The organism is Marispirochaeta aestuarii, from assembly GCF_002087085.1.
GTDB classification, from domain to species: Bacteria; Spirochaetota; Spirochaetia; order JC444; family Marispirochaetaceae; genus Marispirochaeta; species Marispirochaeta aestuarii.
The window spans coordinates 1-57,413 of record NZ_MWQY01000011.1 but is presented as its reverse complement, the minus strand read 5'-3'; the positions used below and the strand labels follow the sequence as shown (position 1 = coordinate 57,413).

Sequence of the window (57,413 nt, the reverse complement as noted above, 5' to 3'; positions counted from 1 at the left end):
TTGGAAGAAGATAAACGAAAAGTCTGCACAACTGCTCGATTCCCTCGGAATTTCAGCGAGTCCGACCCAGGAACTATCAAGCTGTTCCCTTGCGGTCCAGCAGATGATTGCGATTGCCCGAACGGTCGATATGGACTGTAAGATCCTTATCCTGGATGAGCCGACATCCTCACTGGACGAAGATGAGGTAAATAAACTCTTTGAACTCATGCGCGAATTGAAATCACGGGGCGTGGGAATTATCTTCATAACCCATTTTCTCGAGCAGGTATACGAAATTGCAGAACGGATTACAGTGCTTCGCAATGGAAAGTTAATCGGTGAATACGAAACATCATCACTTCCCCAAATCGAGCTTGTCTCAAAGATGATGGGTAAAAATCTTGATGATGTCACAAAGATAAAAAAACATGAGGCCCTTGCATCCGACACCAGCGTACCGGTTTTGGAAGGGAAGGCGCTTTCGAGCGCCGCAGGTGTACGGCCTTTCAACTTTACCATACAAAAAGGCGAAGTGAACGGGTTCGCCGGGCTGCTCGGCTCCGGACGCAGCGAAAGTGCCCGCGCAATTTTCGCCGCCGACAAGGTAACAGGCGGTGAAGTCAGAATGAACGGGAGGAGAGTGAAGATCAGGACGCCCCTGCACGCCATGAAACAGGGAATCGGCTATCTCCCGGAGGACCGCAAGGGCGACGGAGTTATCGCTGACCTGTCGGTACGCGACAACATTATTCTGGCCTTTCAGGTTATGAAAGGCTTTTTCAAGCCTTTTGCTCAGAAACAGGTTGAGGAATTTGCCGACGAATATATAAAGAAATTGGATATCAAAACCCCGAACATCAACACGCCCGTCAAATCCCTGTCGGGAGGCAACCAGCAGAAAGTCATTCTGGCCCGCTGGCTGCTCACGCACCCTGCGTATCTGATCCTCGATGAACCGACACGGGGAATCGATGTCGGAACCAAGGTGGAAATCCAAAAACTGGTGCTCCAGCTCGCCGAAAGCGGAATGAGCCTGACATTCATATCCTCGGAAATTGATGAAATGCTCCGAACCTGTTCCCGATTGATAATCATGAAGGACCGTGAAATCGTCGGGGAACTCAGTGGAATGAATTTGACGGAAAGCGATGTCATGCAAGTGATAGCCCGGGGGAGGGAAGAAAAAAGTTGAAAGATAAATATTCTCATCTCTTTCTCCCCGTCACGGTTCTGGTACTCCTCATTATCATCAATCTGATCAAGGGGGTCGATTACTTCAGCATCACTATAGTAAACGGAGCATTTTACGGAAACATTCCGAATATACTGTTCGGCGCTTCGGAGCTGGTGATTCTGTCAATAGGCATGACTCTGGTTACTGCGGCCTCACAAGGGCAGGACATAAGCATAGGTGTCAGCGCTACCATTACGTCCGCCATATTTGTCCTGTTTGTCCTGAATGCCGGCGAAGTCACATTGTTAACCATAGTGGCGGGTTTTCTGATAAGCTGTGCAGCCGGTTTAGTCCTTGGCGTATTCAACGGTACCCTGGTTTCGATATTCAAAGTTCAGCCAATGGTTGCAACCCTCATACTTTTAATGGGAGGCAGGTCCATCGCCTTCATGATTGATGGCAAATTATCTCCCATTCTGGCAAATGATATATCGAATCAAATCGGTACAGTAATACCGGGAGTTCCTATACAGACTCCCATAATCCTGACCGCCCTGTTTATATTGATTGTCGTCGTAGTACTTAAAACCACGAACCTCAGGCTCTATGTGGAGTCGGTAGGAATCAACCCGAGCGCTGCGCGTTTGAACGGTATCAATCCGAAGAAAATCATATTCCTGACCTTTCTGATTATGGGAGTATGTACCGCCGTCGCAGGTTTCATCGCAGTGAACAAGGCGGGACGTCACGACAGCGTCAATCTGCTCAAGTTCATCATGATGGATGCGATTCTCGCCGTAGCAATCGGCGGGAACTCACTGGGCGGCGGGAAATTCAGCATTACCGGTTCTATCATCGGCGCATACACCATAGAGATGCTGAACAGGACCCTGCTCAGGCTGGAGGTGGAACCCGAGGCCATTCTGGCTTTCAAAGCGGTTTTCATTATGATTCTCATGGTAGTAGCTTCTCCGGTGACCAGGTTTTATTCCGGCAAGGTTCTGGACAAGGTTAGAACAATGATAGGGGCGGATGAGACTGTCGAGACAGAGTTTATCGACGGAAACACATCCGGAAAGAAGGTGGATTAGGGTGAATTCTCCGAGTGCCGGGCCCAAAACAAAACTATCGAATTCAAACCTTCTGTTTATCATTGCTGCAGTAATATTTGTACTGATGTACCTGTTTGCGATTATAAGTTTTCCGCGCAGTTTCCTGCAGTTTCAGACCTTCTTTGATCTGTTCAACCTGAATGCTCCGCTCATCATCATGACACTTGGGCTGTGCGTAGTTATGATCGTAGGCGGCATTGACATTTCCATAGGCTCAGTTTGCGGCCTGGTAACCATGGCCTGTGCCGTATTTCTGGAATCTGACGCGGGAAGCATTCCGGGCGCCCTGCTTATTGCTCTGGCCATAGGTATCGCATTCGGTCTCCTTCAGGGATTTCTCATTGCCTACCTTGAGATACAGCCATTTATCATAACGCTTTCAGGATTGTTCCTGGCGAAAGGACTGCTGACGTCACTCCACAAAGATCCGATCAACGTGAGCATGCCTGCTTTCGTTGCCCTGCGGGATGCAAAAATAATGATTCCCTGGCTTGGCACGCAGAACAGGCTGGGCGTCTTCATCCCCTGTGAAATCAAACCGGGTGTCATTATAGTGATAGTCCTTGTTGCCCTCATCGCCGCCTTTATGAAGTGGTCGCGGGTCGGCCGCAATGTTTACGCTGTCGGCGGCAATGAACAGAGTGCCATGATGCTCGGTATCAATGTAAAGGGAACGAAATTCTTCGCATACATTATATGCGGACTGACAGCCGGGATTGCGGGATTCGTGTACATAATGACGACAGGGGCTGGAAATGTGGGAAACGCGGCAGGGTTTGAAATAAAAGCAATAGCATCGGCTATAATAGGCGGCACCTTACTCAACGGCGGCGTAGGAAACCCGCTGGGTGCACCGATCGGCACACTGACCCTTCTGATAATCAATGAACTGATCCGTGCTGCGGGTATCCAGTCAAATTTCCAGGCGATAATCAGCGGGCTCCTGCTGTATCTTTTCATTGTACTGCAAAGCGTCATTATGTCATTGCGTGGGAGCAAATTCAAACTTGCCCTTCCGCTCCGGCTTCTGCCGTCGCGGCGGCAATCGGGGGAAAAAAAGTAGCCTGGGTACCGGCAATTCAATGTATCAAAATAGATTTATGCTGAAATCCAGAATCTTCAAAGAGGTTCCTTTTTTTAGGAGATTCAGAGACTCTCATACTGTTCTGTAGACGCTTCCGACAGGCCCGAAAATCAATAACCCTGCAGCTTAACACCCGAAAAAGCTGCAGCCGCTATGGGCCTGCTATTATCACTCCACATTCCCGACCTGTTATGCCCATAAGAAGGGACTGGAGCCCGGAGGACTCCAGTCTATACAAGCGTAACGATTCATATCACCAGCTCGGCAGCTTCCTCCTCCACCCGGTCCTCCGACGCCCCGTCTTCAGCATCATCACTTTTACCGGTTTTATTGAACTGAGGCCGGAATTCCACCTTGTCTGCAACGATCTTTATCCGGTACTGGGTCTTTCCCTCCGCATCTTCCCAGCGGTCCTGTTTGAGCCTCCCGAAAATACGCACCCCACGCCCCTTCTTCAGGACCTTTGCACAAGTCTCGGCAGTATCGGCCCAGGTCTCCACATCGAAGAAGGAGACCTCCTGTTTGTTCTCTTCATCCTGGCGAAAATAACGGTTGGAAGCCACTGAAAAGGTACAGACCGGGGTACCTTTTGGTGTCTCCTTTCGCTGGGGGTCCCGCACCAGGTTTCCGTCCAGATGGATAGTGTTCAGTTGGTTCATCTTTTCCTCCAAATTTTGTAAATCACGTTTCGGCGCCGTGTATACAGTGTAAAACCCGGAAAAAGAGGATGTGATTCTACCCGGGAAGATTTTTTACATTTTTTTCATGAACAAGGTTGGGTAGAATAAAAAAGATGTAGAAGGTTTCTTGCCGCCGAGCCTCCGAGAACACAGAGACAGATGAATATCCAGAAACCCCACGAGAATACTCCATTACACGTAAACTCTGCAGACTTCGTGAACTTTGGGGGGGGAATTTCTCACTGATCTCTCAGAGTGAATGGAGTCCTGAGAAAAACGCCGGGTATATACATGAAGATTATGCAAGGAAGAAGAGAGAATGATTTACTGTTTTACCTGAGGAGCACTCTCTTTATTTGGGGAAGCTAACTTTGTTATTGACAAATAAGCATAAATAGTTAATATACATTAACTATTCTGATTTTCCAAGAGGTTTTTATGTACCGTATAAAGAAATATGTTCTCACGCTGTCTGTTTTTCTGCTGTTCATTTCCACCATCTCCGCCGGTGGCCGGAGAGACGGAAATGAACTGACAGAGATCAACATCTCCTATGTAAAGTCCCCCTTCAACCTGCAGGTCATGGTAATGAAGGAACATGGCCTTCTCGAGAAGGAGTTCGCCCGGGACGGGATCGCCGTTAACTGGCATGAAATCACCTCCGGAGCCAAACAGGCCGAAGCCATGGCCGCCGGTTCTCTGGATATCGCCTCCGTTATGAACACCGCGTCGGTCATCATCGCCAATGCCGCCGGTAACAATGTGGATATCATCGATGTGGTCAGCAGACCGGTGGATACATTCACCATCATGACCGCCGCAGAAGGTCCCGCCGATTTGAGTGAATTAAGCGGAAAAACCGTAGCCGGTCCTAAAGGCACGGTTCTTCATCAGCTTCTGGAATCGGTCATCCGTAAAGAGGGCCTGGAAAATGTGAGTCTCGTGTCCATGGGACTGCCCCAGGCCCAGGCCGCCCTGCTGGCAGGCCAGGTGGATGCAGCCCTGCTGGCGGCTGCCCTGGTTCTAAAAACCCAGGATGCGGGAGGGCGGATACTCACCACCAGCGCCGGTTATGTGCAGCCCCTTTTGGTCAGCGTTTCTCCCCGCTCTTTTACCGAGGAGTATCCGGAAATCATCAGGCGCTACAGGAAGGTCCAGAAAGAGAGCTACCGCTATATTATGGAGAATCCCGAAAAAGCCCTGACCATCGGTGCCTCCCAGCAGGACATCTCCATTGAAGCCGCCCGGGAGCTTTATGAACGGAGCGGCATTGCCGAAAGCTTTACCGCCTCCGATGAACAGGGACTTATGAAAGACATCGCCTTCCTCAGAGACCTGGGAATGATCGAAGGAGAGGTCAGTACCGAAGACCTGAAGAGCAGGTTACTGGATGTTCAATAGATACCTGAACCGACCTCTGGTCCTTACGGATCAGAGGGACCCTGTCAGTATCAGCTGGGATCAGCTCTACGCTTACTGCGGGCCCACCCAGGTCATCGCCACCGCAGTGGCGTTCCGGCTCTTCGAACAGGCGATCCGGGAGATGAGTCCCCGGACCGCCCCGCGGCGGAATGAAATGGCCCTTCTTACGGCCTTTCCCGGAAGGGGAATACTGGAGTGCATCGAAATGGTCACCCGCATCCCTACTCTGGCTCCCCACAGACTGACGGTGGATCCCCAGGCAGGTCCTGCGGAAGCCCCGGGCGCATACATAGGACGCTTTTACTTCGAAGTCCAGATCGGTGAGGATCGCCGAAGCTATCTGCCGGCTCCGGGTTATTTCGACGATGAATTTCGCAGCCAGGTGTCCCGTTTCCAGAACCGCCGGCTGACGGATGAAGAATACGCCTCCTATATGGCTTTCAAATGGCGAAAAGCCCAATCAATCATCAACCACGAGGGGGATTTCTTCTCCGGCGAAGCAATTCCTCCCTGTTCCCTGGAACCAGAAGGAAAAGCCGGATGGTACGGTCTGCAGGCCTATGCGGATATCCACAGCTAAGCCTGGCGCGGGGGCCGGTAAGCTTGTACTGCCGCTTCTGGTACTCATCCTCTGGACAACAGCGTCCCGGAACGAATGGGTCCATCCCTACCTGCTCCCCTCCCCCCGCCGGGTGGGAGAAGCAGCATGGACCCTGCTGTCCCGGGGGGAGCTGATACGACACCTTGGTGTCAGTCTGAGGAGGGTTTTGACGGGATTCGTCATTACCCTGGGTATCGCTCTGCCCTTGAGCATTCTGATCCATTTTCTGGGCTGGATCAGGAACCTGACAAAAGGAAGCCTGGAATTCCTTCGTTCCATACCACCTCTCTCGGCGATTCCTCTGCTTATCCTGTGGTTCGGCATCGGCGAAGCCTCCAAAACCGCCGTCATCGTTATGGCCTCTTTTTTTCCGGTATTCCTCAATGTACTGAGCGGCCTGAATACCGTGGATGAAAGCTGGCGGGAACTGGCCGACTCGCTGCAACTGACCAGGGGGGACTACCTTGCAGCGGTGCTGATTCCTTCGGCTCTTCCCTCAATTCTGACGGGTATTCAGCTGGGGATAAGCTACAGCTGGCGGGCACTGATGGGAGCGGAAATGATCGCCGCCGCCTCGGGTATCGGCTACCTGATTCTGGATTCCCAGGAAATGGGACGGATAGACCGGGTATTCGTGGGAATTCTGACCCTGGGAATCTGCGGTATCCTGCTGGACCGTGTCCTGATGAAGCTGTTCAACAGCTGGATACCATGGCAGAATCTCGAAGAGGGGCGGACATGGTAGCCCCCCGCATCGATATAGAAAACCTGAGCAAGACATTCCTGCACAGCAAAGGACCTGTCAAAGCCGTGGACGGCATCAGCCTTATAATCCCTTCAGGACAGATTACCGCTCTGGTGGGAGACAGCGGCTGCGGTAAAACAACCCTTTTGAAACTGCTGGCAGGTCTGCTGAAACCCGATAGCGGACGAATCCGGCGGGACAATCCGGAGAGCCCTCCGGCGCTTGTGTTTCAGGACTCCCGCCTTCTTCCCTGGAAAACCGTTGAGGAGAATCTCCTGCTGGCCCTTAAACGGACCCAGGATATCTTTCTGGACAATCAGGACAGGGAGGCCCGGATCGATGAGGCCCTGAGACTGGTTCGGCTGGAGGCATGGAAACGAAGTTACCCCCGGCAGCTGTCGGGAGGAATGGCCCAGAGAATCAGCCTGGCAAGGGCTCTCTGTCAGAGGAAAGGTTTCCTGCTGATGGACGAGCCTTTTTCCGCCCTGGACGCCATAACCCGGGAAAAACTTCAGAGGGAACTGAAAAACATCCAGCGAAAGCTGGGGAACACGATCCTCTTTATAACCCATGATATCGCAGAAGCGGTATTTCTGGCTGACACGGTCTGTGTGATGAAGCAGGGCAAACTTACAGGAGAAGTACGAACCTCCATAAGCGGCGATCCTTCAGGGACCATCCACCGGCTGCTGGGGCTGGAAAACGGACAGGATTCAGGCCATTGAAAGGTGGAGGTTTTTGCTACTGAGCCTCAGAAATCACATAGATACAGGGAGAAAATTGGGAAACAAAGATGCGGAGGATGAAAAAGATCTGCATACCGCCGCTTCAAGCTTCATTCTCTGCGAGCTTCGTGGGCTCGTTAGGATATGGACCTTCCAACAAGCATTATATTTAGTTTGGATTCCAACTAAATAATAACCGTAAAAGCCTGGGAACAAAAATATACCTTTTAGATAAAAATGATAATTGACAGCAGGAAATTTATAAGCTTTAATTTTAAAAACATCTTAGGAGAATGTGATGAAAAAAATTGTTGTTGTTCTGGTTATGCTGTCTCTGCTTGTCTTGCCTGCGCTTGCCCAGACATCTTTCGGATTAAAGGGTGCCTTGAGTGATTATTCCTGGACCGGAGACGGCTGGGGAGATGTGCAGGACTATTATGAGTTTATGTATGGTGTCGAAGTCGATAATGAATTTTCTTTTGGCTTCAGCATCGGTGGATTCATTGAACACAAGGTCTCAAGCACACTTGCCATTCAGCCTGAACTGCTATTTACCCTCGCTTCGATGCAATATGGAGACGGTGATGACTGGATTCGCGAAACCTGGAAAATGCTGGAAATCCCTGTCTATCTGAAAGGCCTCTTTCCTCTTGATCAAGGATCATTCTATATAATGGGCGGTCCCGATCTTTTTTATCTGTTAGGAGACATCGAAATTGACACCAGTAATGACACCAGCAGCAGCGACGATGATTACGATAATAATCTTCTCTTTGGATTTGCAGTTAGCGCCGGATATGAGTTTCAAAACGGTGCTTTCCTGGGATTAAAATTCTCTCGCGTATTGACTGAATATTATGACGACACCGACCTCTTCATTCACGGCATAGGCATTGAAGGCGGAATGAAACTTTAGACTGCCACGATTCACTATTAATCCCGGTATTTTCTGCCGGGATTTTTTTTATCTTTCTTATCCTCCCATCGGTGTTTTTTTTTCTTGTTCTCATACATCCACAACCGCGGGAAAAGATACCTCCACGGTGGTGCCGTCGCTGCCATCTATGCGGAAATCCCAACCTTCACTTCCGGCTATCCCCTGGATCAGGGAAAGCCCATAGGAAGATTCGCTGCTTGCTCCCGGCGTTTCAAAACCGCAACCGTTGTCTGTAATGGTAAGATAATGACGTCCGTTTTCCACCCGGTCGGAAACGATTATCCTGGGAGATTCCGTCTGCCCGAAGGCATATTTATAGGCGTTGGTAAGGGCTTCGTTGAGAATTATCCCGCAGTAGAGAAGGTTTTTTCGTTCCACCCCGGTATCGGAAATATTCAAACTCAGCGCAACCCTGCCATCATCAAAGGCTGCATGTATGGAATCAGCAAGCCTTCTGATGTAATCACGAAAGGAGATACCGAAAACACCATCCCGGTACATATATTCATGAAGCAGCAGAAACGAGCTGATCCTGAGATCGATCTCCCTTAAAAGCTTCGCAGAATCGCCGGATAGGGAGCTGTTCATTTGTAGATTGATCAGGCTTTTAAGAATCTGCAAATCGTTCTTGATCCGATGATGGGACTCCCGAAGGAGATAGTTCTTTTCCTGTACCTCCTGTTCACGCTGCCTTTTAATGATTTCAAAAGCGGGTCCGAACAAAAGCAGACCAGAAAGCATCAACACGGTGATAATCAGGGCAATCAGTTCCGGCTCCAGGGCTTCCGGAGGGAAAACACCGCTTTTGAGCATCTGGATCAAGCTGACTATCCGCCGGACAGACATCAGGGCAATTGCAGATGCAATCAGCAGCCAGGGTTTGAAAAAACCGGATGTTTTTATCAGGACCAATGCGTATACAGTAGATGCCAGTTGAAGAGCTATGGAAATGCACAGAATGCAGGGCAGTAATTGATTCCCCACCGAAACCGCCTATTTCATTTTGTGGTAATATATCGTTTTCATTATATCCCGGCAGAGGCCACAGGTCAAATAATTCCATTACTTTTATTATATGAGGTCAGAAATCCGGAACTGCCTAATTATAACGATAAAAATCGGTGAGTATGTTGGTACGTATCGACTCGTGAGGTTCCAGTCGCCGGATTCGTATTCATGGACGGAAATATTACGAAAACCGACGTCACTGCGCGGCTTATTCGCCAGCCGCCTTCTATTATTCTTCCAGGTACAGACACGCAGGCCGGGACAGGGTTCAGCCGGTCTGCAGTTCCATGTCGCTCTTCAGCTTCTTCTCCGTTGAAAGGGGAAAGCGCAGGTACGGAACCAGTATTTCATTGGGATCCGCACCGGTACCGTCGTAGGTAAGGCTGACCACGGGGACTCCGGTTACCTCTTCAATCCTGCGGGTCATGGACTCGGTAACAAGCCCTGCGCAGCAGAAACCGGGGCTGGTCTGTACAAAAAGGGAGACTTCCGGATAGTGACGCTTGATATACCAGACTTTCAGGATATTATCCATGGATTCACCGGTGTGCTCTATTTTCATGCCGAAACGTTCAAGGATCTCTTCAGCAGGCTCGTCATAGCGCTCATGGGACAGGGGCAACACCCGGTCAAAGAGCTTCTGATAGCTGCGTTCCAGAAGCTCAACGGCAGCCAGCAGTGTCTTGTAGGCCAGGAGGGTCGGAAAACGATATTCCGCGAACCAGCGCTTGAAATAGGCATCGGAAATCATCTTGGCATACTGGCTGTACGGTGTGGTGATTACCTCCCCCCCGTGATTCTCAATGAAGCGTATAAGGTTGTTGTTGAATACATCATTGTCCCTGACGTATATATCCCCGAAGATCGCGACCTTGGGGCGCTCGGCGTCAGTCACCGGAATTGCTTCCACCTTTTCAATTATTTCCCTGACGGCATCCTCTTTTCTTTTCCGCCCCAGAAAAGCTTCCTCGAGATTTTCGATGCCCCGGGCAATTACCCTGTCGGTTTCCCCCGGATTCATCTCGTAGGGCCTGAGGCGGCATCCGATTCTCCGAAGGAGTCCCCCGAACAGAAAAGCGAAGTAAGTGTTCACCGCGGCGGTAATGGATACCTCTCCGAAGGTAATGTCTCCGGTAAAGACCCCCAGTTTTTCCATACCGCCGCCGTAATTCCTGAAGATATACCGGATGTGGTGGGGATAGAGGGCGATATTGCAGGCAAGATCGGACTTCATCATCCAGAGAACGGTGTTCGCCGGATCGAGTCCGTTCCTGCGCACATAATCCATGGCCTCCTCCGCGACGGCATTCATGGGAATGCACTGACCGTCGTTGTGGCGCAGACCCCTTCGGATGGAATCGGCCGACTCACTCAGGACCCGTGCGTCAACACCTTCCCGTTTCAGGTTCGCCGCGATCAGAGGAATCGTCAGAGGGTCCCAGTTCGGCAGCAGCACTGTTTTATTCCGGAGGTCCGCAGTCAGGTCGGGAAGCAGGCCTGAGTAGTCCACCTTCGTCCCGCCGCCCTTCTCCATGTTACGATGATTGCCAAAGGAACGCAGGGCCGCCTCGATCCTGGTCTCATACCCGACGCTGGAACCGTGCTCGTCCAGCTCCAGAATAAGATAGGGTTTATCCCGGGCATCCATGATCTGCCGGAAATAGCTCCGCAGGTACGAATCGGGGGAACATTTGAAGGAGCTGACAAAAACAGGGTAGAGTCCGGGAGTTCGGGCAACAGTCTCGGCGGCTTCGAGAATCCCGGAGGCATAATGCCAGTGGACCTGTTCCAGGAGTGTCCTCAGGTTTCCGGAGGCTTCCGGGTCCGAAGGAAGCATATCCTGATAAAAAGCTGTCACCCCGAGTTTGGCGAAGATCTCCGGTATTCCCTTGTTCATGAACGGCGAGAGAACCGTATAGGGCCGGCCAAGAAGAACAACCTGAACATCCGAATCCCCTGCCCTGTTCCGCTCTTTTTCGAACTGCTCTTCAAGGGCCTCTCTGCGCCGGTTTTTAGCGGCTGCTGCTTTCTCTATTGCCCGAGTAATGGACAGAAAGGAGTACTTTCCCGGAAGCCCCTTAAGAGCGTTATACAGCTCCCCCTGAGCCTTGAAGGGAAAGGAGTTGGCCTGCACAACGGGACTGATCAGTTTTCCTTCCGGGAAATGGTTCGCCAGGATGGCCGGCGCGAATTGACTGTAGTAACAGAATTTTCGCTGGTCCTTTTTCTCCTTCGTCGTTTCCATGTAGACGGGTAGAAAAACATAATCCGCCGAGTCCGCAAGCCGATGTACCTGGCCGTGAAGCTCCGTCAGGGGAGCGCAGAATTCCGCTCCGGTATGGCGGCGGCCTTCGGCTACTCCGTCCTGAATACCCTCCCCGGAAACGACGGGAATCCCGAGTTCCGCGAAAAAGGTCTTCCAGAAGAGCAGGTCCTCCCTCAGGTATAATGCTGAAGGCAGTCCCACTGAAAAGGATGCTTCGGGTACAGAGGATTCGGGATCAGGGCCTTCAGCTTTTTTCTCCGCCCCCAGCAGATTGAAGGTACTGCCGCTCCCACGAACATAATGACCTGTACCGTAGTCCCTGCCGCAGAGAAAGCCGTAGGCCACGCTTGTTCCCGCAACTTCAGCGACGGTGAGCTTGCAGTGGTTCGTACAAAGATCGCAGACCTCGCTTCGCACGGGAATCTCCTCTCTCCAGAGAGCCAGGCCTCTGAAGGAATCGGAGACGACCCGCCGGTCAGACAGCTCCAGCGCTGCCCCCAGGGCCCCTGTCAAATGACACCAGGGAGAGACGAGGATGGCCTTGCCAAGCTTCTGTTCAAAGGCCGCCACCAGGGTTTTTATTTTGGCGGTGGCACCCTGGAAAAAGATTTTTTCTCCCATGCGGCTCTCGACGGCCACCTTCTGCAGGTAGTTCTCCCGTACCGCATGCAGGGCCGCCGCAAGAACCTCCTCCCGTTTCCAGCCGTCGCAGAGCAGATGATTCAGGTCCCGCTGCATGAAGACGGTACAGCGGTCGGACGAAAGGGGCGCTGCGACACCCTCGGTACATGCCGCGTATTCCTCCACCCTGGTCCCAAGTTTCCGGGCCTGTTCCTCGAGAAAACTCCCGGTTCCCGCTGCGCAGACATTGTTCATGATGGAACTGGTAACCTGACCGTTTTTCAGGGTGGTAAACTTGGCGTCCTGTCCGCCGATTTCGATGATCGTATCCACCTCCGGATCGATCTCCACGGCGGCACGGGCGTGGGCGCTTATCTCGTCCAGCACTGTATCCGCCCCCAGGACAGCTCCCGCCAGCTTGCGTCCCGAGCCGGTGGTTCCGCAGCCGATCACCTGAAAGCCGCAGCCAGTTCTCCGGGAGACATCCTCCACCGCGGCGAGGATACCCTGCAGGGCACGGACCGGACGGCCTGAGGTCCGGGTGTAGAAGCCGGCAAGAACCCTGCGGGACGGATCCATCAAAACAGCCTTGGTACTCGTGGACCCCACATCGATTCCGATGTAGACATCCGTGTTTTCCCGTAAAACCTGATAGATATCCACCTCCACATCCCCGGTTCCTGCCTTTGCAGGCGGCACAAAGCGGTAGGATTCAAGGCCACGGAAATCCGGATAATTGCTGAGATTCAGGCTCAGGGGCGGATATACGGAGGCGGCATTTTTTTCGCCCTTTGCGCAGCCGATCATTCTATCCCCGGGAACATTCAGGGAGAGCACGGGCTCCAATACTGTATCCAGCAGTTCCAGGGCAGCGCCTTCGGCGGCATAGTAGAGGGCATTTTCCGCTTCCGCGGTAACCGGGACTTTGAGAATTTCCTGCAGATGACGGCGCACGGCTCCGTTCAGAGCAACCCCGCCGCACATCAGGATCGGGTAATCCGGGAACTCGGTAAAAAGAGAATCCACAATGTTGCGGGCAAGGCCCCTGCAGAGTCCGTCACAGATGGAGGCAAGACTCCAGCCCTCCTGCTGGGCGTGGATCAGATCGGTTTTGGCAAAAACAGCGCAGCGGGTCGCAATGGGGGGGATCTCTCCTGTGTTGGTGTCGGCAATGGCCGCGAGTTCAGCGCTGCCGGAAAGTCCCAGGCGTTCTGCCTGTTGATCGAGAAAGCTTCCCGTACCGGCGGCACACCCTGAGTTCTTCCGAGCCCTGCGGTATTCACCGGAGGCGTCAAAGCTGAGAAGTCCGAAGCGCTCCCCCCCGACATGGAGGATTCCCCGTACCTCGGGATACTTTTCCCGGACACCCCGGATCAGGGCTACCTGGGAGTTGATTTTCCCGGCACAGACAAATCCGGAGGGGACTGAACCGGTGGCGGCAATGGAGATTCCGGGGTCCTTCCCGCATCCATCAAGCAGCCGACTGATCGTTTCTTCCACATGTCCGCCGTGAAGGGCAGTATCCCGACCCAGCAGCTCGCCCTGACTGTTCAAGCTCACCAGGGAAACGGAAACAGAACCTATATCCAGACCGACCAGGCGAGGACTCTTTTTCACAGCTTGTCCTCCACCATGGTCCAGAACTCTCTGACTCCGGAGAGCCAGCCTGCCGCAAACGTGCCGGTAAAGTCTGCCCTGTCTTCTTTGTCAATTCCGGCAGTTTCTTCTTCCAGGGATTTCCGGAAGGCGTCCGAAAAGGGAGAGGTGTCTCCAAGGAGGGTATGAGCGTCGCAGGAGAGGGTCTTTTTCAGATCCAGCCAGTGAGCGCTCCGGGCCCACAGGAGTCCCCGGTCATGGCCCAGCTTTTCCCAGCTCCCCTCCGCCTCCCGTTTTTCCTGCCTCAGACGGGCTATAATCTGGGGAAGATCATCATGAAACCGTTCCATAAGGGACTCCTTACGGCGGATCATTTCCGCCAGGGCATCCTGGAAAACACGGCTCAGGTTAAAACTGTCCCGCCATTCTTCGAGTTTACGGTAGAGGGCGTCGGGAATGCTCAGGGTTACACGTTTTGACACATCTGACCTCCCGGGACAAGATTGCCCCTTGAGTACGTACTATTTATTTGGATACGTATTCAGTATGGGAGTATGCATACGAGATGTCAAGCTTTTAAAAACGGCTGTCAGCTCAGGGCTTTCAGTTTTTCCAGCCCTCCGGCGTTGGTTACATCCTTATAGCCATAGGCTTTGAGGATGCGCCTGGCCCGGCGGGCCCGGCTGCCGTTCTGGCAATAAACCAGAATCGGGACATCCTTCGGTCCCGCTTTCGTCGGTTCCATGTAGAGCTTCTGAACGGGAATATTAATCGCTCCGGGGTAACGGTCCTGCCGGTACTCCTTGGGATTGCGGACATCGATGACCTTGGGACCTGCGGCAATTTTATCGGCAAGACGCTTTTTACGCCGGGAAAGATAAACCTGAGAATAGATCGACAAAAAGGCGACGGCACAGATGCCGGCCAGGCTGATGAGGGTAGAAGAATCCATATACCGGGAGTATAGCGAAAATCAGCATTTTAATACAGATACACAGGACCCGCCCTCTTTTCCCGGAACAGTATATTTAGTATAATTACGGTTACTTAAGTATTTATTAAGCAACAGATGCAGAAATACAGGAGGTTCCATGAAGACCTATACCATAGCAGTGCTCCCCGGCGACGGAATCGGGCCGGAGGTGATGGCGGAGGCCGAAAAGGTCCTGGCGAAAATCGCAGGCAAGTACGACCTTTCCTTCAACTTTACCCCCGCCGACGTAGGGGGAATCGCCATCGACCGGCACGGGAAGGCTTTGCCTGAAGATACGGTGGAAACCTGCCGCAAGGCCGACGCAGTTCTCTTCGGTTCGGTTGGAGGCCCCAAATGGGAGACCCTTCCGCCTGAGGAGCAGCCGGAACGGGGGGCCCTCCTGCCGCTGCGAAAAATATTCGGGCTCTTCGCCAACCTGCGGCCCGCTATTGTCTTTCCCCAGCTCAAAGAGGCTTCTCCCCTGAAGGCCGGGATAATCGGCGAAGGCTTCGACGTCATGGTCGTCCGGGAGCTCACCGGGGGTATCTACTTCGGCCAGCCCAAGGGAAACGACGGCGTAAAGGGTTTCGACACCATGGTCTATACCGCCGATGAGATCGAACGCATCGGTCGCCTGGCCTTCGAGACCGCCCGCAGGCGCAACAGCCGGCTGGTATCCATCGACAAGGCCAACGTCCTGTCCACCATGGTGCTGTGGCGGCAGGTCATCACAAAACTGGGAGCGGAGTACCCCGATGTAAGCTTGAGCCACATGTACGTGGACAACGCGGCCATGCAGCTGGTCCGGAACCCCCGACAGTTCGATGTAATGCTCTGCGGCAACATGTTCGGAGACATACTCTCCGATGAAGCCAGCATGATAACCGGCTCCCTGGGAATGCTGCCGTCGGCTTCCCTGGCGGAGGCCTCCGAGGGCGAGCTGCCCTTCGGTCTCTACGAACCCTCCGGCGGTTCGGCCCCGGACATCGCGGGACAGGGAATCGCGAACCCCATCGCCCAGATCCTCTCCGCCGGGATGCTGCTGAAGTACAGCCTGGGGCTGGACAAAGCCTACGACGACATCTACGCCGCCATCGAAGGCGTTCTGGACGAGGGCTACCGTACTGCGGATATCATGTCCCCGGGGATGAAGCAGATCGGGACGGGTGAGATGGGAGACCGGATAGCGGGGAAGATTTAGCCGTCGGGAAGCACCATGCCTGCACTCATACATGATGATACAGCTGAAGGTGGATCAGAAAAAGTTGAAAATCCCCATCAGCGCGGCTATGAGGGTGAAGCCCAGCCCCATGGTCCACTGCAGGCTGTTAAAATGCTTGTCCACCACCTCGAAACGCCTGTCGACTGCTTCGAAGCGGGTCTCCATCAGCTCCTGCAGCGACTCAAAGCGTCTGTTCATCGCCTCAAAGCGGGTCTCCATCAGCTCCTGCAGGGACTCGAAACGGACCTGCATCAGCTCCCGCTGGGCCTTGAGCTCTTCCTCCACCCGTACGGCGCGTTCAATGATGTCGTTGTTCCGCCCGGCGGCGGGCATCCCCTGCATCCAGTCGGGCAGATGCAAACGGACATAATCACCGATTTTCTGAAGTTCTTCCGGACCCAGGGTCATTGCAGGATCTCCCATCTACATATCCTCCGTTATCAAAATGGTAGAACCGGAGGATTCTGTTTCTGCTTCAAGAATACCGCGAAAAAGAGGAGAAAACAAGAAGCCGAAAGGTGCTGACATCAACGGGCTTAGGGCGTTGGGCCATTTTCCCGGTTTGCCTCGATGGCCAGCAGCCCATGCCGAGGGCGCTGGGGGAAGATTTTAGCAGGAACCGACTCCGGCTCTTGCCCAGGGCAGGCATAATACGTATTCTCGACAGGCATGACCGAACTTTACATTCTGCGCCACGGCGAAACCCAGTGGAACACACAGCAACGCTTCCAGGGGCAGGCGGACAGCCCTCTTACATCCGAGGGAGAGCGCCAGGCCCGTTTACTGGCAGAACGGATCGCGGCCCTGTCTCCCTCGGCCGTCTACACCAGCGATCTGGGCAGGGCATTTTCCACGGCCCGGATTATCGCCGATGAATGCGGACTGAGACCGGAATCCGATATCCGTTTGCGGGAACGCAACGTGGGCATTCTTACCGGACTCACCTTCGATCATATCCGCGACGGCCACGCGGATATCTGGGAGCGCTACTTCGAGGTTGATTATATCATCCCTGAGGGGGAGTCCCTGAACCAGCTCCTGGATCGGGGCCGGTCCTTCCTTCGGGATATTGCAGCAAAACATACTCATGAGAGGATTATTGCGGTCAGTCATGGTGCCTTTATCAGCACCATGCTGCGGCATGTGCTGCACATTCCCCACAATGCCCCCCGCAGCTTTGCCCTCTACAACTGCGCCCTCAATATGCTCGAATACGCTCAAGGAGCCTGGCGGCTCAGGGTGCTGGGCGATACGAGCCATCTTGACAGGGAGTCCAGAATGCTGGACGAGGTGCAATAAACACTTGTAACCATTGACGACAGTTGTCTTACCTCTTATAGTATTCCTATACAGTATTTTGGGAGACTATTGGTATGTACAAAAAGCTTGGCTCTTCGGGGCACCGCCTTTCAGACGAGGTCACCGAACACATCAAGATGCTCATACGAAACGAGCACCTGAAACCCGGGGACAAGATTCCCAACGAGATCGAGCTGGGCCGGCTCTTCGGGGTCAGCCGTCCCACAATCCGGCAGGCGGTGAACTCCCTGGTATCCCAGAACATTGTGGAGATTGTCCGTGGCCGGGGCACCTTCGTCTCCCGTGCCCCGGGGCTAGCCAGAGACCCGCTGGGTCTTGAGTTTATACTGGCCCCGGACCTGCAGATATCCCTGGCCGAGGCGCGCCTCGCCATTGAACCGGGAGTAGCCCGCCTGGCGGCGGAAAACGCCACGGAGAAGGGCCTGAACAAGATCGGGGAGTGCATAGAAAAGATGCGGGAGGTTGTCCATGAGCACCGTATCGGTATGGCAATAGAGCTGGATTTTCATCGCAGCATAGCCGAAGCCTCGTGCAACCAGATCATTATGCGGGTCGTTCCGATCATTCTCGATTCAATCCTGAATACCTACGCGGATTCCAATCCGACCATCCGGGACCACGGTGTGGCCCTGGAGGAACACACTGCCGTATACAAAGCCATCGCGGGACATGACGCGGACAAAGCCTTTTCCCTCATGCAGACCCATCTGAAAAACAGCCACGAACGCCTTGTACGCCGCAAGTCTGATAAGGCCAGTTAGCGGGCAGGAAACTACAAACGCTCCACCGGAACCATCCTGCCGCTTTTTCCACTTGCGTAGATTGCTTCGATTATTGCCACCGATTTCAGGGATTCGATTCCGCCTATAAACGGTTCCCCGTCTTCCAGTACGGCCCGGGTAAAATCCTCAAACTGAAGCCGGTGCCCCAGAGTGCTGATGGCACCGGGATCCGAGGCTCCGCCGCCGGAGCCTGATTGTACCCCGCAGCGCTCCCGGATTTCCGGGTCCTCCGGCCTCTCGGACTCAAAACTCCAGGTCTTGAGCTCCTCCTCTTCCAGGACCGCAGTACCCTGAGTTCCGGATATCTCGATTCTTTTCAAGAATCCGGGATACACGGCCGTCGAACCTTCGATGACCCCCAGGGCGCCGTTATCGAACTCCAGCACTGCTGCGGCAGTATCTTCCACTTCGATACCCGAGTGTCCCAGGATGGAGCAGCGGGCCTGGACGCTCCGCACCTGTCCCATGAACCACTGTAATAGATCCACCGCGTGAATCGCCTGATTCATCAGGGTACCGCCTCCGTCGTACTCAAACGTACCCTTCCAGTCAGTCCGGTCATAGTATTCCTGGCTGCGAAACCACTTTACGTAGGCATCTCCCATAATCAGGCGGCCGAAGCGTTCCTCCTCGAGGGCATTTTTAATTACCCGGGAGCTCTCGTAAAAGCGGGACTGGAAAATCCCGCCAAGCTTGAGGTTTTTCTTTTCCGCCGCCTCGACGATCTGCATACCCCGTTTAAGGCTGATTTCGAGGGGTTTTTCCACCATCAGGTGTTTTCCCGCCTCCAGGGCAGGCAGGGCCGATTCCAGGTGCAGCCCCGCGGGGGTGCAGATTGAGACAGCGTCGACCTCCGTAAGGAACTCACTCATATCCGTGCAGGCCCTGCAGTCGAACTTTTCCGCGAAGTCCCGGGCTCTCAGGCTGCTGCGGCTCAGCACCGCCGTTACCTCAGCATCTTTCACATCCCCCAGGGCCCTGGCCTGGTGTTCCGCTATCATTCCTGTACCGATAATGCCGTATCGCAGTTTCATGCTGTACTCCTTTTTTCAGTCGCCATCGGACCTGCCTTCTCCGATTCTGTTCTGCTTTCAGTTCAGGACGGCGATGCCGCCCCTTCCCGTATCAGTGCTGCTTGTTGGGCCTCTTCATGCGCATCAGGGAATAGCTGACCGATGCCAGGGAAATGGCGTAGAAGAAGAGGGCAATGGGGGAATTGAACAGGGTCCCCCAGTTTCCATGGGAGATAATCAGGGCCTTCCCCAGGTTCTGCTCCGCCAGGGGCCCCAGAATAATGCCGAGAATGATGGGGGCCATGGCGAAGCCGAACTTCCTCAGGAAAAAGCCTATTATCCCGAACATCAGGGCCACGAACATGTCATAAACACTGTTTCCAAGAGAAAAGGACCCCAGAAAGCAGAGGGCCAGAATCACCGGGAACAGAATCGATGAGGGAACCCTGAGTATGGCCGGAAAAACCCGTACGCTCAACAGGCCAAGGGCGAGAATCAGAAACTGAGCGGTCATAAAGCCGACAAAGAGGGCGTTTATTATCTCGGGATTCTGCTTGAACATCAGCGGGCCCGGCCTGAGGCCCACAAGCATCAGGGCGCCCAGCATAACCGAGGTAACCACGTCTCCTGGAATTCCGAGGGACAACAGGGGAACCATGGCGCCCCCGGTGGTTCCGTTGTTTGCGGCCTCCGGCGCCGCGATACCCAGAATGTTACCCTCACCGAAGCTCTCCTTGTCCCTGGAAAAACGCCGCGCCTCGTTGTAGGCCATGAAAGAGGCGATGGCCCCTCCGGTTCCGGGGATAATGCCGATAAAAGTCCCCAGAAAAGAGGAGGGAATTATTACCTTGAACAGGTCTTTCAGCTCCTTTCTGGTCGGTAGAACACCTTTAATCTTCTGCTTATAGATTGTAAGGGGTTGCCCGATCTTCTGCAGTTCGATAAAAATTTGTGAAATTGCGAACAAACCTATCAGCACCGGCAGCATGGGAAACCCGGTCATCAGGTTGGGAATACCGAAGGAGAAGCGATCGTAGCCCGATATGGGATCAATGCCGATAACCGCAATGGACAGGCCGAACAGTCCCGACAGGATCCCCTTGACCAGGGAAGCGCCGGAAACGCTCGCGATTACCGTCAGCCCGAAGACCATCAGGGCAAAGTACTCCTCCGGACCGAATTTCAAGGCAACCCGGGCCAGTTGGGGTGCGATAAATATAAGACACAGAGTCGAGATAATCCCGCCGCAGGTGGACGCTATGGTGGCGACACCGATAGCCTTGCCGGCTTCTCCTTTCTGGGCCAGAGGGTAGCCGTCCAGTACCGTAGCTGCTGCCGAAGGGGTCCCGGGGGTGGAAATCAGGATTGCCGAGATTGACCCGCCGTAAATGGCGCCGCAAAACATCCCGGCAAGCATTATCAGGGCAACCGCCGGCTGCAGATAAAACAGAAAGGGAAGCAGCAGGATCATTCCAACGGAACCCGTAAGACCGGGAATGGCACCGACGACAATACCCCCGGCGGTGCCGATAAACAGAAACAGAAAGTTTATGGGAGTAAAAACGAATTGAAGTCCCTGAATCAATGCGGACATAAGCCTATCCTTTTACATTACCACAGAGGATTTCTGGGCAGAGGTACGCGGAATACCATGCGGAACAGCATGTACAATATCAGCGTCGTGAGCACCGAGACCATCAGTACCCGAAACCAGCGTTTTTCGTTGAAGAGGAGCATGGTGGCTGCTATCAGAATAGGGGTTGCTATAAGGTATCCAATTTTATCAATTAAGAGAACATACAGAACCCCCGCTGCGCTGAAGATACCGAAGCGTGCCGCAAACTGAGAATCCAGCTTTTTTTTCTCCTGCACCACAGTATCCTTTCCCGCAAGAAGCCGTACATTTTTGACTATCAGCATGGCGGAAAAGATCATGGTACAGACAGCCACAAACTGGGGAAACACCCGGGGAGAAAGTCCCGAGACCTGGGGCTTCGGAAAATCAAGGGCAACTGCGAACATCAATAGTGCCAGCAGAAAAAAGATCGAACCTATAACTATATTGGCCTTGGCCATAGATACTCCCTGATAGATAAATCAGGTAATACCGGCTGACCCGGTATTACCTGCACATTATGCATTACACGTCAGACTGTTGCGTCAGTACTCGTAGCGGTCACCGAGCTTATTGGACTTGACTATATTCTCATAGAGCTTGTCCTGCTCCGCTACCCACTCCTTGAACTCTTCGGTGCCTTTGTAATCCAGCAGAAGCCCTGCATTATCGGCAAGTTTGATAAAATCAGGATCTTCCATGGTCTTTTTAAAGGCATCATGGACGTGTTTGATCTGGGCCGGGTCGGTTCCCTTGGGAGCTGCAATTCCCCGCCACTGGCCAAGGGAGAACTCAACCCCCTGCTCTACCGCGGTGGGATAGTCAGAAAAAGCCTCGAGCCGCTCCTTTGCAAATACCGCCAGGCACCTGAGCTGTCCGCTCTCGAGCTGGGCAACGCCCTCCGGGGGACCTACGCTGATGGCATCCACATGACCGCCGACTGCGGCAACTACGGTGGGTCCACCCCCGGCATGAGGCACATGGTTGAATTGTACCCCTGCGGCATTCTCAAAGGCCAGGGCGATCATGTGGGTACCGCCGCCAGCTCCCGCGTTACCCAGGGTAACCTGTCCCGGGCGGCGTTTCGCATCAGCCAGAAGGTCATTGAGGTTTTTGTAGGGTGAATCCCCGGGCACCAGAAGCCAGATCGGAGCACTCACAAGGTTAATAACAGGCTCAAAGGTTTCCGCATCGTAGGGGGTTTTGCTCATATGGACTTTGGTTATACTGGGTGTTGCCCAGGCAACATAGTAGTAGCCGTCGGCCTTTTTCTGCATTGCTTCGGCATAACCTGGAACCGCTCCGCCGCCGGGACGGTTGACAATAATCACCGGCGCTCCCAGATACTTGGGAAGAACCGACATGAAGGTTCTGAACATTATGTCCGTCGCACCGCCGACACCCCAGGGAACCATAAGTTCGATGTCCCGGGCGGGGTACTCTTTCTCGGCCTGTCCTTCCGCGAATACCGGCCCACTAACTAGTAGGAGAACCAGCAGTATCGCCGCACAATGGATTACTCTCCTTTTCATACAAACGCCTCCTGAAAAATCTATTCTCGCCTATAAAACGAGTATGTCCGCACGCTCAAAACGAGCGCCGTTAACATCCATATGCAGTTTTGGAAATATAATTGGTCTGGTCAGGGGAACCGGACCCGCTTGTGTTGCAAGGATTGTGTCCTCACTCTTGGTTCCGGTAATCGAAGGGTTCCAGCAGAAGGGCTGATTTTCCGATATTGTTTCTTCGGTAGAAAAATCAACCCGGTAATCCCTGGGGGCATACCCGATAGCACCACCCTGATGATGAAGGTTAAACTCTCCGTCATATCCCAGGCGCCGGTATTCCTTTTCCACGGCCTTGAAGGGCACCTGAACTGATCTGCCCGGGACGGTGTTGGTCCAGAGAACGAGATCCAGTTCGACATTGTCCCGGTACTGTTTCTTCAGTTTCTCCGGGACCGTTCCGAACTGAACAAAACGGGTCAGGCAGACAATCAGGCCGTTTCGCCGGGCATTGCATCCCAGCATGACCCTTTTTTCCACCTGCTTCCGGGTAGCCACAGGGTGGCGGTACTGCTCGATGCGCTCATCCGCCGCACAGAAGGTCGTTACAATATCGATGCGGTCAGCCCACAGACGTTCAGACAGGCGCCCGATTACTTCGCACTCACGGTCTCCAGGTCGAACCTCCACGGCCGTTGTCTCCAGAGCCAGGTTGGTCAGGTAACAAAGCTGCCTGTAGCGCTCAAGCTCGGACTCTGTGAGGGAGTAGCGCAGACGGGCCACCTCGGCCTTGAGTTCCCGGGCGCCTGGAAAAGCGAAGTCAGCTCCCAGACGCCCGGGTTCAACAAGCTCATGTACGATCTGCTGTTCCCTGTTTTCGTGCCAGGTGTAGGATTTGAGCACGAATCCAAGCTCTTCGAGTCTTTCTTCGCTGCCCATTCTGTTCACTTCAATATTATTACACACAGCGTAATCACCACTCCGGGTAAATAGCAGCCCCGCTGCGCCCAGTTCGCCGGTTATTCCTACCGTGTTGATTCCTCCCCCGGTGGCCCAGGAAAAGTTCGCCTGACTCTTGAGGTAAAGGCCGTCCAGATCGAGGTTCTCAAGCAGCTGTGTGATTCTCTGGCGTTTAATCCGAAGTTCTTCTGATAGATCCATGGATGCCTCCCTGATTGTCATGCACTCATTATACGACGTCAGACATCTGCTGTCAAATAGAAATCTGAGTTTTTATGAACATGTACAGACAGGTAGAATATGTTCACTCATATGATGAATGCGATGCTTGAATATGAAAAATACATCGATCAAATCACGGGAGCGTTAATGCAGGTCGATCCATATAAAATCATCTTGTTTGGTTCGGCTGCAACGGGGAATCTACATAACGATAGTGATATCGATATTATCGTGGTGCTTGATAACGAAACGATCCCGAAAAAAGAATATGAGCTTATATTGAGTAATAAAAGCTCATTCTTTTGGGATATAAATACCAAAAGCAGGATAATCTATGAGAAAGCCTGCTGAAGGTTGGATGGAATCAGCGTTTTCCGATTTGATCTTGATTGAGGAAATCATTAATAATGAGCTATTAACCCACATGGTTGCTTTCCATTCTCCGTGAACCTAGCGCGATCGCTTGTCCAGTTCCGCCAGTACGGCGGAATAGTCGATTCCCAGGGACTCCAGCAGCACCAGCATGTGATAGATCAGGTCCGCTGCCTCGTAGACGATCTCCCCGGGTTCGCGGGCAAGAATCAGTTCCACCGCCTCTTCGCCGGTCTTTTTGCGGATCTTCTCTTCCCCGGAAGTAAAGAGGTGGGTGGTATAGGAACCCTCCGGAAGATTGATGCGCCGCTGCCGGATAACCCGGGCAAGGCGCCCAAGGGTGTCAGCCCCGGAGGTTTCCGGAGCTTCCGATAATTCCTCAGATTCCTCTGCTGACTCCGTCGGGGTATCCTGATTTGAAAAGAGCAGGGCCTCGTACCATCCGCTTTTTTTCAGGATTTCCTTAAAGGGGGTCTGCTCCCGGTAGGGCAGAAGCCTGCCGGTATCCTTGTGGACATGCCAGATTATCCTCTGTTCGATGCTTTTACGGTGTCCTTTTTCTGATTCCAGCAGTACATCCACAATGGTTCCCTTCTCATCCTTCAGAATCAGCGGCAGGATGGCATCACGTTCCATACAACATCTCCTTGCAGTCAGGCATATTCGGCGGCCAGGCTTGAAAAAGGCAGAGAGCCGCCGAAGATATCCAGGGCGCTGCCCACGGTAAAATCGACCCTTCCCTTTCCCAGGCTCCGGACCAGATCGATATCCTCCAGGTTCCTGATACCCCCGGCATAGGTTGCCGGAACAGGAGAGGCCTCCCCAAGCAGGGCAGCAACGGGATCCTCGATTCCCTGCTGTTTTCCCTCCACATCCGCGGCGTGAACCAGGAACTCTCCGCAGGAATCGCCCAGTTGTTCAAGGGTTTCGGCATTCAGGGGTGTCAGGGTGAAGCGGCTCCAGCGGTCGGTAACAATCCAGTAGCTCCCATCCTTCAGGCGGCAGCTTAAATCGAGAATCAGGCGCTCCCGGCCTACCTTCTTTTTCATGGCCTCGAGACGTTCAAAGTCGATCCGCCCCTCCCGGAAAACCCAGGAGGTTACTATAACTCCCATGGCGCCGGCATCGAGAAACATGCCTGCATTCTCCGGATCTATCCCGCCGCCCACCTGCAGCCCTCCCGGATAGGCCTTCAGCGCCTTCAGAGCCTCTTCGGTATTCCCCGGACCCAGCATGATTACGTGCCCCCCGGCAAGTCTGTACCTTTTGTAAAGATCGGCATACCAGGCGGCATCCCGGGGGGAGACGAAATTCTCCTGGGCACCATCGTCACTGAGGGTGCCTCCGATTATCTGTTTCACCTTTCCCTGATGCAGATCTATGCAGGGACGGAATCTCATGACTCAGAACTCCTTGCAGGTCCGGCTTTAAGGACCGGAAACCAGATTAACAGGAAGACCGGGTTAAGAAAAGAGTGCTGCCGGAAAGAGACTCCCCCTATCGGGACTTGCAGAAAGCCCAGTCTCCACGTACCCTTCTGAACAGATGAAATACAACCTGGAAACCATTCCTGTCCGGGACGCCTTTGAGGCGGACAGCGAGTGTCCCTTCTGCCTGCTGGAACAGAAAGCCGAGGAAGGTTACATGAAGTACTATCTCGGCAGCTCGGTCATGGCTCCGGAGACCCGGGTCACCGTAAACGCCCGGGGCTTCTGCAGGGCTCACTGGTCGGCCCTGGGCAGAATACGGGGAGAACGTCACGCCTTGAGTCTTTTGGCCCACACCCGCTTTACAGAAGCTGCCTTCCGAATGGAAAAAATCCTGGAGAAGATCGGACAGTACGATAAAAAGAGGCTTGAGTCCGCCATCACAGAACTCGAGTCCCAGGTTTCCGGATGCGTCATCTGCGAACGGCTCGAAGCGACCATGAAGCGCTACTATTTTACGGTGGTCCACCTGTGGAAAACCGACGATCAGGGGTTTCGAAAACGGTATCGCGAATCCCGGGGGGTCTGCCTCAGGCATCTTGGGGGACTTGTCGCCATGGCGTCGGAGACCCTCTGCTCGGGACTGAAAAACCTGGGAGGCAAAGCCAGAGAGGACTGGAAAAGCTGGATCCGGGAGACCCTGGTCATGGAGCAGGACAGTTTCCACAGACTGGAGGGGGAACTCTTTGACTACTCCCGAAGTTTCGATCCCCAGTACGAGCGGAAGGACCTGAACTACAGTGACGAATCCCTGGACGAGGGGATAGAAAAACTGACGGGTAAGGACTTCAGGCCCTGAGTACCCGCCATTCCAGCTCTTCGCCGGCGCAGAGGGGAACGATATCCTCATAGGAAGCGGGAACCGTCCAGGATTCCCGGCGCAGGCTCAGCTTCTCCCTGTTCAGGGGCAGCCGGTAGAACTCCGCACCAAAGCGTGAAGTAAAGTCCTCAAGCCTGTCTATTTTACCGGCCTGACTGAATACAGCGGCCAGCAGGGGCAGTGCCACGGGGGAGGTGAAGGATCCTGCGGCCCCCTCGTTTTTTGCCTTCCGTGAATGGGGCGCACTGTCGGAACCGAAGAAGAACCGGCTATCCCCGGATACGACCGCCTCTATCAGGGCCTTCTGATCTTCCCTTCCCTTCAATACGGGCTTGCAGAAGAGATTCTGGTTCAATCTGCCTCCCAGAAGGTCCTCCACAGAAAAAGCCAGATGATGAGCGGTAATCGTCGCTGCCACCCTCTCCGGCCAGGACCGTACGGCCTCAACCGATGCCCTGCAGGAGAGGTGCTCCAGCACTATCCTGAGGCGGGGAAAGTTATCGATTATTGTCTGCACCTGCGAGAGGAAGGCCTCCTCTCGCAGAAAAACCGGGGCATCCGGGTCTTCTCCATGGATGGAAAGAACCATCTCCTCCGCCTGCAGGGCGTGGAACAGCGGAAAGGCTCCTTTGATATCGGAGAAGCCGTCCTCGGCGTTGGTGGTCGCCCCGGCGGGGTAGTACTTTCCCGCCACTGCCCCTGCCCGTTTAAGGAGCCCCACCTGCTCAGGATCGAGGCCGGGGACTATCTTGAAAGTCAGAAGGGGGCTCAGATTCGGGGCTGCACTCTCTATCTCCTCCCTGTAGCGACGCAGGGCTTCAGGGCTGGTCAGCGGCGGCAGGGTGTTGGGCATAACCAGGGCCCGGGCAAAGCCGGCGGCACTCAGGGGAGCACAGATCTCCAGGGTCCGGTCCTGCCTGAGGTGAAGATGTAAGTCGTCCGGAATACGGATTGTCAGTTCCATGTCCTTTAAGTCTATTGTAAAATGAAGTGAGGATAAATACCAGTTATTTCGATTATACGCTGCGCCTGTCCGGGGACAGCGGGATCGGTATGCAGGGGAGGAATCGATGAACATCTGCGTGGTTGAAGACGACAGGGGAATCGCGGATTTCCTGAAAAAAGGACTCAAGGAAGCCGGATTCGCAGTTGATCATGTAAGCAGCGGAGAGGATGCTTACGATCTCCTGAAAATCCGTCATTTCGACGCGGCAATAATCGATATAATGCTCCCGGGAATCGACGGACTCAGCCTGATCGAAAATCTCCGGAACGAGGGGAACCAGACACCGATTCTGATACTGAGTGCGAAACGTGACGTGGACGACCGTGTCTCGGGTTTCCGCTCCGGGGGAGACGATTACCTGGTAAAACCCTTCTCCTTTGCCGAGCTCATGGCCCGCATCCAGGCCCTGATTCGTCGTTCCACCCGCAGCAGTTCCCCCACCAGTTTTCAGGCTGGAGATCTGACCCTGGACCTGGTAAGTCATCAGGCAAGCAGGGGAGAAACCAGAATTGAGCTTCAGCCCCGGGAGTTCGCCCTGTTGGAGTACCTGATCCGCAACAAGGGACAGGTGCTATCCAAGACCATGATTATGGAACATGTCTGGGATTACTCCTTCGACCCCCAGACCAACGTGGTGGATGTGCTGGTTTCCAGATTACGAAGTAAAATAGACAAGGACTTCGAGCAGAAGCTCATTCACACGGTACGGGGGGTCGGTTATGTCCTCAAAGCTGAAGAATAAGGGGCTCCTGCCGGGGAATCTCTACATCCGGCTGGCAACGATCTTTTTCCTGGTCATGATTCTTTCTTCCGGGATCCTTTTCGGAGGAACCTTCATTACCCTCTACCGCTCCCTCCGCGGCGAAGATGAGGGCTATATTCAGCGGCGTCTCCTCTCCTACTGGGCACATTATCAGACCTCCGGCCTGGACGGTCTTGTGGAGAGCCTCGAAGCAGAGAGCCTGATTCTTGATGAACGGCCCTACTTTGTCCGGGTAGCGACCGCCGCAAACAATACAATCTTCCTGAGTTATCCGGAACACTGGGGCTCCTTCAGCATCCAGAAAGTACTGGAGGAACAGGACATATCGGATTTCGATACCCTTCTCATGATTCAGAGCGAACGCATGGACTTTACCCTGGAGGTGAATACGATACAGCTGGACCAGGAGTATCTCGTCCAGGTCGGCATGAGCACCGAACGGCGGGAGGCCTTTCTGGGGCTGTACCGGCGAAATTTTCTACTTCTCCTCTTGCTGGTATTGCTCTTTGGTCTCGCTGCGGGGCTTTTTCTCGCCTCCAGGGCCATAGCACCCCTCAAGCGCCTTTCTGCCGCCCTGGGCTCAATAATCCGTACCGGGGACTTGAGCGCCCGGCTCCCCTTGCGCCGGGATGTCCCGCGTCCCGATGAGATGGACGAACTGGTGGACCTCTTCAATCGGCTGCTTGAACGCATTCAGGGGCTCATAAGCCGCATGAAGGAGACCCTGGACACGGTGGCCCACGACCTGAGAACCCCCCTTACCCGCCTCCGCAGCAGTGCGGAACTGGCCCTGCAGAGTACGGACCTGAACCGGAAGGATGATGCCCTTTCGGATGCCCTGGAAGAGTCGGAGCGCATTCTGACCCTTCTGACCGCGGTTATGGACATTTCGGAAGCAGAATCGGGAATCCTGAAACTGAACCGCCGGAAGATTGATCCCCGGGAGTCCCTTGAAAAGCTCATGGAAATCTACCAGTTTGTCGCTTCGGAACGGGAAATTACCCTTCAGCTGGAGGGAGAGTTCCCGGAAGCTCTGTCCGTGGACCCTGCACGTTTCAACCAGGCCGCGGGAAATCTGCTGGATAACGCGGTAAAGTATTCCCCCCCGGGGAGTGAAATCACCCTCCACGGCAGCCTGGACCGGAAGCAGGAGAGACACATATTCCACCTCTCCGTGAAAAACCAGGGCCCCCCGATACCGGAGGAGGAGCTCTCCCGAATCTGGGAGCGCCTGTATCGTGCACCGGGGAACACCGTTCCCGGCATGGGACTGGGCTTGAGCCTGGTAAAAGCTGTAGTGGAGTCCCACGGCGGAGAGGTCAGCGCTGAAAATATCCCCGAGGGAGGCGTCCGTTTTTCCATGGCCTTTCCGCTGCAAAAAAGCCCCTTTCCTGCCGGAATCGACAGGAAAGGGGCTGAATAATAGACACGGCTGTATTCCGGGCACCTGTAAAAAACCAGCAGGTTTCTTGCAGATGCCCTTCCTTTATTCCTTCTCCAGCCTGAACTCGACCCGGCGATTCTTCCACCAGATCGTCTTGTCCCGGACGGAGACTATGGGGTGCTGGCCGCCGAAGGCCTCCGTGCTGATCCGCTCCTCAGGGATTCCCCGCTCAATCAGCGCGTCCCGTACCGTGGCCGCCCGCCGTTCCGTCAGAGGTCCGAGGATCTCTTCTTCATCATCCTCCCGGGGACCGTCAAGATAGATATTCAGGGCGTGACCTTCGAGAATCAGGTCGTAGGCGGGGTAGCGCTTCAGAACTGCAGCCGCCCGGTCAAGGGACTCCTGGTTGCGCTTGTACATCGCCTCCCCGGCGGAATCAAGGGCATGCTTGTAGGCGCCGAAGATGATGTTCGGGGTGAGAATATAATACTTCCCGTCCTTCACCATGATGGCTACATCGAAGGGCAGACCTTCTGTATATACCGATCTGTTGCCCCCAACGTCCACGATGCTGACCTGCACCTGATAACTGTCATCGGGATTGGCGACCTTACCTTCGCCGGTGGTACCGTTCCAGGTTATCTGATGAGCCGGGTTTCCGGTTCCGGCGTAGCTGCGGATAACCTCGCCCCTGCTGTTCAGGATATCGATGCTCCATTCGGCGATCTCCGTCTCGTCCTCCACGTCGATGGCAACCCGCACCTCGCCTTCAATATCTCCATTGGTTCTGGCGAAGGGTTCTGAGGCCACTGCAAGCTTGATTCTGGGTGGAGTAATGTCCAGGTAAACGGCGGGAGACTTCTTCTCCACGATATCGCCCTTCTCGTATACGACCCGCAGGCTTGCCTTGTAGCGCCCCTCCGCGGCACGGCGGCCGGATTCAGTGCTTCCATCCCAGAAGAGGGTGTCCGGAAGTTCGGCACCGCCGGAATAGCTCTGGACGGCGTCTCCAGCTTCCGTTTCGAAGGAGAGTCTCCAGCTGGCGATTTCAGCATCTATAGTCGGCTCCAGGACCACCGGCAGTACGTCTTCCACCCCGTCATTATTCGGGGAGAGGACCTTTCCGGTGGTCATGGCGATGTCCACCTCCCGATTGTCGATACGGATCTCCAGGGGTTCCTGAATGTATCGGTTTCCCGCAGGGTCGGTGAAAACTCCTTTGGCAAAGTAGCTGCCGTCGGGCAGCGCCTCCCCGCCGGGTCCCCGTCCGTCCCAGCGGAACTGATTGATAATCTGCCGGCCCGAACCTTCCATCAGGACATTGCCATTTGCATCGACAAGCTGTCCGCTCCAGGAGACCGGTTCAGTAGAGCTTATGGCGATATCGTTGAAATCATTCTGTCCGTCTCCGTTGGGAGAAAAGATATCATCGTAGCGGATATCCACCTTCGGATCTGTAACATCCAGGCGTATGCGCCGCTCGGCGGAGGTGGAGAAACCGTTTTTATAGGTCACGGTATAGGATATGGTATAGAAGCCTTCCGGGGCTCTGCGGCCCTGATCGTCATAGCCGGTAACAACATAGGTCTCGGGTACACTGCCCTCTCCACCTACGCTGACAAGAGCCTCCCGACTGTCGCTTAAGACCCGGCCGGTCCAGCGTACGACCTCCCCGGCATTCTGGACGGTGGTGCTTACAGTTATGGTGTCCTGGTGTCCGTCTCCGTCGGGGGAGAAATAGGTCGCATCCAGGCTCATATCGATGGCCGGGGTCGCCGAGTTGAGAATAATGTCTTCCACCACGTAGTCTTCCGAACTGTTTCCCGCCCGGTCGGTGGAGTTCAGGGTGTAGGTGTACTCTCCATCATCAGCCTTGGTACCATTGTCGTCGGTCCCGTCCCAGAGAACATCCCCGGGGGCGGATTCCGTCCAGGTAAAGGTCCGGACCTCTTCACCTGCCGCGTTGGCAAATACGCCTTTCCACTCTAGCTCTTCGGATCCTTCCTGCTGAAGGATATACACATCGGCGACACCGTCCCCGTTGGGACTGAAGATATTGTTCGGCGGAGGAGTAATCGTCGCCTCCGGTGGAGTCACATCCACGATAAAGGTGTCGACATCGGTTTCGGTCCTGTTCTTCGAGGAATCCAGCACGTACAGCCGGACATCGTAGGCCCCTTCAGGGACCAGGTTTCCCGACTGGTCCCGGCCGTTCCAGGTAATCTCCTTCTCCAGTTCAAAAAGGTCGTAGCCCCGGAACAGGGCGAAAAACCAGTTAACGTCGGAAGGTTCTTTCTCGATAACCTCGTGGACCAGGGTATCCGACTCGTTGAATATCTGTATTCCGTATTCCGGAATATAGCCCTGCTTGCTTTTGACATAGACCTTCGCGGTAAACTGCAGGGTCGCCGAATCCTGAATACCGTCCCCATTGGGAGAAATATACTGGGTCCCCGATGTTACCGCCGGGACCTCCGGCACTTCCTTGTTTCCTCCGGCAAAAAGACCGGTAAGAAGAATTGTGAAAATTGTAATAGAGATTAATAATTTGCGTTTCATTTTGTCCCTCACTTTATTCGAGACTGTTACATTGCCTTTATTGTAGCACACAAAAATATATACTACGAGGGCAAGTTAAAATCCGGGCCGACTCAGGCGTCACTCAACATGGAACGTCCCCGCCGGTAAGACTCCACATTAAAATACTCCGACAAGGTCCGGGCGCAGTCAAACAGTCCCTCACGAATTCCCAGAGACCTTCCGGTTCTTCCCTTCTGATAGAGCAGCACCGGCACATACTCCCTGGTATGGTCGGTTCCGGCAAAGGTGGGATCACAGCCGTGATCGGCGCTTACAATGAGAAGGTCTCCTTCCTGCATCCCCGTCATGATCTCCGGAAGAGCGGAATCGATCCCGGACACAGCATCATGGTATCCCCGGGGATCCCGCCGGTGGCCGTAGATCATGTCCGTATCCACCAGATTGACAAAGATAAAAGTCTTGTCGTCTCCCTCCCGGCGTTCCCTGATCAGGCTCAGAGTCCGTTCCAGACAGGCCTCGTTGCCCTTGTCATGGTAACTCTCGCTAATTCCGGATTCGTTGAAGATGTCACCGATCTTGCCGACGCCGACTGTCCGGACGCCCCTCTCCTGCAGATGATCGAGGATTGTCGCTTCCGGCAGGGGCAGGGAAAAATCCCGCCGGTTTTTTGTCCGGGTAAAATTTCCGGGCCCTCCCATAAAGGGTCGGGCTATGACCCGGGCCACGGAATACCCGTCGCAGAGCTCCCGTGCAGCCTCACAGATCTCGTACAGCTCCTCCAGGGGAACCACCTCCTCATGGGCGGCGATCTGAAAGACCGAATCCGCAGAGGTATAGCAGATCAGCGCCCCGCTTTTCAGATGCTCCTCCCCGAGCTCCTGAATAATCGCCGTACCCGAGGCGGCCCTGTTTCCGATAATGGATCGGCCGCTCCTCTTTTCCAGAGCTTCCGTAAGTTCCGCCGGAAAGGAGGGGTACTCCGGGGGAAAGGTCCTGAAAGCCTCTTCAAGATGTATCCCCGCAAGCTCCCAGTGGCCCGTGGTGGTGTCCTTTCCCGGGCTGAGCTCGCGCATGACCCCGAAGGAGGCGACGGGATCAGGGACCGCCGGGCAACCGGGCAAGGGATTCCCCAGAAGCTCGGAGGCGTTCCCCAGGCCCAGGCGTTTCAGATTGTCCCAGCGGACAGGGGATACCTGTTCACATATGTGAAGGGCCGTATTTGCCCCTGTATCGCCGAAATCAGCGGCATCAGGAGCCTCGCCTATACCGAAACTGTCAATAACCAGAACCAGGGCCTGCATTGCTTCCCCCTTCTACAATGGAGATACCTCCTGAGGTTCCAATTCTGCTGGCCCCGGCCTCGATCATGGCCAGGGCGTCGTCATAGTTTCTGACCCCTCCGGCGGCCTTCACGCGGATCAGGTTCCCTGCGGCCTTTTTCATGAGCCGCACGTCCTCCACGGTCGCCCCGCCGCCGGCAAAACCGGTGGAGGTCTTTACAAAGGCGGCGCCTGACCTGGCAACTATCTCAGTGGCTTTGATCTTTTCCTCCTCCGAAAGGTAGAAGGTTTCAATAATCACCTTTACCAGGGCCCGTCCGGCGGCACGTACCACCGAGCGAATGTCCGACTCCACCAGGGCGTAATCCCCGGCCTTCAGGGCACCGATATTCATGACCATATCCACTTCCGACGCCCCCTGCTCCACGGCGAGCATGGCCTCCTCGGCCTTGATCTGACTTGTATTGGCCCCCAGGGGAAAACCGATAACGGTACAGACCTTTACATCGGAGCCCGCAAGCTCCTTCGCGGCCAGGGGCACGTAGCAGGGATTAATACAGACCGAAGCAAAACCGTACTCTCCGGCTTCGGTGCAGAGTTTACTGATCTGCTCAGGAACTGCGTCGGCCTTGAGCAGGGTGTGGTCAATCATGGAAGCAATCTCTCTGGGTGTCATGGAATATCTCTCCTTCTGTGTTTATCTACTCTTCAATTATAGTCCGCACAAGTTTCGGCGGCTCAGGTTTCTGTTCTTCAATGCTAATGGCTCTCTGAAACTCGGACACCGCCTCTTCCAGATTTGCCTCGTCGTTCACGTAGAAATCCGCCAGGGGCTCTCCCTCTTCCACCGGATCTCCCAGGCGTTTCTTCATCCAGATGCCCACGGCGGGATCGATTCTATCCTCCTTGGTCCTCCTGCCGGCCCCCAGAAGGAGGGCGGCGATACCGATCCGGTCGGTCTCCATGGCACCCACATACCCTGAGGCAGTCGCCTCGATGGAGTAACGCCTGGCTGCAGCGGGAAGGCGGCCGGTATCGTCGCAGACCGCAGGGTCCCCGCCCTGGGCGCTTATCATCTGTTTCAGGGACTCAAGTCCCGCACCGCCGGACAGGGCATTTTGAAGCTTCTTTTCCGCCTCGTCGACGGTGCCGAGACCCGAAGCCGTCAGCATCCTGGCAGCCAGAGTCAGGGAAACCCGGGCCAGATCCCCGTCCCCGTGGTGCCCCTGCAGGATTTCCACCGCCTCCCGGACCTCCAGGGCGTTGCCGACAGCCTCCCCCAGGGGCTGGCTCATGTCGCTCACCACGGCGGAGACGCTCTTCCCCGCCCGTTTTCCTATTCCCACCATGGCCCGGGCAAGGGCGACGGCATCCTCTTCACTTTTCATGAAAGCACCGCTGCCGGTCTTGACATCCAGTACAATGGCATCGCTGCCGGCGGCGAGTTTCTTGCTCATGATGCTGGAGGCAATCAGGCTGATATTATCGATGGTGGCGGTAACGTCCCGCAGGGCGTAGAGCATCTTGTCCGCCGGAACCAGGTCGCCGGTCTGTCCGATGACCGAAAGCCCCTGCTCACGGACTATTTCCACGAAACGCGCCATCGGCTGGCTGACTGAAAAACCGGGAATCGATTCCAGCTTGTCCAGGGTTCCGCCGGTATGTCCCAGCCCGCGTCCCGACATCTTGGCGACCTTTCCCCCGCAGGCGGCAACCAGGGGCAGAGCCACAAGAGTTGTTGTGTCGGCCACCCCGCCGGTGGAATGCTTGTCCACCTTGACCCCGGGTATGGACGAGAGGTCCACCATGTCTCCGGAATGCATCATGGCCATGGTCAGTTCATAGGTCTCCTGGGCGTTCATGCCGTTGAACCAGACCGCCATCAGCAGGGCCGCCATCTGATAATCCGGAACATCTCCCGAAACATAGCCGTTTATCAGAAAACGGATCTCCTCCGCACTCAGAACGGCGTTGTCACGCTTTTTCTTGATTAATTCCGCTGTAAGCATGGATTTAAGGTACTACAGGATCACCGGATTGACCAGTGATTACGAGGTAGCCGGTATTATTCCGGGCGGTGCAGCTTCAGATTCCTGATCTTCTCGAAGAGGGATTTCAGATATTCGCTTTCCCGGGAATTCAGTCCGGCCCGTTCAACAAGATCCCGGAAGAAGTTCCGCAGCCAGGTACTGTCAGCCAGGGTAAAGAAACCGATGGTCCGGAGTTCCTCCGTTATATTCTCCGCGACAGTCTCTGCTTCCCTGCGGGTTATCCCCGGATCTCCCGGAGTCCCGGAGGCTGCCCCCATGAGGGCCCGCCGCAGGGAATAGCAGACGATCTGCACAGCATGGGACAGATTCAGGGAGGGGAAGGCGAAGTGGCTCTCGATGGATGCGGCGGCACTGCACAGGGCGAGTTCTTCGCTGTCCAGGCCGCTCTGTTCATTGCCGAACACCAGGGAAATCAGTTCGCCGGACTCAAGGACCCGGCGGATAATGCCGGGGGCAATCTCTTCCAGATCATAAAAACGGGTTCTTCTGCGGGAACCGGTACGACGGGTAAATCCGACAGAGAAGCTGGAATCCGCCAGGGCATCGGCAAGGGATGCATACAAACTGGCCTCTTCAAAGACATCATAGGCGCTGAGGGACCAGGTACGGACAATCTCCTTATCCGGTTCCCGTCCATCGGGACGAACCAGGACCAGGGATGTAAAACCCATTGTTTTCATGGCTCTGCAGACCGCACCTATATTGGCATCCCCCTCGGGGCGTACCAGGACAATCTGCATCTGCCGTTCAGGATGTTCCAGAAGCTTCATAGTGTCTTCAACTGGTTTTTTCCAGCCCTCTTTGCAGTGTACATCTCTTCATCGGCAATGCGGATTATATCATCCACAGTTTCAGCCTGATCCGGGGCCATGGCCGCCCCGATGCTGACACTGACGGCCACCCTGCGGCCCTTTATCTCACAGGGCTCCCGGACCGCAGAAAGGATTTTCTGCGCCACCAGGCGCAGGTCTTCCCGGGTATCAACATTCTCCAGAAGAACCACAAACTCGTCTCCCCCCAGCCGGGCAACGCTGTCGCTCTCCCGCAGGTTTTGTTGTATACGCCGGGCTGTTTCCACCAGCAGAATATCCCCCGCTTCATGTCCCGCGCTGTCGTTGAGCTTTTTGAAGTTATCAAGGTCGAGAAACAGCACCGCCAGATGCTGCCGATTACGGCGAACCAGCTTCAGAGCAGTCTCCAGGCGGTCATAAAACAGCCGTCTGGTGGGAAGTCCCGTAAGGGAATCATGCAGGGCAAGGTGTTCTATCATTTTACGGCTCTCCAGCTGGATTACCAGGAAACGGGCGATTATAAGCGAGAAGATAAAGGTTACCAGCAGGGAGGCAAAGTACCCGAGGAGGAGCCCTTTGGCCCGTTCCCACAGCAGCTCCCGATACTCCCCGGCGGGGTAAAAGGAGATCAGCTTCAGCGGATAGCTGCCCCCGGGTTTATGGATGCTCTCCGGGGGGACAGAGGTCCGGTCCAGAACGGGTACGTAGGAAAGCCGCGGATCGATACCCGCGAAGGTGTAGAGTCCCTTATCGAGGAAAAATTGCCCCTGATGTTCGAAGAATATCCGCTGCCAGGCTTTAGGGTAGGTCCAGGCAAAGCCTGTCCGGTTTTTTTCGGCAAACATGAAGCCCCACTCCTTTTCAGGATCAGGTCCCTTCAGACAATAGCCGTGGCCGTTGACCAGCATTACCTGCCTGGAGGGAACAGCGGAAAGGGTATCCACATAGTCAAGGATCTGGTTTCCCGGCATGTTAAGTACAAGCACTCCCCGTTTATTTCCCGCATCGTCGAAGACCGGGGTCCCGATCCGTACCATCGGCCGGTAGGGTATCTCAATTTCGCCGTTTTCCACATTCAGATCCAGCCGGGACAGATAAATCTCCCCCTGCTTGAGCTTTGCGCTCTCCTGATAGTAATAGCGGTGGGCTTTATTCTGCAGGGCATTCTTGCTTTCAACAAAAAAATACCCGTTATATTCATTGATCCGGATACGTTCATTGCCCTGCATGTCCAAAAACCGTACCTGCTCGTACATCCGACGGCTCCGGGCAAAGTTCAGAAGATCGGCTGCGGCGGTTTCGTATTCGGCCTGGTCCTGAAGCCAGGCAATAAGGGTCCTGCTGGAGGAGAGGTACAGGGCATCGGCCCAGAAACTCTGGTAGGAGGAGACAATCTGCTCCGCAGTGTAGGCTATCTCGAGCATCTCCTCCTCACGAATGGAGCGGCTTACCGTTTCCCGGGTCATTCGATGAAAAACCCAGAAGACGGGGGTTGCAATGAGATTAATAAGGAGAAAAACAAACACCCCCCGTAGCACCGTCGCCTTCAGGCGTTCTGAACGGGTAAAGACATGCCGGTTTTGCCTCTTCATCCAGACTCTCCCGTTCTAAAGAGGATACTCCTTCCGCAGACGCTCCACAATCTCGAAGACCGCGGGACATACGGAGAGGTTTTTCCGGGCAATCACAAGGTGTCCCCGCATGTTTTTGACGTTGGTATGAGGATATTCGATGCAGGCCTTCGGCCGAACCTCATAGATTGAGCAGTAGTTGTCTTCCCCTAAAAAGGGGCAGGGGAGCTTCTTCAGGACCCAGTCGTCGTCTTCATCAATCTCCAGGTAGGTCAGGCGAAAGGTCTTGGGATGCATGTTCAAATGTCCGGCTATCCGTTCGATGTCCCGCTTTTTAAAACGCGGACTGATTGTCTTGCAGCAGTTGGCGCAGTCCAGGCAGTCAATATCGGCGAAGACCTCGTCGTGCAGACGCCGGAACATCTCGTCCAGTTTTTTCGGATTTTTATCCCTCAGGCGCCGAAGATACTTGGTCTGGTCCTTTTCGGCCTTCCGGGCCCGTTCCGGAAGGATCCGCAGCAGTCGTTCCATCATATTTCCGATTGTAGCCAATCTTGAGCATAAGAGCCAGATTTACAGAGAAAAATTTGCTTAAAGACTCCTGTTCAAGTAAAATTTAAAAAGACAGGAGACAGAACAATGCGAAACATGAAGATAGGGAGCAAGTTATCCCTCATAGGATCTCTACTCATCATTATACCATTGGCTGCGGTAAGCTTTTTCGCTATTTCAAATTCAACTGATGCAATAAACACCCTGATGGACGAACAGATACTGTCCCGGACCAGGGATATTTCTTCCGGTATTGAAAACACCCTTGAAGCACGACTGAATTTCGTCCAAGGCCTCTCATTCGAGCCTTCTGTAATAGAATCTCTGACAGCGCTATACATGCAAAACGACGAAGAAGCAACTGGGCACCTTGAGCAGGTGAGTCGTCACTTTAACAGCATGATGAAACAGACCGAGTTCAGCGGGCGTTATGTTGCTTTTGTTCTCCTCGATTCCAAGGGGACCGCCGTTGCCGCTACTGACTCAAACGCAGTCGGAATATCTCTTGCGGAACGGGACTATTTCAGGGAATCAATGAAAGGGGAAACGGCGATCAGCAAAGCCTCCTTCGACAAGGTGAACAACGAGGCCTTTATTTCATTAGCCGCACCGGTAAAAAACACCACGGGAAATACCATAGGGGTGATTGCGGGTCTCATGAAAATCGGTTTTCTTTCAGACCTTGTGTCTGCCAGCACTATCGGAGAAACCGGTTATGCATACATAACAGATCGTCAGGGTTTGGTAATCGCCCATCCCGACCCGTCTCTGGTGCTGACGACCAACATCAATTCCCTGGAGGGGATGGAAAGGTACGCAGAGCGTGCAGGAAGCGAGGATCATGCCATTGAACGTTACACCTATAAAGGAGATCCGAAAACCGCAGGATTCTATCATCTTAAAATGACAGACTGGGTAATATCCCTGACAATCAGCAAACGCTGAATACCTGGCTCCGGTGCGGGCGATAAGCACCATGATTGCAATAATCAGTCTTATTTCGATTGTGATCTCTGTTATTATCTATATTCTGTTTGCCCGCAGTATATCCAAACCAATACAGAAGGCGGTAGGATTTTCCCAGGCGATTGCTCAAGGCGACCTGACGGTCTCCCTGAACATAAACCGGGGGGATGAGATCGGCATCCTCGCCTCGGCCCTGGCGGAGATGGTGCAGTACCTGAACAAGATTGTCAGCGATGTAAAAACCGCCGCCCAGTATGTCTCTTCAGGCAGCCGGGAGCTCTCCACTTCCGCCCAGCAGCTCTCCCAGGGGGCCACGGAACAGGCCTCCTCCGCCGAAGAAGTCTCGGCTTCCATGGAGGAGATGGATTCCAGCATCAAGCAGAACAGCGACAATGCCGTCAGTACCGATGCCATAGCCCAGCAGGCCGCCCGTGAAGCTGCCGAAAGCGGAGAATCTGTTCACCAGACAGTGGAGGCAATGCGGGAGATATCGGAAAAGATCACCATTATCGAGGATATCGCCCGGCAGACCAACATGCTCGCTCTAAACGCGGCCATAGAGGCGGCCCGGGCCGGAGAAGCCGGAAAAGGCTTTGCCGTTGTAGCTTCGGAGGTGCGGAAACTTGCGGAGCGGAGCCAGACGGCCGCGGGAAGCATAACGGAGCTTTCGGCTTCCAGCGTGGATACGGCTGAAGCTACAGGGACCAAAATCGCGGGGCTGGTAAAAAGCATCCAGAAAACCGCCGACCTGATCCAGGAGATCAACGCCGCCAGCCGGGAACAGTCCATGGGAGCGGATCAGATAAACTCGGCGATCATGCAGCTTGACCAGGTGATTCAGCAGAACGCATCGGCGTCGGAAGAACTGGCGTCGACAGCGGAAGAGCTGTCGAGCCAGTCGGACCATTTGATGGAAACCATGAGTTTTTTCAAAACCAGCCGGAAGGTCCCGCTTTTATCGGAACAGGGAGGCTTTGAAGAGGATGATGATTAACCCTCGGGGGTTTCTACGGTGTACTTCTCTTTAAGTTCCTGAACATAGGCGGTCACCGCCTCCTGCTCCTTTTCCTGGCGCAGGTAGGTTTCAATGGCGTCCCGGGCATCCTCAAAGGATAAAGTGCCCCCCTCGCTGCGGTCGGTAAGCTTGATGATATGAAAACCGAACTCGGTGCGGATTATGTCGCTGACCCCGCCGGGTTCCAGGGCGAAGGCGGTGTCTTCAAAAATCTGCACCATGCTACCCCGCTGAAAACTGCCAAGGTCCCCTCCCCGGGGGGCACTGGGCCCTTCAGAGTACTCCCTGGCAAGTTCGGCAAAATCCTCCCCCGCGGCGACCCGGGCGGCGATCTCTTCCATTCTGCCATAGGCTTCCGCCTCCTCGGCCTCATCGGCGTCCTCGTCGACCTCGATCAGGATATGGGAGGCGGTCACCGACTCTTCCGTTGCGAAGTATTCGGGATTCTCGTCATAAAAAGCCTGCATTTCTTCTTCACCGAGCTCTATCTTCGAGGAAATCTCCTCTTCCAGAAAAGCCTGCAGCGTCATGATCTCGGCCATTTCCGCCTTGAACATCTCTTCCGTATAACCCCGCTGGGAAAGGGCCTGGGCAAAGGCCTCGTCGGTGGGGAAGTTGGTCTTTATGGAGGCAAACTCGGTTTCAAACTTTTCCTGGTCAAGTTCGACGCCGGAGATCTGCGCTTCGTGGAGCAGGAGCTTTCGCTCCACCATCTGGGTCAGCACCGCCTCCCGCAGCTGGGCCTTCTGTTCCTCGGATACCTTCATCCCCTGGGCTTCATACTGGCTTACCGTTTTCTGAACCTCCCTGTCCAGCTCATCGGCGGTAATCTTCAGACTGGAAGAGGCGCCCCCATTACCGGAACAGGCTGCCAGAAAGACAAAAGCCGCGAGAACCGAAAATATTATCAATGTATATCGTTTCATCCACAATCCTTCCCGGGGAGAGAAGTATCGTTAAGCGTCTCCCCAGGACCTTTAATGTAACAGGTTCTCTCTCCTTCGGCTACGTCAAATGCATTGAACAAGGCCCGGCATTAGGCTACAACTAAAAATTCATGAATATCCTCTCAATAGACAACATCGGTATGAGCATGGGGGGCAAGCCCCTCTTCTCCGGTCTTTCCTTCGGGGTCGATTCGGGAGAAAAGACTGCCCTCATCGGCATAAACGGCAGCGGCAAGTCCACCCTGCTCAGGATACTGGCGGGGGACCTTAAGCCCTCCTCCGGGGAACTCGTGGTTAACAGCGCAGCCCGGATTGCCTACCAGCCCCAGGTCCCCTTTTACAGCCCCGAGGAGACCGTGGCGGACCACATCTTCCGGCAGGACAATCCTCTTCTGAATATAGTACGACAATACGAACAGGCCGCCGAGGCCATCAGCAAAAACCACGGCAGAGAGGAAGAGGCCGCCTTGAGTGCCGCCACGGAACTGATGGATGCCAGGGATGCCTGGGAGACGGAGGCACGGATCCGCTCAGTCCTGCAGGAGCTGGGAATCACGGACCTTTCTCTTCCCATGGGGAGTCTCTCGGGGGGAATGATAAAAAAGATTTCCCTGGCCCAGGCCCTGGCGGGAGAAAAAGACCTGCTTATTCTCGACGAGCCGACCAACCATCTGGATATCGATACCATCCTCTGGCTTCAGGACTATCTGGAAAAGACAGAGGCAGCCCTGCTGCTGGTGACCCACGACCGCTATTTTCTCGACTCCGTGGCGACCAGGATCTACGAACTGGAGGACCAGAGCCTCTACCGTTACGACGGAAACTACAGCTACTACATGGAAAAACGGCAGGAAAGGCTGGCAGCCCGGGCGCGGCAGAAGGAGCGCAGCGAATCAATTCTGCGCCGGGAACTGGAATGGCTGAAGCGCGGACCCAAGGCAAGGACAGGAAAAGACAAAAAACGGACCGAACGGATCATCAACCTGATGGACCGGGACGAAGCGGAGGCCCAGTCCCTGCGGGAGTTCAGCGTAAACCATCGCAGGCTGGGGAAAAAGGTGCTGGAGATAAAAAACTTAAGCAAGTCCTTCGACGGCCGGCCGGTTTTCAAGGCTTTCACTTATTCCTTTAAACGGGGGGAACGAATCGGCCTGGTAGGCCCCAACGGAAGCGGCAAAACAACCCTGCTCCGGCTGATCACCGGGGAAGTGGAACCCGACGAAGGGTGGACCGACCGGGGCATCAATACCCGTTTCGGCTATTTCGACCAGATGTCCGAGGAGCTCGATGAAAAGCAGACTGTGGTGGGATTTCTGAAGGAGTATGCCGAGGTAATCCGAAAGCAGAATGGTCAGCCGAAGGAGATTACCCGCTTACTGGAGGAGTTCAGCTTTCCCAGAGAAAAATGGTATACCACGATTAAACGCCTATCCGGAGGGGAGCGAAGACGGCTGCAGCTTTTGAAGGTTCTGCTGCCGGACCCGAATTTCCTGATTTTTGACGAACCCACCAACGACCTGGACATTCAGACCCTGTCACTTCTGGAGGACTTTCTGGGCAGTTTTGAAGGCTGCCTGCTGATTGTCTCCCACGACCGCTACTTCCTTGACCGCAGCGTCGATTTTCTCCTGGTTCTGGACAGCCAGGGAAGAATAAACGGCTTTGCCGGGAGCTATTCAGAATACCTGGAGTTCAGGAAAGAGCAGGAAAGGAGCGGACAGCCGGAAAAAAGAGTGCCCCCCAGGGAACGCCCGGTACAGCGGGAAGAGAAACGGAGATTGAGTTTCCGGGAACAGAAGGAGTTTGCCGAGCTCATGCCCGCCATCGAGAAGCTGGAAAAGGAGAAATCAGAGATAGAAGCGGCTTTCAGCAATCCCGAAACACCCCCGGATCGGCACGGAAAACTCAAGCTCCGTTACAACGAGGTCAAGCATCTGATCGACGAGAAGACCCGGCGCTGGGAGGAACTTGCTGATCATGCCCAGGTTCTGTGAACGCCGGGAGATAGAGATGGAAGCATCCCCCGGGGCCGCTTTCGGCATAGATGGCCCCCTGGTTATTCAGAACAATAGCCTGGGCCATGGCCAGGCCAAGACCGGACCCGTCCTTTTTCGTGGTGTAATAGGGATCGAAGATATGAGGAAGCTTATCCACCGGGATCCCCGGGCCGGTGTCGGTAAAACATGCGTGAACGTAGGTTCCGGGATTCAGACTCAGTTTATTGCCGCTGCTTAAACGGATATTCTCCGCCTTCACGATAATCCTTCCCCCCTCCGGCATAGCCTGAAGGGCATTAACCAGCAGATTGTTGACAACCTGGGTGATCTGTGCGGGATCAACAAAGATATTCCACAAATCATCCGTCATTTCCATGCGCGCTTCTATCTGAGAATCCCCGAGAAAGATACCCGCAGCCTGCTCCACCATGCTTTTCAGAGAGACAGCCTCCGCTTCGGGACAGCTTTTCCGGGAGAGATTGTTCAACTGCCTGGTCAGATCCCGGGCCTGATCCAGGGCGGACTCAATCTGTTTAAGATATTCCGCGATCAGGGGGTCCCGGTTCTCAAGAACCGCCAGGGAGAGATTTCCCACAATGGCGCTCAACAGGTTATTGAAATCATGGGATACTCCACCGGCCAGAAGCTCCAGGGATTCCATGCGTTCGCTTCGGGTGGCCTGTAACTCGGCTATCTTTCGCTCGGTAATGTCCCGCAAAACCACTACCCGTCCCAGAGAAGGCAGACGCCTGTCCTGAATCGGTACGATGGACAGTTCGAAACTGCGCTGTTCTCCCCGGATATACAGCTCCGTCTCGCATTCGATATCATAAATATCCTTGAAACCGCTGATGATCTCACGGTTTGAAAGACTCAGATCCAGAATAGGATGTCCGAGAATATCCTCCTGATTCTGTCTGAACAGATAGCTTGCCGCCGGGTTTACTTCGATAATCCGGTTTTCATGATCCAGGACCAGGATAACCTCCCGCAGATTGTCCAGAATGAGCTGGTGAGTTATGGGAACAAAATCGACCACCCTGTAGCGGAGAATAACATACAGGAACAGAGCCCCGGAAAAGGAGAAACTCACGGGAGTAAGATCAATAAACTGCATTGGCCCGGTTAAACGGAAAAGATGCAGAACATTACCCAGAAGGGGCACAAAAAGCGCGACAATCAGCAGCACCACGCTGCCGGTCATCTTCTCCTCCCCGGAAACCAGCATCCGGATCAGGATAAAAGCCCCGGTAAGCAAGAGTCCATAGGAATAGATGGTGTGAAACCAGAAAACCGGTCCGTAATCATGCTGAATAAAGACCATATTCTCAACGGGAATAATCCGCACATCAGAAAAAAAGAAGTGATGAAGCGGTTCTATCCACACAACGAACTGATTGAGGGCGGGTATAATCAGGAGCAGCGGCAAAAGCCGCAGAAGACGCTGCTTCGGCATGGTACCGGTAAAGGACATGGTAAACAGCAGAAAAAAGACCGGCGCAAAGGCAATACCGAAGTACTTGAGTTTGGAGAAAAAGACAATCAGGGGAAAGGCCCGGGCGGATATTTCCAGAAGATAGGCCCCGGACCATTCGAATATCGCCAGCATGAGGAGCAGCAGAAAAACCGCGTAATAGCGATCGGATTTGAGAAGGGACACAATAAAAACGGTGAAGGAAACGATAAAAGACAGGAGAATCGGAAGTTGTGGCAGGCTTAGATGAAATTCCATTCTACCCTTTATGGAAACAATACTGCATGCAGTGCAAATTGTTGCCGTTCTCAGAAAGTCTGACTATCTTTTCATGAAGCATACAGTGCAGTAAACGAAAACACAAGAGGAATCATTATGGCAGACAAGAAAGGCTGTTGGGACAACGAGGACTGCGACCACGGTCCCCAGAAGGACAAACCCTTTTTCGAAAAACATCGCTTTACCTTCGGCTATTTTGTCGCTGTTCTTCTTGGGCTGATGATTTTCAACGCCCTTATCGGGCAGAATGTGCAGAATCACCGTACAATCCCCTACAGCGAGTTTAAAGAGAGAATCCGCGACGGAGAAATTACCCGCGTCGAAATGGGGGGAAACTACTATCTCGGCATGACTGACCGGCCGGAGGAACCGCAGGAACAATCGTCTTTTGTCTATCGTACAGTACCCGTGGATGATCCGGGTTTCGTTCCCCTGCTGGAAGAAAAGGGGATCAATTATTATGCGGTAATCCAGCAGGAACCGGCTCTGCTCAACCTGATACTTGGCTGGCTGCTTCCCCTGGTTGTCCTGGTTCTCCTCTGGCGCTTCATGTTCAAGCGTATGGGAGATATGGGCAGCAACGTTATGTCCTTCGGAAAAAATAAATCCATTATCGTTGCGGAAGGTTCCACCGGGGTCACCTTCGAGGACGTGGCCGGAGCAGACGAAGCGAAGGAGGAACTCGTCGAAGTGGTGGACTTCCTGAAAGTTCCCGACAAATACCTGGACATCGGCGGAAAAATCCCCAAAGGGATTCTTCTTGTCGGCCCCCCGGGGACGGGAAAAACCCTCCTTGCCAGAGCAGTGGCCGGAAACGCGGGGGTACCCTTTTTTCGCATGAGCGGTGCCGACTTTGTGGAAATGTTCGTCGGCGTCGGGGCTGCCAGGGTGCGTGACCTCTTCAAGCAGGCCCGTACAAAAGCCCCCTGTATCATCTTTATCGACGAACTGGACGCCATCGGCAAATCCCGGGTAAACGCCATGGGGGGCAACGATGAGCGGGAGACAACCCTGAACCAGCTTCTGGTGGAGATGGACGGATTCGATGCCGCCTCGGGGGTTATTATTCTTGCGGCCACCAACCGGCCGGAAATTCTGGACCCGGCCCTGCTCAGACCCGGGCGCTTTGACCGGCAGGTACTGGTCGACCGGCCTGATGTCCACGGACGGGAACAAATTCTGAGGATACACAGCAAGAACGTCAAACTGGCGGAGAACGTCGACCTGGAGGAGATCGCCCGTATGACCCCCGGCTTCGTCGGGGCGGACCTGGCGAATATCGTCAACGAGGCCGCCCTGCTGGCGGTGCGCCGGGGACGCCGGACAATTATCACCGGGGATTTCAAGGAGGCCATCGAAAAGGTCGTTGCGGGACTTGAGAAAAAGAGCAAGCTCATAAATCCCCAGGAACGCCGTACCGTGGCATACCACGAGACCGGGCATGCCCTGGTGGCAGCCTTTACCCCCGGATCGGACCCTGTCTCCAAGATATCCATCGTTCCCCGGGGATTCGGCGCCCTGGGATACACCCTCCAGACACCCACGGAAGACCGTTACCTGCTGACCCAGGAGGAGCTGCTGGGTAAAATTGACGTCCTCCTGGGGGGCAGGGCCGCTGAAGAGCTGAGCTTCGGCATGGTCTCCACCGGCGCGGCCAACGATCTGAGCCGGGCCACGGACATCAGCCGCAGCATGATTACCGAATACGGTATGAGTGAGCGCTTCAAGAACGTCGCCCTCTCAAAACGCTCCGCACCGATGCTGGGAACCCGGGATCCCTTCCTGCAGAGAGAATACGCCGAATCGACCCAGAGCTACATCGATGAGGAGATCTCCCGTATGATAAACGAGCGTTATCGGCAGGTGAAAAACTTCCTGGATGAAAAGCGGGATCTTTTGGAAAAGGTTACTGCACAGCTGCTGGAAAAAGAGGTGCTCGAACGGGAGGAGTTCTTCCGCCTCATCGGCAGAGAGTCCGGAGTCCCGTCAGAGCAGGGGGAACCCGGCCAGGTTTAGGGCCGATTCGGTTTTTACTGCTCCATCAGGATCCTCGAGGGCGTAGTATTCTCCGCTTGTCCGGTCAAAACGGTATCCCGCTCCCCACTCTTCATAGTTGGACCGGAGCTCCCGTAAAGCTCCGAGCAGGTAGTCGAGTTCGGCATCGGTCATGGTAGGATGCAGGGATATCCGCACCCAGCCCGGCTTGTGGCTGAGATTCCCCGAGTCGATTTCCCGGGTGATTGTCCGGGAGAGCTCCCTGCTCACGTGGAGCAGAAAATGGCCGTAGGTCCCGGCGCAGGAGCAGCCTCCCCGGGACTGAATACCGTAATAGTCGTTCAAAAGCCGCACAAGCAGATTGTGATGCAGCCCCTCCATGTAAAATGAAATAACTCCTATCCTCGGTTTGTCGTTATCTGCCAGGATGTGAAGACCGGGTATTGTACGCATCTCTTTCATGGCTCTGCCCACGAGTTCCTCTTCCCTGGCTTTTATCCTCGCCGGATCCATCTCCTCCTTCAGGCGTACAGCCAGAGCTGCCCGAATGGCCTGCAGGAAACCGGGGGTTCCCCCGTCTTCCCGGGCTTCGATATCCGTAACGTAGCTGCGCTCTCCCCAGCGATTGGTCCAGGTTACAGTCCCGCCTCCGGGATTGTCAGGCACCAGATTATGGTAGATCCCGGAGTTGAAGACCATGACTCCCGAGCTCCCAGGACCACCCAGAAATTTGTGGGGGGAGAAGAAGACCCCGTCCAGGTAGCCCAGGGGATCGTTTGCGGGGTGCATATCCATGGGTACGTAAGGGGCGGAGGCCGCGAAATCGACAAAGGCCAGCCCGCCGTGGCGGTGCATTATCCTGGCAAGCTCCCGGTAGGGCGGGAAGAGTCCGGTAACATTCGAGCAGGCGGAAAAGGCGCCTATCTTCAGGGGACGGCGGGCATAGCGTTCAAGTTCCCGTTCCAGAGCCGCCGGATCGACCTCCAGCTTATCGTCCGGGGGCAGCACGACAACCTCCGCCTCGGTCTCCAGCCAGGAGATGTGGTTGGAGTGGTGTTCCATGTGGGTAACGAAAACCACCGGACACTCATCGTCGCAGGCCCCCCCGGCGTGCCGTTCGGGAAGCCCCCGGCTCAGGTCCCGGAATCGCTCGGGGTAACGGATGCCGAGGATACGCTGCAGCTTGTTTACAACTGCGGTCATTCCCGCGCCTGCGGTTATGATCACATCCTCAGGTCCGGCGTTAACGTGGCGCTTCAGGATGCTGTGGGCCTCCCGGTAGGCGGCGGTCATGGCACGGCCGGTGGTGGAGGACTCGGAATGGGTATTCCCCACAAGGGGGCCGATTTCGTTCCGGATACGGTCCTCGATGGGGCCGTAGAGCCGACCCGAGGCTATCCAGTCGGCGTATACCAGGGGACGGCTCCCCCGGGGAGTATCGATCCGGGTGTCTATGCCGATGATGCCCTTCCGGAAAGAGCTGAACCACTCCTCCAGATTAGCTGTTTCTTCCACTGTCACTCTCCGCGAAGGACCTGAGGGTCCGTATCTCTTCAGCCCAGCGTTCGGGCTCGATGGTCTCAAGAATAAGGGGGATACCATCGGTCCGAGGGTCCCGCATGATATTGCGGAAACCTTCCCAGCCGATATTTCCCTCCCCCAGGCTGGCGTGCCGATCTACCCTGCTGCCGAAGGCAGATTTGGCGTCGTTCAGGTGCATCCCCTTGAGCCGGGAGAACCCGACTGTATCATCAAAATCGGACATGGTCTTCCCGTAGGCTTCCGGACTGCGAAAATCATAGCCGGCAGCGAAGGCATGGCAGGTGTCGAGACAGACCCCCACCCGTTCCTTTGTATCAACCAGTTCAATCAGCCGGGCCAGGTGTTCAAAGCGGTAACCCACCGCGCTTCCCTGGCCGGAGGTATTCTCTATTACCAGGACGGCGCTGCCGGTCCGTTCCATGGCCTGGTTCATGGAATCGGCTATCAGCTTCAGGCACTCATCTTCATCCACCTCGTTGAGACCGCTTCCGGGATGAAAATTCAGAAGGGAAAGCCCCAGCTGCTCCACCCGATGAAGTTCATCCACAAAGGCATCGAGGCTTTTCTGACGCTTTTCAGGATCAGGGTTTCCCAGGTTGATCAGGTAGGAGTCGTGGGGCAGCACCTGTTCAGGACTGATTCCCGAATCCTTCAGCGCCTCCCTGAAAGCGGTGATCTCCTTCTCCGTCAGGGGTTTCGACTTCCACTGACGCTGGTTCTTAGTAAACAGGGCAAAGGCATTGGCGCCTATCTCCAGGGCGTTTGCAGGGGCATTGAAGACACCTCCTGCGGCGCTGACATGGGCTCCTATAAATTTCACCTAATTCTCTCTCCTCTCCTCAGAAATATAGCGTACCGTTGTCCACAGTATCCCCTGGTCCAGCCGGATCTTCCGCCATCCGAAACCCCGGTGGTCCACGGCAAAGCTCCGGGCCTCCTGATCGATCTGTACGAAGATCGACGGGGTAATAAAGACCCTCAGATTCCCCATCATAACAGACTTTTCCACGTGATAGTGACCGCAGAAAACCGTCACCCGGGCCCGTGATTCCGCCAGGAGAGGACCAACCCTGCCGCTGTTCAGCAGGGGATACTTGAGGTCCATGTAGTAGACCCCTGACAGAACCGGAGGATGGTGCATGAATATCAGGAGCTCCCCGTTTCCGGCTGCGGCGAGTTCCTTTTCCAGATACACTATCTGGTCTTCCGAGAGACTGTCGTCTGCGGTATCAAGAAAGAGGACCCTTCTGCCTTCCAGATCGCGGCTGAAATAGTATCGGCCCTCGACAAGCCGGTTCTCCAGGCCGAAAACCTGTGCCATTAGGCTTGTGTCATCGTGGTTTCCGGGAATAAGCAGATAGGGAATCCCCTGCATCTCGAGTCGTTCCCGGATCCAGAGATAGACGGACCTGCTGCCTTCCCGGTAACAGAGATCTCCCCCCAGAACCAGCAGCTCAGGCTCGTGGGAAGTGAGGTCCTCAAGGACACGGACAAACCGCGACCTTACATCGACATCGTAGGGGTATTCTCCCTCCCCGGCGATATGCAGGTCCGTAATATGCGCTATAAGCATCAGGTCCCCGGAATCATCACGGGAAGGGATCCCTCCGTAGAGCCTTCGGCGAATCAAGCACTTCCTTCCAGATGATCACCTTCTGCAGGGCACTGCGCCTGCGCGGTGAGGAAACAACCCTGGGCTGTTCGGGTTTCAGCTCGGAGAGGGGTCTTTTCTCCTGGTCCCACTGATATTCCTGCCCCAAAGGCATCGTATCTTCAGACTCCCCGCCTTCGTTTTCCAGCATTTCCTCTTCAAATACGGAAACAGGTTCCGCCGGGGTTTCCGGGATTATTATTTCCTGCCGTACATCCCCGGGAACCTTGGTCCCGGGGGATGCCTTCTTCCTGTCTGTTTCGAAAAAAGAATCATCAATCAGTTTGGAGAAGATCTCCTTCGACCAGCTCTTTTTCGGCTCCGGGGAGCTTTTGGAGACAGCTTCAGGGGTCTTTCCGACAGCCGTTTTTACGCCGCTTCTTTTCCTGCGCTTTCTGTCCGCCGCCCGGGCGGCCATGATCCTCGGTAGAATCCAGATGACGAGAAAAATGAGAAGGGTAATAAGAAGCTCGAAAAGTTCACCGAATCTCATGGCGGGACCTGTCCTTTTTCAGCACTATTCGGGCCGGGAATCTTCGCCGCCGATGGATTCCCTCATCTGGGTATCCGCCTGAATATTCTTTATCCGGTAGTAATCCATTACGCCGAGATTTCCGCTCTTGAAGGCTTCTGCAATGGCTTTGGGAATCTCCGCCTCCGCCAGCACTACCTTGGCACGGTTTTCCTGAACCAGGGCAACCATCTCCTGCTCCCGGGCCTGGGCCGCCGCCCGCCGCTGCTCCGCCACTGCCTGGAAGCGCCGTTTGTCCGCCTCCGCCTGGTCGGCCTGCAGCTTGGCACCAACGTTGGAGCCCACATCCACATCGGCAATATCGATGGAGAGAATCTCGAAGGCGGTCCCCGCATCCAGCCCCTTTCCCAGTACGGTCTTGGATATCTGGTCCGGGTTTTCAAGCACATGGGCGTAGGTCTCGGAAGAACCGATGGTGGTAACGATTCCTTCCCCGACCCTGGCCACGATGGTCTCCTCCTTGGCGCCTCCGATCAGCCGCTCCAGGTTGGCCCGCACGGTTACCCGGGCCTTTGCCCTGAGCTGTATGCCGTCCTTGGCCACCGCGTCGATGGTGGTCTTGCCGGTTTCCGGATTCGGACAGTCGATTACCTTGGGGTTGACGCTGGTTTTAACCGCCTCCAGGACGTCCCTTCCCGCCAGATCGATGGCGGCGGCCCGGTCAAAGCTCAAGGGAATGTCCGCCTTCAGGGCGGCGATCAGGGCCTTGCTTACCCGGATAACATCGCCGCCGGCCAGGAAATGGGTCTCCAGCAGGTCAGAGTGGACATCGATACCGCCCTTGGACAGCATAATGCGGGAGTCCACTATGGTGGAGATCTTTACCCTCCTGATCCACATACCGATGAGCCTTCCCATGCCCACGTAGGCACCGGAAAGGAGGGCCCGGAACCAGAGCCCGAAGAATTTGAGAAAAACCGCCAGCAGGGCGAGAATGACCAGGCCCAGCACAACGTAAATTACCAGTATCATGTTTGTTGCTCCTTATGCATGTTTGTATTTTCCTCAGGTCCCGCCGCTTCGACGAAGACCCTGTTACCTTCTATTCTGATAATACGAATAGGGCAGTCCTTATCCAGAAACTCCCCGTCGGTAAGGACCGAAACCCTTTTGTCCCCAAAGACTCCCGTACCGGCGGGCCGCAGGAAGGTCAGCGCACGCCCTTCGACCCCGGCTTCAAGGGATGGCTGTTCCCCGGCAGAATCCCTGTTTCCACCCGGCGGTCCCGGAGAGAGTATCAGCCGACGCCCCATGAAGCTTCGCGGGAAATGCTTCCAGTAGGCGATAATTATGGTCGGTACAATAACGAGATTGGCGAAAAGAAAAATAAATCCGTAAAGAGAGCCGGATTCCCGAAAGACCATTACTATGGAAACAATAATTGCCCCCATCCCTCCTAACCCGATCAGACCGGCGGAGGGAATAAAAAACTCGGCTATTATGGCTATAATCCCTACCAGGGACAAAACCAGGGGAATAATCATGCCTTCCGCTCCCTGACGACGATCCGGCTGCCCCAAACCTCGAGAACCTCGACCCGGGTCCCGGCCTCAAGGAACTCTCCCTGGGTCTGGACACTGACGCGCCGGCCGGATATGCGGGCTGTCCCGGCGGGACGCAGCTCGGAGATCGCTTCTCCCTGATCTCCGGTGCGAATTAAACCTCCCGGAGTCTCAGCTTCAGGGCTTGTATCCGCGCCGGCTGCAACTGCAGAAGAACCGGATCCGGCGGGGCCCAGCACGAGGCGACGGAAAATTCCGGTCCGCGGGACGACAAAAAGGGTAAGCCCGAAGATGGTAAAGGAACCAAGGAAAATCAGCCCTATCCGGGCAGCGTTCTTCAGCAGGATATCCGTCTGCCAGGAAAACTCAGGGACTATGAAATCCTGCTGGGAAAAGATCAGCGCCGCGGCAATGCAGACAATTCCGCCGATCCCCGCAGCTCCGAAACCGGGAATAATAAAGATCTCCACCGCCAGCAGGGCAATCCCCACCAGAAGCAGAATCAGCTCAAAAGAGTCGAAGTATCCTATCAATGCACTTCCCAGAAACACTACCGAGTATGCCAGGATCGCCACGGTACCGGGAATACCGAAACCGGGGGAGGTTATCTCCAGGTAGGTAGCCACCAGGCCGATTAGCATCAGGAGGCTGACCACACCCGCGGAGGTAATAAAAATGACGAAACGGTCAAAGGGATCGTAGGTCTGGTATTCCAGGGCTTTCCCGTCGTGACCCAGGAGGACTGCCAGCCCGTCAACATCGGCAACGGTACCGGAGGAGATACCGTACTTTTCCATCTGCCCCGCAGTAAGGGTCAGGAGCTTCTCCTTTTCCACCAGGACAAGGCCCTCTTCGAAGGAGCGACCCTCCTTTTCCGCCTGGCGCTTCAACTGGGGAAGTTCTTCACCCGTTACCAGCTGTAGCTCCCCGTCGACAGAGATTTCCTGCAGTACAATATCCGCATCCACCATGGCCAGCGCCACCCCCACAGGGTAGCCGTTCTTCTCCGCCAGGGCCGCGAGCTGGGTCCGGACCGCGCTGACACTCTTTTCCGGGGCCATCTCCATTCCCTCGGCGGTCTGGTACACCGGTGCCGCCGCACCGATGGAGGTGCCGGGAGCCATGTATATTTCCGAGCAGGCAAAGGAGATCAGCGCACCGGCGGACCAGCTTACCCCCAGTCCCTCCGCAGCGGCGGGGACAAAGGCCACCGTCCTTGCATTGTCAACCGCGCCGATCAGGGTCGCAATCTGCAGGGCCGAGTCAACCCTGCCGCCAAAGGTGTTGATTCGAAAGATAATCGTGTCAGCCCCGGCGTTTTTAGCCTGCTGGATACCCCGGCGAATAAAAATCACCGTGGAGGCCTCGATGTCACCCTCGATGGGAACAACCCAGGCCCCTTCAGCCGCCAGGGAAAAACTAAGGAAAACAAACAGCAATACCGTAAACAGGAGCGTTTTTTTCATCAAGTGCAGCACCGCCTACTAGAAAGGTACCAAGGAGGGGTGGTTTGTCAAGAAAAATTCCTTTTCCGATGTAAACATTTCATAGTGTTTCGAACTGTGGGGATAAAACCGTTGTGGTGATCGTGAACTACCGTAATTTGAGGAAAAAAACTTAATACGGTATAAATAAGCAGATAATCCTCTACCAGAAAATACTTTGATCGATGTCCATCCCCACGGTTCGGAACAGTATTTACATATTTCCCTTAAAAGGAGCATAAAAAGCTGCTATACTCCTTGCATGCTTCGGGACAAACGGGATTCCGTGGATTTTAAATATACCGACCATGAATCAGGGGTAGCCGTGATGAGCGTGCTGTCCAGTTCCCACGTCTTTCCCAAGCACTCCCACGAAACCTACTACATTCTAGGGCTGATTGAGAATGGAGCAACCTACTGTTACGGACCTGAGCGGGAGGACAGCCTGGCCTCTCCCGGCAGTTTCTTCGTTATCAATCCGGGGCAGGTCCATTCCGGCGTCCCCGTCTCCGGCTCCCGGGTGAGCTACCGGATGCTCTCCATCAACGCAAAACGATTCTGCTCCCTGGCGGAAGAGATTGAGGAGGGGATCCCGAGCCCCCCGGAGTTTCCCCTTACCTTTCAGGCCTCCCCTCTGGAGCAATCCCGGCTTATCCGGGCCTACAGCGGTATTACCGACAGGATCAGTCCTCTGGGCAAAGAGGAGCTCCTCTACGAGCTGACCGCTCTTCTCCTGCCCAGGGCCGAACGCAAAAAGGCGTTGAAACTGCCTCCCTTTGTGGAACATCCCGGCCTGAAGAGGGGCGCAGAACTTCTGCGGGGAGATCTGGAGGAGAAACTCAGCCTTGCCGGAATTGCGTCGGAAGCAGGCATGAGCCCCTATCATTTTATCCGTTCCTTTAAAAAGGCCTACGGACTCTCACCCCACGTCTACCGTACCCAGCAGAGGATCGGCATTGCGAAGAGACTGCTCAGATCAGGCAGTTCCCTGACGGATACCGCCCTGGCACTGGGTTTCTACGATCAGAGCCATTTTTCAAATACCTTCCACGCCTATACGGGAATCTCCCCCTCCGCCTACAGGAAAGGTACCCTGGATTAAAGCGCAAGGGCACCTCTAAAATCTACTCTTTTCCCATATCCTGCGTCGTCAAGATTTGTCGCGATCCGCAACTCTTGTCGCTACATGAATTTACAGGCACTACAAAATCTTCCTTTTTGACTATGGAAAAAATGCCACGGTTTTAGCGATACCCGCAATATTTTCCAAGCTCAAAAAGATCTTTTTTGCTATAGTAGCGTCATGAACACAAAGGTATCCACATCTCTGCCCTATCTTGCCCTCACCGGGGCGGTTCTTCTCTGGGCAGGCTCATTTATCGCCATGCGCATTGCCGTCGCGGTAATTCCTCCGGGGCTGGTTGTCTGGCTCAGGATGGCTATAACCCTGCTCATCCTGCTGCCCTTTTATCGAATCTTCATAAGTTCTGGTTTTCAAACCAGGGACCTCTACTATCTGCTTCCCATGGTGCTGCTGCAGCCCTGCCTCTATTTTCTCTGCGAGTCCACCGCCCTTACCCTGACCACAGCCAGTCAGGCGGGGATAATCTCCTCCATTGTTCCGATTCTGGTTGCCCTGGGGGCCATGCTCTTTTTAAAGGAGCCCATGAGTCCCCGACAATGGCTCGCCCTGGCCCTGAGCGTTGCCGGGGTTGTGGGGCTTACCCTGGGGGGGAACGAGGACTCCGCCGGTTCCGCGGCGAATCCCATGCTGGGAAACGTCCTCGAGTTTCTGGCAATGGTAATGGCGGCGGGGAATTTTATCCTCATAAAGCACCTTTCCGGGCGCTACAGCACCTGGTCCCTGACGGCCTACCAGATTCTTGCGGGCTTCTTCTTTTTTCTTCCCGCTGCCGCAGGGCTGCCTGCTCTTCCCTTTCAGGTCTGGACAGGACCGGTACTGGTATCGGTTCTTTTTCTGGGGGTATTCGTTACCTTCGGGGGCTTCGGCCTCTACAACTACGGTCAGAGGAACGTGCCGGCCGCCAGGGCTTCCCTGTTTATCAATCTTATCCCCGTGGTTACCGCTTTTCTCGGCTGGATGATCCTCGCCGAAACCCTCTCCCCGGTCCAGATCATCAGCGGTGTGGTGGTAATCAGCGCGGTCAGGATAGGATCGAACCCGCGGCTCAAGCCCAAACCGGCTGCCGCTTGACCATTACATCGGGCATTCGTACTGTTTAACAGTCAGAAATAACGACAAGGACGGATTATCATGAGTAATCAGAGTGTACCTTTTACAAAAGAACAGATTGAAAGAATTATCGATACCTACCCCACTCCTTTCCACATCTACGACGAAAAGGCCATACGGGAGAATGCCCGCAGGTTTTACAAGGCCTTCGACTGGGTCCCCGGGGGGTTCAGGAACTACTTCGCCGTCAAGGCATTGCCGAATCCCCGGATCATACAGATCCTCAGGGAAGAGGGCATGGGGACCGACTGCTCCTCCCTGCCAGAGCTGGTACTCTCCGAAATGGCCGGAATAAGCGGAGAGGAGGTCATGTTCACCTCCAACGATACCCCGGCAACAGAGTACGTCAGGGCAAAAGAACTGGGTGCGGTAATCAACCTGGACGACATCTCCCACATCGACTATCTGCAGGAAAATGCCGGGATTCCGGAGCTGATCTGCTTCCGCTATAATCCCGGGGAGCTCAAGAGCGGCAACGACATTATCGGAAAACCCACGGAGGCCAAATACGGCTTTACCAGGGACCAGCTCTTCGAAGGCTACAAGAAGGTCCGGGATCTGGGGGCAAAGCGCTTTGCCCTTCACACTATGGTGGCATCCAACGAGCTGAACCCCGATTATTTTATCGAAACCGCAGGGCTCCTCTTCGACACCGCAGTGGAACTCAAAAAGGAACTTGGAATCGAGCTGGAGTTCGTCAATCTCGGCGGCGGCATAGGGATTCCCTACCGGCCGGAGGAAAAACCGGTTGATCTGGAATACGTATCGGAGGGAATACGAAAACGATACGAAAAAACCATTAAACCTGCTGGCCTTGATGGGATGCGCATCGTAATGGAATGCGGCCGCATGGTCACCGGCCCTTACGGCTGGCTTGTTACGAAAGTGCTCCATCGCAAGGAGACCTACAAGACCTTCATCGGCCTCGATTCCTCCATGGCCAACCTGATGCGTCCTGCCCTCTACGGTGCCTATCACCATATTACAGTCCTTGGAAAAGAGGACGCTCCCGCGACCTTTATCGCGGACATTACCGGCAGTCTCTGCGAAAACAACGACAAGTTCGCCATTGACCGGAAAATCCCGGAGGTGGAGATCGGGGACATACTGGCCATCCACAACACCGGGGCCCACGGCCATGCCATGGGCTTCAACTACAACGCCAAGCTTCGTTCCGCTGAACTGCTGCTTAAAGAGGACGGCTCCGTGGAACTGATCCGCAGAGCTGAGACGGTGGAGGATTATCTGGCGACCCTTGTGTAGTGTTCGGAACCGTGGGGATGAACTGAAGCAAACTCCTTGTTCTACTGGTATTTAGCAGTAGAACCACTGAAAAAAAGGAGTTTTTATAATGTTTCATCCCCCCTTCTGTCCCAACAAGGAGTGCAGGAACCATCATCTATCCACAAAAACTGCTGCCTGGTATGTAAGAAACGGCAGCTATTTTTCCCGGCTTTTCGGCAGGATTCAGCGCTTTCGGTGCCTTCACTGCGGTGTCGGCTTCTCTTCCCAGACCTTCAGCCTCGATATTTTCGTAAAGAAAAAAGTCCCCTATTGGAGGATATTCTCACACCTTATTACCTCCTCCGGCA

52 protein-coding genes and 1 pseudogene (1 of these 53 running past the window's edge) are annotated in these 57,413 nt (G+C 54.7%); 23 read left to right on the top strand and 30 right to left on the bottom strand.

The genetic code is table 11. The features are described from left to right. The 3 genes in view from B4O97_RS10965 to B4O97_RS10955 are tightly spaced (each overlapping or abutting the next) and all read left to right on the top strand, a layout consistent with a single transcriptional unit that may run on beyond the window. Positions 1–1,174, top strand: partial view of a sugar ABC transporter ATP-binding protein gene (locus B4O97_RS10965; RefSeq protein ID WP_083050805.1) — the 3' portion only. 338 nt of this gene lie to the left of the window's left edge; only the last 1,174 of its 1,512 coding nucleotides appear in the window; its start codon lies off the left edge, out of view; the stop codon is at positions 1,172–1,174. After that, a complete protein-coding gene (locus B4O97_RS10960) occupies positions 1,171–2,247 on the top strand; it encodes an ABC transporter permease (RefSeq protein WP_083050804.1) in 1,077 nt (358 codons plus the stop codon). The genes B4O97_RS10965 and B4O97_RS10960 overlap by 4 nt, the downstream gene beginning before the upstream one ends. Then, positions 2,189–3,331 carry an ABC transporter permease gene (locus tag B4O97_RS10955; RefSeq protein WP_083050802.1) on the top strand — a complete coding sequence of 381 codons (1,143 nt, stop codon included), beginning with the start codon at positions 2,189–2,191 and terminating at the stop codon, positions 3,329–3,331. The genes B4O97_RS10960 and B4O97_RS10955 overlap by 59 nt, the downstream gene beginning before the upstream one ends. A gap of 269 nt (positions 3,332–3,600) precedes the next feature. Here the strand turns inward: B4O97_RS10955 and B4O97_RS10950 are convergent, their stop codons facing one another. After that, the gene (locus tag B4O97_RS10950) at positions 3,601–4,011 is read right to left on the bottom strand and encodes a single-stranded DNA-binding protein (RefSeq protein ID WP_083050800.1); all 411 of its coding nucleotides are present in this window, start codon (positions 4,009–4,011) and stop codon (positions 3,601–3,603) included. 459 nt (positions 4,012–4,470) lie between these two features. Between B4O97_RS10950 and B4O97_RS10945 the strand changes: the two genes are divergently transcribed. The 5 genes from B4O97_RS10945 (at position 4,471) to B4O97_RS10925 (ending at position 8,441) form a co-directional block, all read left to right on the top strand. Beyond that, entirely contained in the window at positions 4,471–5,433 is a 963-nt protein-coding gene (locus B4O97_RS10945; RefSeq protein WP_083050799.1) for an ABC transporter substrate-binding protein, read from the top strand. Continuing rightward, positions 5,423–6,034 carry a hypothetical protein gene (locus B4O97_RS10940; protein ID WP_083050797.1) on the top strand — a complete coding sequence of 204 codons (612 nt, stop codon included), beginning with the start codon at positions 5,423–5,425 and terminating at the stop codon, positions 6,032–6,034. Before B4O97_RS10945 ends, B4O97_RS10940 begins: the two co-directional genes overlap by 11 nt. Further along, positions 6,015–6,800: an ABC transporter permease gene (locus B4O97_RS10935; RefSeq protein ID WP_083050796.1), complete on the top strand. Its 786-nt coding sequence runs from the start codon at positions 6,015–6,017 to the stop codon at positions 6,798–6,800. Before B4O97_RS10940 ends, B4O97_RS10935 begins: the two co-directional genes overlap by 20 nt. Beyond that, positions 6,767–7,525: an ABC transporter ATP-binding protein gene (locus B4O97_RS10930; protein ID WP_083050794.1), complete on the top strand. Its 759-nt coding sequence runs from the start codon at positions 6,767–6,769 to the stop codon at positions 7,523–7,525. The genes B4O97_RS10935 and B4O97_RS10930 overlap by 34 nt, the downstream gene beginning before the upstream one ends. 298 nt (positions 7,526–7,823) lie before the next feature. Further along, the gene (locus tag B4O97_RS10925; protein WP_083050792.1) at positions 7,824–8,441 is read left to right on the top strand and encodes an outer membrane beta-barrel protein; all 618 of its coding nucleotides are present in this window, start codon (positions 7,824–7,826) and stop codon (positions 8,439–8,441) included. A gap of 90 nt (positions 8,442–8,531) precedes the next feature. Here the strand turns inward: B4O97_RS10925 and B4O97_RS10920 are convergent, their stop codons facing one another. From B4O97_RS10920 to B4O97_RS10905, 4 genes are all read right to left on the bottom strand, one after another. After that, complete coding sequence (locus B4O97_RS10920; RefSeq protein ID WP_143305650.1) at positions 8,532–9,446, bottom strand: sensor histidine kinase; 915 nt, start codon at positions 9,444–9,446, stop codon at positions 8,532–8,534. Between the two features lie 292 nt (positions 9,447–9,738). Then, complete coding sequence (locus B4O97_RS10915; protein WP_083050789.1) at positions 9,739–13,974, bottom strand: acyl-CoA dehydratase activase; 4,236 nt, start codon at positions 13,972–13,974, stop codon at positions 9,739–9,741. Beyond that, the gene (locus B4O97_RS10910) at positions 13,971–14,435 is read right to left on the bottom strand and encodes a hypothetical protein (protein WP_083050788.1); all 465 of its coding nucleotides are present in this window, start codon (positions 14,433–14,435) and stop codon (positions 13,971–13,973) included. The genes B4O97_RS10915 and B4O97_RS10910 overlap by 4 nt, the downstream gene beginning before the upstream one ends. Positions 14,436–14,542: 107 nt before the next feature. Next, positions 14,543–14,905 (bottom strand): rhodanese-like domain-containing protein, encoded by a 363-nt coding sequence (locus B4O97_RS10905; protein WP_083050786.1) that lies wholly within the window; start codon positions 14,903–14,905, stop codon positions 14,543–14,545. A gap of 139 nt (positions 14,906–15,044) precedes the next feature. Between B4O97_RS10905 and leuB the strand changes: the two genes are divergently transcribed. Further along, a complete protein-coding gene (leuB, locus tag B4O97_RS10900) occupies positions 15,045–16,127 on the top strand; it encodes a 3-isopropylmalate dehydrogenase (RefSeq protein WP_083050784.1) in 1,083 nt (360 codons plus the stop codon). 54 nt (positions 16,128–16,181) lie between these two features. On the opposite strand, the gene B4O97_RS10895 is transcribed toward leuB, so the two are convergent. Further along, entirely contained in the window at positions 16,182–16,571 is a 390-nt protein-coding gene (locus tag B4O97_RS10895; RefSeq protein WP_083050783.1) for a hypothetical protein, read from the bottom strand. A gap of 246 nt (positions 16,572–16,817) precedes the next feature. Here B4O97_RS10895 and B4O97_RS10890 point away from each other — a divergent pair, with 246 nt between their 5' ends. After that, positions 16,818–17,447, top strand: a complete 630-nt coding sequence (locus B4O97_RS10890; RefSeq protein ID WP_083050781.1) for a histidine phosphatase family protein — start codon at positions 16,818–16,820, stop codon at positions 17,445–17,447. A gap of 74 nt (positions 17,448–17,521) precedes the next feature. Then, positions 17,522–18,229: a FadR/GntR family transcriptional regulator gene (locus tag B4O97_RS10885; protein ID WP_083050780.1), complete on the top strand. Its 708-nt coding sequence runs from the start codon at positions 17,522–17,524 to the stop codon at positions 18,227–18,229. An 11-nt stretch (positions 18,230–18,240) separates the two neighbouring features. On the opposite strand, the gene B4O97_RS10880 is transcribed toward B4O97_RS10885, so the two are convergent. From B4O97_RS10880 to B4O97_RS10860, 5 genes are all read right to left on the bottom strand, one after another. After that, a complete protein-coding gene (locus tag B4O97_RS10880; protein ID WP_083050778.1) occupies positions 18,241–19,284 on the bottom strand; it encodes a Gfo/Idh/MocA family protein in 1,044 nt (347 codons plus the stop codon). Positions 19,285–19,375: 91 nt separating this feature from the next. Continuing rightward, entirely contained in the window at positions 19,376–20,857 is a 1,482-nt protein-coding gene (locus B4O97_RS10875; RefSeq protein ID WP_083050776.1) for a tripartite tricarboxylate transporter permease, read from the bottom strand. Positions 20,858–20,874: 17 nt separating this feature from the next. Next, positions 20,875–21,339, bottom strand: coding sequence for a tripartite tricarboxylate transporter TctB family protein (locus B4O97_RS10870; protein ID WP_083050775.1), 465 nt, complete (start codon positions 21,337–21,339; stop codon positions 20,875–20,877). An 84-nt stretch (positions 21,340–21,423) separates the two neighbouring features. Next, the gene (locus B4O97_RS10865) at positions 21,424–22,410 is read right to left on the bottom strand and encodes a tripartite tricarboxylate transporter substrate binding protein (RefSeq protein ID WP_083050773.1); all 987 of its coding nucleotides are present in this window, start codon (positions 22,408–22,410) and stop codon (positions 21,424–21,426) included. A 30-nt stretch (positions 22,411–22,440) separates the two neighbouring features. After that, entirely contained in the window at positions 22,441–23,544 is a 1,104-nt protein-coding gene (locus B4O97_RS10860) for a M24 family metallopeptidase (RefSeq protein ID WP_083050973.1), read from the bottom strand. Positions 23,545–23,655: 111 nt separating this feature from the next. Here B4O97_RS10860 and B4O97_RS10855 point away from each other — a divergent pair, with 111 nt between their 5' ends. Beyond that, positions 23,656–23,916: a nucleotidyltransferase domain-containing protein gene (locus B4O97_RS10855; RefSeq protein WP_158084260.1), complete on the top strand. Its 261-nt coding sequence runs from the start codon at positions 23,656–23,658 to the stop codon at positions 23,914–23,916. Positions 23,917–24,015: 99 nt separating this feature from the next. Here B4O97_RS10855 and hisE read toward each other — a convergent pair whose 3' ends face one another. Further along, on the bottom strand, positions 24,016–24,573 hold the full coding sequence (gene hisE, locus B4O97_RS10850) for a phosphoribosyl-ATP diphosphatase (protein WP_083050770.1): 558 nt from the start codon (positions 24,571–24,573) through the stop codon (positions 24,016–24,018). 17 nt (positions 24,574–24,590) lie between these two features. After that, the gene (hisA, locus tag B4O97_RS10845; RefSeq protein ID WP_083050768.1) at positions 24,591–25,337 is read right to left on the bottom strand and encodes a phosphoribosylformimino-5-aminoimidazole carboxamide ribotide isomerase; all 747 of its coding nucleotides are present in this window, start codon (positions 25,335–25,337) and stop codon (positions 24,591–24,593) included. A 145-nt stretch (positions 25,338–25,482) separates the two neighbouring features. Between hisA and B4O97_RS10840 the strand changes: the two genes are divergently transcribed. Continuing rightward, entirely contained in the window at positions 25,483–26,223 is a 741-nt protein-coding gene (locus B4O97_RS10840) for a DUF6062 family protein (RefSeq protein WP_083050767.1), read from the top strand. Here the strand turns inward: B4O97_RS10840 and pyrC are convergent. Then, entirely contained in the window at positions 26,213–27,208 is a 996-nt protein-coding gene (gene pyrC / locus B4O97_RS10835) for a dihydroorotase (RefSeq protein WP_083050765.1), read from the bottom strand. The genes B4O97_RS10840 and pyrC overlap by 11 nt on opposite strands. Positions 27,209–27,314: 106 nt before the next feature. Here pyrC and B4O97_RS10830 point away from each other — a divergent pair, with 106 nt between their 5' ends. Then, on the top strand, positions 27,315–27,992 hold the full coding sequence (locus tag B4O97_RS10830; RefSeq protein ID WP_083050764.1) for a winged helix-turn-helix domain-containing protein: 678 nt from the start codon (positions 27,315–27,317) through the stop codon (positions 27,990–27,992). Further along, positions 27,970–29,436 (top strand): HAMP domain-containing sensor histidine kinase, encoded by a 1,467-nt coding sequence (locus B4O97_RS10825; RefSeq protein WP_083050762.1) that lies wholly within the window; start codon positions 27,970–27,972, stop codon positions 29,434–29,436. The genes B4O97_RS10830 and B4O97_RS10825 overlap by 23 nt, the downstream gene beginning before the upstream one ends. A 63-nt stretch (positions 29,437–29,499) precedes the next feature. Here the strand turns inward: B4O97_RS10825 and B4O97_RS10820 are convergent, their stop codons facing one another. From B4O97_RS10820 to B4O97_RS10790, 7 genes are all read right to left on the bottom strand, one after another. Next, a complete protein-coding gene (locus B4O97_RS10820; protein WP_083050761.1) occupies positions 29,500–31,956 on the bottom strand; it encodes a FlgD immunoglobulin-like domain containing protein in 2,457 nt (818 codons plus the stop codon). Positions 31,957–32,048: 92 nt separating this feature from the next. Beyond that, positions 32,049–33,239: a phosphopentomutase gene (locus tag B4O97_RS10815; RefSeq protein WP_083050759.1), complete on the bottom strand. Its 1,191-nt coding sequence runs from the start codon at positions 33,237–33,239 to the stop codon at positions 32,049–32,051. Further along, positions 33,214–33,894, bottom strand: a complete 681-nt coding sequence (deoC, locus tag B4O97_RS10810) for a deoxyribose-phosphate aldolase (protein ID WP_083050758.1) — start codon at positions 33,892–33,894, stop codon at positions 33,214–33,216. Before deoC ends, B4O97_RS10815 begins: the two co-directional genes overlap by 26 nt. A gap of 25 nt (positions 33,895–33,919) precedes the next feature. Beyond that, positions 33,920–35,227 carry a pyrimidine-nucleoside phosphorylase gene (locus B4O97_RS10805; protein ID WP_083050756.1) on the bottom strand — a complete coding sequence of 436 codons (1,308 nt, stop codon included), beginning with the start codon at positions 35,225–35,227 and terminating at the stop codon, positions 33,920–33,922. Positions 35,228–35,283: 56 nt separating this feature from the next. After that, entirely contained in the window at positions 35,284–36,039 is a 756-nt protein-coding gene (locus B4O97_RS10800; protein ID WP_083050754.1) for an RNA methyltransferase, read from the bottom strand. Continuing rightward, a complete protein-coding gene (locus B4O97_RS10795) occupies positions 36,036–37,652 on the bottom strand; it encodes a sensor domain-containing diguanylate cyclase (RefSeq protein WP_083050753.1) in 1,617 nt (538 codons plus the stop codon). The genes B4O97_RS10800 and B4O97_RS10795 overlap by 4 nt, the downstream gene beginning before the upstream one ends. A 15-nt stretch (positions 37,653–37,667) precedes the next feature. Next, positions 37,668–38,162, bottom strand: coding sequence for a YkgJ family cysteine cluster protein (locus B4O97_RS10790; RefSeq protein WP_083050751.1), 495 nt, complete (start codon positions 38,160–38,162; stop codon positions 37,668–37,670). Between the two features lie 108 nt (positions 38,163–38,270). On the opposite strand from B4O97_RS10790, the gene B4O97_RS10785 reads away from it, so the two are divergent. Both B4O97_RS10785 and B4O97_RS10780 read left to right on the top strand, forming a co-directional pair. Further along, entirely contained in the window at positions 38,271–39,128 is an 858-nt protein-coding gene (locus tag B4O97_RS10785) for a cache domain-containing protein (RefSeq protein WP_083050750.1), read from the top strand. Positions 39,129–39,159: 31 nt separating this feature from the next. Then, a complete protein-coding gene (locus B4O97_RS10780; RefSeq protein ID WP_083050748.1) occupies positions 39,160–40,143 on the top strand; it encodes a methyl-accepting chemotaxis protein in 984 nt (327 codons plus the stop codon). On the opposite strand, the gene B4O97_RS10775 is transcribed toward B4O97_RS10780, so the two are convergent. Next, positions 40,140–41,090, bottom strand: a complete 951-nt coding sequence (locus B4O97_RS10775) for a peptidylprolyl isomerase (RefSeq protein ID WP_083050747.1) — start codon at positions 41,088–41,090, stop codon at positions 40,140–40,142. The two genes, B4O97_RS10780 and B4O97_RS10775, sit on opposite strands and share 4 nt — an antisense overlap. Before the next feature lie 131 nt (positions 41,091–41,221). Here B4O97_RS10775 and B4O97_RS10770 point away from each other — a divergent pair, with 131 nt between their 5' ends. Beyond that, positions 41,222–43,105, top strand: a complete 1,884-nt coding sequence (locus B4O97_RS10770) for an ABC-F family ATP-binding cassette domain-containing protein (RefSeq protein WP_083050745.1) — start codon at positions 41,222–41,224, stop codon at positions 43,103–43,105. Here the strand turns inward: B4O97_RS10770 and B4O97_RS10765 are convergent. Further along, positions 43,038–44,840, bottom strand: coding sequence for a histidine kinase N-terminal 7TM domain-containing protein (locus tag B4O97_RS10765; RefSeq protein WP_083050743.1), 1,803 nt, complete (start codon positions 44,838–44,840; stop codon positions 43,038–43,040). The two genes, B4O97_RS10770 and B4O97_RS10765, sit on opposite strands and share 68 nt — an antisense overlap. 117 nt (positions 44,841–44,957) lie before the next feature. Between B4O97_RS10765 and ftsH the strand changes: the two genes are divergently transcribed. After that, entirely contained in the window at positions 44,958–46,877 is a 1,920-nt protein-coding gene (gene ftsH, locus B4O97_RS10760; protein WP_096348883.1) for an ATP-dependent zinc metalloprotease FtsH, read from the top strand. Here the strand turns inward: ftsH and B4O97_RS10755 are convergent. Genes B4O97_RS10755 through B4O97_RS10725 form a run of 7 tightly spaced genes read right to left on the bottom strand, consistent with a single transcriptional unit; the run spans position 46,848 to position 53,549 of the window. Beyond that, a complete protein-coding gene (locus B4O97_RS10755) occupies positions 46,848–48,371 on the bottom strand; it encodes an aminotransferase class V-fold PLP-dependent enzyme (RefSeq protein WP_233143016.1) in 1,524 nt (507 codons plus the stop codon). The genes ftsH and B4O97_RS10755 overlap by 30 nt on opposite strands. Further along, positions 48,355–49,218, bottom strand: coding sequence for a deoxyribonuclease IV (nfo, locus tag B4O97_RS10750; RefSeq protein WP_083050738.1), 864 nt, complete (start codon positions 49,216–49,218; stop codon positions 48,355–48,357). Before nfo ends, B4O97_RS10755 begins: the two co-directional genes overlap by 17 nt. After that, positions 49,219–50,028, bottom strand: coding sequence for a metallophosphoesterase (locus B4O97_RS10745; RefSeq protein ID WP_143305648.1), 810 nt, complete (start codon positions 50,026–50,028; stop codon positions 49,219–49,221). Continuing rightward, a complete protein-coding gene (locus B4O97_RS10740) occupies positions 49,988–50,542 on the bottom strand; it encodes a hypothetical protein (RefSeq protein WP_083050735.1) in 555 nt (184 codons plus the stop codon). The genes B4O97_RS10745 and B4O97_RS10740 overlap by 41 nt, the downstream gene beginning before the upstream one ends. A 24-nt stretch (positions 50,543–50,566) precedes the next feature. Then, positions 50,567–51,553 (bottom strand): flotillin-like protein FloA, encoded by a 987-nt coding sequence (gene floA / locus B4O97_RS10735; RefSeq protein WP_083050734.1) that lies wholly within the window; start codon positions 51,551–51,553, stop codon positions 50,567–50,569. Beyond that, entirely contained in the window at positions 51,550–52,065 is a 516-nt protein-coding gene (locus tag B4O97_RS10730; RefSeq protein WP_083050732.1) for an NfeD family protein, read from the bottom strand. The genes floA and B4O97_RS10730 overlap by 4 nt, the downstream gene beginning before the upstream one ends. Continuing rightward, entirely contained in the window at positions 52,062–53,549 is a 1,488-nt protein-coding gene (locus B4O97_RS10725; protein WP_083050731.1) for an NfeD family protein, read from the bottom strand. Before B4O97_RS10725 ends, B4O97_RS10730 begins: the two co-directional genes overlap by 4 nt. Positions 53,550–53,853: 304 nt before the next feature. On the opposite strand from B4O97_RS10725, the gene B4O97_RS10720 reads away from it, so the two are divergent. The 4 genes and pseudogenes from B4O97_RS10720 to B4O97_RS10705 all read left to right on the top strand — a co-directional run. After that, positions 53,854–54,669 (top strand): AraC family transcriptional regulator, encoded by an 816-nt coding sequence (locus tag B4O97_RS10720; RefSeq protein ID WP_158084259.1) that lies wholly within the window; start codon positions 53,854–53,856, stop codon positions 54,667–54,669. A 201-nt stretch (positions 54,670–54,870) separates the two neighbouring features. Beyond that, positions 54,871–55,782: a DMT family transporter gene (locus B4O97_RS10715; RefSeq protein WP_083050728.1), complete on the top strand. Its 912-nt coding sequence runs from the start codon at positions 54,871–54,873 to the stop codon at positions 55,780–55,782. Between the two features lie 60 nt (positions 55,783–55,842). After that, entirely contained in the window at positions 55,843–57,084 is a 1,242-nt protein-coding gene (locus tag B4O97_RS10710; protein WP_083050726.1) for a diaminopimelate decarboxylase family protein, read from the top strand. An 88-nt stretch (positions 57,085–57,172) separates the two neighbouring features. Beyond that, positions 57,173–57,413 (top strand): annotated as a pseudogene (locus B4O97_RS10705) (hypothetical protein); the annotation flags it as partial.

What these genes read in the sequence shown, in the direction of transcription:
- B4O97_RS10955 (WP_083050802.1), top strand. Translation starts at nt 2,189, where the DNA reads ATGAGACTGTCGAGACAGAGTTTATCGACGGAAACACATCCGGAAAGA.
- B4O97_RS10950 (WP_083050800.1), bottom strand. Translation starts at nt 4,011, where the DNA reads ATGAACCAACTGAACACTATCCATCTGGACGGAAACCTGGTGCGGGAC.
- B4O97_RS10945 (WP_083050799.1), top strand. Translation starts at nt 4,471, where the DNA reads ATGTACCGTATAAAGAAATATGTTCTCACGCTGTCTGTTTTTCTGCTG.
- B4O97_RS10940 (WP_083050797.1), top strand. Translation starts at nt 5,423, where the DNA reads ATGTTCAATAGATACCTGAACCGACCTCTGGTCCTTACGGATCAGAGG.
- B4O97_RS10935 (WP_083050796.1), top strand. Translation starts at nt 6,015, where the DNA reads ATGCGGATATCCACAGCTAAGCCTGGCGCGGGGGCCGGTAAGCTTGTA.
- B4O97_RS10930 (WP_083050794.1), top strand. Translation starts at nt 6,767, where the DNA reads ATGGCAGAATCTCGAAGAGGGGCGGACATGGTAGCCCCCCGCATCGAT.
- B4O97_RS10925 (WP_083050792.1), top strand. Translation starts at nt 7,824, where the DNA reads ATGAAAAAAATTGTTGTTGTTCTGGTTATGCTGTCTCTGCTTGTCTTG.
- B4O97_RS10905 (WP_083050786.1), bottom strand. Translation starts at nt 14,905, where the DNA reads ATGGATTCTTCTACCCTCATCAGCCTGGCCGGCATCTGTGCCGTCGCC.
- leuB (WP_083050784.1), top strand. Translation starts at nt 15,045, where the DNA reads ATGAAGACCTATACCATAGCAGTGCTCCCCGGCGACGGAATCGGGCCG.
- B4O97_RS10895 (WP_083050783.1), bottom strand. Translation starts at nt 16,571, where the DNA reads ATGGGAGATCCTGCAATGACCCTGGGTCCGGAAGAACTTCAGAAAATC.
- B4O97_RS10890 (WP_083050781.1), top strand. Translation starts at nt 16,818, where the DNA reads ATGACCGAACTTTACATTCTGCGCCACGGCGAAACCCAGTGGAACACA.
- B4O97_RS10885 (WP_083050780.1), top strand. Translation starts at nt 17,522, where the DNA reads ATGTACAAAAAGCTTGGCTCTTCGGGGCACCGCCTTTCAGACGAGGTC.
- B4O97_RS10880 (WP_083050778.1), bottom strand. Translation starts at nt 19,284, where the DNA reads ATGAAACTGCGATACGGCATTATCGGTACAGGAATGATAGCGGAACAC.
- B4O97_RS10875 (WP_083050776.1), bottom strand. Translation starts at nt 20,857, where the DNA reads ATGTCCGCATTGATTCAGGGACTTCAATTCGTTTTTACTCCCATAAAC.
- B4O97_RS10870 (WP_083050775.1), bottom strand. Translation starts at nt 21,339, where the DNA reads ATGGCCAAGGCCAATATAGTTATAGGTTCGATCTTTTTTCTGCTGGCA.
- B4O97_RS10865 (WP_083050773.1), bottom strand. Translation starts at nt 22,410, where the DNA reads ATGAAAAGGAGAGTAATCCATTGTGCGGCGATACTGCTGGTTCTCCTA.
- B4O97_RS10860 (WP_083050973.1), bottom strand. Translation starts at nt 23,544, where the DNA reads ATGGATCTATCAGAAGAACTTCGGATTAAACGCCAGAGAATCACACAG.
- B4O97_RS10855 (WP_158084260.1), top strand. Translation starts at nt 23,656, where the DNA reads ATGATGAATGCGATGCTTGAATATGAAAAATACATCGATCAAATCACG.
- hisE (WP_083050770.1), bottom strand. Translation starts at nt 24,573, where the DNA reads ATGGAACGTGATGCCATCCTGCCGCTGATTCTGAAGGATGAGAAGGGA.
- hisA (WP_083050768.1), bottom strand. Translation starts at nt 25,337, where the DNA reads ATGAGATTCCGTCCCTGCATAGATCTGCATCAGGGAAAGGTGAAACAG.
- B4O97_RS10840 (WP_083050767.1), top strand. Translation starts at nt 25,483, where the DNA reads ATGAAATACAACCTGGAAACCATTCCTGTCCGGGACGCCTTTGAGGCG.
- pyrC (WP_083050765.1), bottom strand. Translation starts at nt 27,208, where the DNA reads ATGGAACTGACAATCCGTATTCCGGACGACTTACATCTTCACCTCAGG.
- B4O97_RS10830 (WP_083050764.1), top strand. Translation starts at nt 27,315, where the DNA reads ATGAACATCTGCGTGGTTGAAGACGACAGGGGAATCGCGGATTTCCTG.
- B4O97_RS10825 (WP_083050762.1), top strand. Translation starts at nt 27,970, where the DNA reads ATGTCCTCAAAGCTGAAGAATAAGGGGCTCCTGCCGGGGAATCTCTAC.
- B4O97_RS10820 (WP_083050761.1), bottom strand. Translation starts at nt 31,956, where the DNA reads ATGAAACGCAAATTATTAATCTCTATTACAATTTTCACAATTCTTCTT.
- B4O97_RS10815 (WP_083050759.1), bottom strand. Translation starts at nt 33,239, where the DNA reads ATGCAGGCCCTGGTTCTGGTTATTGACAGTTTCGGTATAGGCGAGGCT.
- deoC (WP_083050758.1), bottom strand. Translation starts at nt 33,894, where the DNA reads ATGACACCCAGAGAGATTGCTTCCATGATTGACCACACCCTGCTCAAG.
- B4O97_RS10805 (WP_083050756.1), bottom strand. Translation starts at nt 35,227, where the DNA reads ATGCTTACAGCGGAATTAATCAAGAAAAAGCGTGACAACGCCGTTCTG.
- B4O97_RS10800 (WP_083050754.1), bottom strand. Translation starts at nt 36,039, where the DNA reads ATGAAGCTTCTGGAACATCCTGAACGGCAGATGCAGATTGTCCTGGTA.
- B4O97_RS10795 (WP_083050753.1), bottom strand. Translation starts at nt 37,652, where the DNA reads ATGAAGAGGCAAAACCGGCATGTCTTTACCCGTTCAGAACGCCTGAAG.
- B4O97_RS10790 (WP_083050751.1), bottom strand. Translation starts at nt 38,162, where the DNA reads ATGGAACGACTGCTGCGGATCCTTCCGGAACGGGCCCGGAAGGCCGAA.
- B4O97_RS10785 (WP_083050750.1), top strand. Translation starts at nt 38,271, where the DNA reads ATGCGAAACATGAAGATAGGGAGCAAGTTATCCCTCATAGGATCTCTA.
- B4O97_RS10780 (WP_083050748.1), top strand. Translation starts at nt 39,160, where the DNA reads ATGATTGCAATAATCAGTCTTATTTCGATTGTGATCTCTGTTATTATC.
- B4O97_RS10775 (WP_083050747.1), bottom strand. Translation starts at nt 41,090, where the DNA reads ATGAAACGATATACATTGATAATATTTTCGGTTCTCGCGGCTTTTGTC.
- B4O97_RS10770 (WP_083050745.1), top strand. Translation starts at nt 41,222, where the DNA reads ATGAATATCCTCTCAATAGACAACATCGGTATGAGCATGGGGGGCAAG.
- B4O97_RS10765 (WP_083050743.1), bottom strand. Translation starts at nt 44,840, where the DNA reads ATGGAATTTCATCTAAGCCTGCCACAACTTCCGATTCTCCTGTCTTTT.
- ftsH (WP_096348883.1), top strand. Translation starts at nt 44,958, where the DNA reads ATGGCAGACAAGAAAGGCTGTTGGGACAACGAGGACTGCGACCACGGT.
- B4O97_RS10740 (WP_083050735.1), bottom strand. Translation starts at nt 50,542, where the DNA reads ATGAGATTCGGTGAACTTTTCGAGCTTCTTATTACCCTTCTCATTTTT.
- floA (WP_083050734.1), bottom strand. Translation starts at nt 51,553, where the DNA reads ATGATACTGGTAATTTACGTTGTGCTGGGCCTGGTCATTCTCGCCCTG.
- B4O97_RS10730 (WP_083050732.1), bottom strand. Translation starts at nt 52,065, where the DNA reads ATGATTATTCCCCTGGTTTTGTCCCTGGTAGGGATTATAGCCATAATA.
- B4O97_RS10725 (WP_083050731.1), bottom strand. Translation starts at nt 53,549, where the DNA reads ATGAAAAAAACGCTCCTGTTTACGGTATTGCTGTTTGTTTTCCTTAGT.
- B4O97_RS10715 (WP_083050728.1), top strand. Translation starts at nt 54,871, where the DNA reads ATGAACACAAAGGTATCCACATCTCTGCCCTATCTTGCCCTCACCGGG.
- B4O97_RS10710 (WP_083050726.1), top strand. Translation starts at nt 55,843, where the DNA reads ATGAGTAATCAGAGTGTACCTTTTACAAAAGAACAGATTGAAAGAATT.